The organism is Pseudogemmobacter sp. TB195, assembly GCF_058313095.1.
Map to the genome: position 1 here is coordinate 1 of NZ_JBZEGG010000013.1, position 56,853 is coordinate 56,853.

A 56,853-nucleotide genomic window follows, 5' to 3' on the forward strand; every position below is an offset into this window, starting at 1 on the left:
CCCCCCCCCCCCCCCCCCCCCCCCCCCCCCCCCCCCCCCCCCCCCCCCCCCCCCCCCCCCCCCCCTGCCCCCCCCCGCGCCAGGCCCTCAGGCCGCAGCGCCACGGGCCAAAGGCGGCCCGGCCAGCACTGAAAACGTGCTGGAAACAGCGGTCCATTTTGGTGCCGCAACCCTCTCACCCGCGCTCTCCGAAACTCCGGCACCCGCCGCCTCAGGTGACAGCCTCGCCTATGTCATCTACACCTCCGGCTCCACCGGCGAGCCGAAAGGTGTGATGATCGAACACCGCGCCATCGTGAACCGCCTGCTCTGGATGCGTGATCACTATGGCATCGGCCCCGGCGACCGCATCCTGCAAAAGACCCCTGCAACATTCGACGTCTCGGTCTGGGAGTTCATCCTTCCCTATATTTCAGGTGCCGAACTGGTCATGGCGCCCCCTGGTGCCCATCGCGACCCGTCGGAAATCGCCCGGCTGATCCGCGACCACCGGATCACCACGCTGCATTTCGTGCCCTCGATGCTCTCGGCCTTCCTTGCCGCACCCGCCTCAGAGGGCCTCGCCATCCGCCGCACCTTCTGTTCCGGCGAAGAGCTCACCGCCGATCAGCGCGCGCGCTTTCACCGCCGCATCACCGGCGAATTGCACAATCTTTACGGGCCGACCGAGGCTGCGGTCGATGTTTCCTTCTGGCCCGCAACGCCAGAGGACCAGTCCAATCCGCTGCCGATTGGCTGGCCGGTCTGGAACACCTCTTTGCCGGTGCTGGATGAATACCTGCGCCCGGTGCCTGCCGGGATGCCCGGCAATCTTTACCTCGGCGGCGTGCAGCTGGCGCGCGGCTATCTTGGCCGCCCGGATCTGACAGCCGAGCGATTCATCGAAGACCCGCGCCACCCCGGCCAGCGGCTCTATGCCACCGGAGATGTTGCGAAAACCCGGGCTGATGGGGCGGTTGTCTATCTCGGGCGTTCGGATCACCAGGTCAAGATCCGGGGTCTCAGGATCGAACTGGGCGAGATCGAGGCCGCGATCATGGCGACCGGTCTTGCACGCGAATGCGTGGTGCTGGCGCGCGAAGACCGCGCCGGGGAAAAGCGCCTCGTGGCCTATCTTGTGCCCGAGCTGGCGTCAGAGACCGGCACGGCGGCAGACTACCGGCCGGGCAGGCTCGCGCCTTTGCTCGCAGCCCGCCTGCCCGCTTACATGGTGCCTGCGGCCGAGATCGCGCTGAACGCTCTTCCCGTCACATCGAACGGCAAGCTTGACCGCAAAGCACTGCCCGCGCCCGAATTCACCGCCTCGGGCCGCGCGGCCGGGACCGGGGCCGAGCGCCTTCTCGCCCGGCTCTATGCCGAGGTCCTGCATCTCGACGCCCCAGCCCCGGCCGAGGCCGATTTCTTCGCGCTTGGCGGCGACAGCCTGTCGGCCGTGCGCCTCGCGCTGCGGATTGAGGAAGAGACCGGGCGCGCGCCTGGGCTTGGCACGATTTTCGGCGCGCCGGTCCTTGATATGCTGGCGGCAACGCTCGACGCGGCTGGACCGACCGATGACGGGCTCAGGTCACTGATCCGGCTGGCGCAGGGCAACCCCGACAAAGCGCCTCTGTTCCTGATCCATCCCGCAGGCGGGCTTGGCTGGGGCTATCGCGCCCTCGCCCGTGCGCTTGCGCCAGAGCGCGCGGTCTATGCGGTACAGCATCCGGGGCTTGATCCGGCGCAGCCGCTGCCCGACAACCTCGGGGCCCTGGCGGCGGATTACGCGGCGCTGGTGGCGCAGGCACAGCCCGAAGGCCCGATCCACCTTGCGGGATGGTCTGTGGGCGGCATCATCGCCCAGGAAATGGCGGTGGAGCTGGCGCGAACGGGCCGTGAGCCCGGGCTCGTGGCGCTGCTCGACAGCTATCCGACCGATGTCTGGCGCGACGAGCCGGAACCCGATCCGGCGGCCGCACTCAGGGCGCTGCTGGCAATTGCCGGGCATGACCCCGAGGCGCATCGTGACCTCGACAGCCGGGACAAGGTGGTCGCGTTCCTGCGCGCCGGAGACAGCGCCATGGGCGCCCTGCCCGAAGAGGTGCTCAATGGTGTCGTGCGGCTGGTGACGGATACCAATCGTCTGGTGCGCAGCCATCAGCAGCGGCAGTTCGCGGGCAAGATCACCCATATCCGCGCCGGGCGCGATCATGCCGGGCGCGATCATGCCGGGCGCGATCTCACCGCCGCGCTCTGGGCGCCCTATGTCGGCCAGACAGAAATACTGGAAGTCCCGTTCCTGCATTCGGAGATGATCTCGCCCGCCGCAGTTGCCCTGATCGCACCGGAACTGGCAAAACGGATGGGCTGACCGCCCCTCCGCTTCAGCCCATTCGCTTCAGCCCAGTGCGAAAGGCAGCGCGAGCGGCAACGATCCCGCGATGGTCTGGATATGCGCGTGATCGGGCAGAACATGGATTTCCGGCGCGAAACCGGGATGTTCGGCGAGGCCCTTCACGAAATCCATCGTCGCAGGCGCGGGCCCGTCGGGCGGCGGGCCAGAGGCGCCGCTGCGCTTTTCCTTATCGCCCAGTGCCATCATCAGCGCCGGAGGGGTGTCGAGCTTTGCTGCCCCCGCCGCAACCCGGCGGATCAGATCCTCATCCCACCAGATCGACGGGCTGATCGCGGCATAGCGTGCAAAAGCCGAAGGCCGCGTCAGCGCCGCGTAAAGCGTGAAGAGCCCGCCGAAGGAATGGCCCCAGAGGCTGCGGCGCGCGGGGTCGACCGGCAGGCCATCTTCCGCCGCCAGACGCAGATCGCCGGTCAGCCGGTCGAGAAACTGCGCCGCGCCCCCTGCCATCCGCCCCTCATGGACATGATCCGGCCGGATCCCGTCCCCCGGCCCGTCCGTCGCCGTAAAGTCCGGCGCGGTGAAATCCAGCGTCCGGCGCTCGCGCGAGAACTGGCGGTCGGTATCATACCCCACCCCCACCAGCATCAGCCCGGGCACCAGCGCCAGATGGTCTTCCGTCAGGAAATCAAAGGCCGCATTGCCGTCGAGCATATACAGCACCGGCCAGCCCGCCGCCGGCGCCATGCCCTTCGGGACCGCGAGATAAAGCCGGTGGCCCGGCCCGGTCTTCACGGTTTTTTGCGACAGGCTGTGGCTGGGCAGATCGGCATCCATGATCTTCAGCTCTGCCGGTTTTCGGGCATGATCGGGGCCGGTCTTGCCGTTCACAGACATGGTATTCTTCCTCTGGCAGCGGAAAAAACAGCAATATCGCCATAAAGGCCGCCGATAACCGCGGCAGCCACATAGTCGGGCGCATCATCCTCTGCCAGTTAGCCCCGGGCGAATTAGTTGACAATCCCTCTCAAGAATATACTGCTGCACCGGAAGACCGGCGTCAGACCGGATGGGGGCGCGGCAACAATTTCGTGGCCCGGTATCCTGTCTGACCGATTGTCTCCTGTCTGACCGATTATTGCCTGACCGATTGCAGCCCTGATGACGACACCCGGAACACCACCCGCTTCAGATCCTGCGTCCGGCCCGGTGGCCGCCGCCCCACAGCCCCCTTCCCGCGCCAGACCCGCCAGGGACCATTTCTGAGCCGATCCAGCATGATATCGAGGAGACCAATATGGCATTCCCCCCGCTGCACCGCTTTCGCGGCATTCTTGGCGCCTCTGCCCTGGCCTTTGCCGTGATGGCGGGCCCGCTGAGCGCCGAAACCATCTTTTCGGCCACAACCGACGGCTTCCCTGGCGTGGTGCGTGCCGGTGCGGTGGATCAGGGCGCGGCCGTGGTTGCGGGATCGGCAGTGTCGATCACCGGCGAGCGGATGATCCCGGGCCAGGAAATCACGCTGATGCGCGGCAATACTGTCCTGAATGAAGGCGGGCCGATCCGCGTCGGCGATGACGGAAAATTCCGATTTGATCTCAAGCTGGACGCCAATGCCGTGACCGGCCTGCAGCCGATCCTGGTGATTGCCGAGAAGCCATCAGCCGCGACAGTGGTGGATCTGAAGATCTCGCCGGACCTTGCGATTGAGGGTGCCGATAAGTTCGACATTACCAGCGCGCCGGTGACGCGTGGCCTTTATCAGCTGGCCTATAGCCCGTCACGGCATGTGTTCTATGTCACCTCGGCGGTAGGCCGTCCGCCGGTGAAAGACTCGGCATTGTCCAAGGTCGATCCCGACACGCTGAAAGTGATCGAACAGATCACGCCCGGTGCAGAACCTGCGCCCGAGGGCGGCGCGGCCCCGGCAGTGGATGAGGATGGCCGCCCCGCGCTTTACGCGGTTTACGGGCTGGGCCTTGACGAAGCGGCGGGCCGGCTCTGGACCACCAATACCCGGCAGAACACCATCGCCGTCTACAGCGCCGATGACCTCTCGCTGGTGAAACAGTTCGAGCCGGATTTCATCGCACATCCGTTCTCGGTTCAGGTCGATGAGGGCGCGGGCCGTATCTACATCTCTTCGGCGCGCTCGCCGGTGATCGAGGTGATCGATTCGAAAAAGCTCGAAAAGCTCGCGCCTTACACGATTCCCTCGCAGCTGCGCGGCGAGAGCTTTGGCACCCAGGTCATCCATTTCGACGCTGAAACCGGCAAGCTGTTCGCCGCCTCGAACGCGACGCCGGAGCTTGCGGTGATCGATACCAGAACCGGCGAGATCCGGGTGACGCCGCTGCCGGGCTCGATCGGCGCGGCTTCGGTGGCTTATGATGCGGCGGATGACCTGGTGTTTGTGGCCTCGCAAACCACCGATAACCTGCTGATCGTGAACGGCGCCGATGGCTCGGTGCTGCATGATGTCGAAACCGGGGCCGGGGCGCTTTACGTGACCTATGAGCCGAAATCGAAGCTGGCTTTCGTCGGAAACCGGGGCGCGGGCACCATCACCGTGGTCGATACCGAAGGCCAGGTCGTGGCCAATTTCGACGCCGGCAGCCTGCCCAATGAACTGGTCGCCGATGCCGAGGGCACCGTCTGGGCGGTGAACAAATCGCGCGGCCAGGATGATGACAGCGGCGACCGCATCTGGCGGATCAGACCGAAAGCCGATTAAGCGGCCCGCTGCCGCGACCGCTCTGCGACGGGGGCGGATCACCGCCCCTGTCCTCGTAAGAAAGCCGACCGTCACAGGCATCGCGCCCCGATGCCAGAGATGTCCGGTGCCAGAGGTACCCAGATGATCCGCTTCCGCCCGCTTTCCCTGACCGCTGCGCTGCTGACAGCGCTGGCACAGCCAGCACTGGCCGAGATCCGCGCCACCGATATCCTCGGGCGCGAGGTTGTGCTTGAGGCCCCCGCGACCAGGATCGTATTGGGCGAAGGGCGGCATTTGGCGGTGCTGGGCCTCCTCCATGACGATCCGGTGGCGAAAGTGATCGGCTGGCGCACCGATAAGGGGCTCGATGAGCCGACACTGGCCGCATATCGTGCGAAATTCCCCGCGATTGACGCGATCCGCCCGGTCGGCACCGGCAATCGCGAAATCTCGGTCGAGACGATCATCTCGCTTGATCCCGATCTGGTGGTGCTTTCGCTGATGGACGAAGGCAATCCGGCGATGGAGCGCGCCCGTGACCAGATCGAGGCTGCCGGTATCGCCGTCGCCTATGTCGATTTCTTCGCGCATCCGCAGGAAAACTCGATCCCGTCGCTGCGGCTTTTGGGCGAGCTGACCGATGGCACCGCCCGGGCGGAAGAGTTCGCCGAATTCTACGAGACCCGGCTAAAGCGGATCCGCGACCGGCTCGCGGATCCTGCGATCAGACGGCCACGCGTCTTCTTCCATGTCCATGCCGCGCCCACGAATTGCTGTTCGACCGTTGGATCAGGGGTGTTTCGCGATTTCATCGAGACGGCGGGTGGCGCGAATATCGGGTCTGACGTGGTGCAGGGGGTGCTCGGGAATGTCAGTCTCGAATTTCTGATCGGCGCCGATCCTGAGTTCTATGTCGCAACCGGCGGCGATCACATGCGGGCGCGCGGCGGCCTGGTGCTGGGGTCGGATATCACCGCGCCAGAGGCGCGCGAAAGCTTCGACGCGCTGATTGGCGCCACCGGGTTCAACGCGCTGACCGCCGTGGCCGAAGGCCGCGCTTACGGGGTCTGGCATCTCTTCAACGACACGCCGGGCCATATCGCGCTGATCGAATATCTCGCAAAAGCCTTCCACCCGGATCTGTTCGAGGATGTCGACCCCGCCGCGACGCTGAACGAAATCGAGACCCGTTTCTCGCCGGTTCAGGTGCCAGGCACCTGGTGGATTTCGGAAGAAACCTGATCCAGCATGTCCGGCTCCGCACTTCTCGACCGCTATCACCGGCAAAACCGCCGCCGCGCCGCCCTTGTGGGGGCGATGGCCGTTTTCGCGCTGATCGCCGTGCTGGTTGATCTGACCACCGGCCCTTCGGGCCTGCCTTTGTCTGAGACGATCCGGGCACTGAGCGGGGGCGAGGTGCCGCGCGGCACATCGGTGATTGTCTGGCAGGTGCGCCTGCCCGTGGCCGTCATGGCGCTGCTTGTCGGAGCCGCCCTGGCGCTCGCGGGGGCAGAGATGCAGACGGTGCTGGAAAACCCCCTGGCCGAGCCCTTCACGCTGGGGGTTTCCGCTGCCGCAGCGCTTGGCGCCGGGGTGGCCATTGTTCTGGGGCTGACGATCCCTTTCCTGCCGCCCGCCTGGGGGATCACTGCGAACGCCTTCCTGTTCTCGCTGGGGGCGCTTGGGCTTTTGCAACTGATGGGGCGGCTGCGGGGCGGCGGGCCGGAAGTGCTGATCCTGTTCGGGATCGCGCTGAATTTCACCGCCGCCGCCTTTCTGTCCTTGCTGCAATTCGTCGCCTCGGCTGAGGATCTGCAACAGCTGGTGATCTGGACCATGGGCAGCCTCCAGGCCGTCAACTGGGGCTCGGTCACGATCCTTGCGCTGGTCATCGCCGTGACTGTGCCCTTCGCGCTGCTGGCGTCCTGGAAGCTGACCGCCTTGCGGCTCGGCGAGGAACAGGCGCGCGGTTTCGGCGTCGATGTCACGGCGCTGCGCCGCTGGGCGCTACTCCGCGTGAGCCTGCTGGCCGCCACCGCCGTTTCCATGGTGGGCGTGATCGGGTTCATCGGCCTTGCCGGCCCGCATATCGCGCGGATGCTGGTGGGCGAGGATCACCGTTTCCTGCTGCCCGCCAGCATTTTCACCGGCGCACTTCTGATGTCCGCCGCCTCGACGCTCTCGAAACTGCTGATCACCGGCACGTTGCTGCCCGTGGGGCTTGTGACCTCACTGATCGGCCTGCCGGTCTTCTTCTGGCTGATCCTGCGCGGGAGGTCTGCGCGATGAGGCTGGTGCTGCACGATGTTTCCACGGGCTATGGCCGCCGCCGTGTGATTGCGGGGCTGAGCCTGCCTGATCTGCGGTCGGGCGAGGTCACGACCCTTGCCGGACCGAACGCTGCCGGAAAATCGACGCTGCTGAAGGCGATTGCCGGCCTTGCACCTTTCACAGGCCAGATCGCGCTGGACGGTCAGGACCTCGCGCAGCTGAGCGCCCCTGCCCGGGCAAAAATCGTGGGCTTCATGCCGCAAAGCCTGCCCTCGGGCGCCTCGCTCAATGTGCTGGAAACCGTGATCACCGCGCTCCGCGCCAGTGGCGAACGCGCCGTGACCGAGCCGCCCGAGACCCGCGCTATGGCGGTGCTGTTGCGCCTCGGGATCGACCATCTCGCGCTGGCGGGGCTGGATCAGCTGTCGGGCGGGCAGCGCCAGATGGTGAGCCTTGCGCAAGCCATCGTGCGTGCTCCGCGCCTTTTGCTGCTGGATGAGCCGACCTCGGCGCTCGACCTCGCGCGTCAGGTACGGCTTTTATCCGAGGTGCGCCGCATCGCAGCCGAAGGCCGGATCGTGCTGACCGTGCTGCATGACCTCGCGCTGGCGGCGCGCTGGTCGGACCGGATCGCGATCTTGCACAAAGGCGGCCTTTACGCCTTTGGCCCGCCCGCCGAAGTCGTGACCCCCGCCATGCTGGCGGAGGTTTACGGCGTCATCGCCCGGGTCGAGCGCTGCAGCCAGGGTCATCTGATGGTGCAGATCGATGGCGAGATTCCGGCGAAAAGTCCGGGAGGGCCTCCCGGTGAAACTGCAGGGGACGGGCGCAGAAGATGACCGAAATCCCCCTCAGCCTGCCCCCGCGCCGGGCGGGTGGTCTCGCACGGCTCAGCAGGATGGTCCTGCGTCTGGAAAAAGGGATCGGCGCCCTGCTGGTCGCGCTGATCTTTCTGGCGCTGGTCGCGGGCGCCGCCTCGGGCTGGCTGCGCCGTCCGCTGGCCTGGACCGATGAATTTGCCGTGCATCTGATGGTCTGCCTCGCCTTTCTCGGCGCCTCGATGGCGATTGCGCTAGGCCAGCATATGACGGTCGGGCTTTTGCCCGAGGCGCTGAGCCCGAAGAACCGCGCCCGTCTCGCGCTGGTCAATGATCTGGCGCTGCTGGTTTTTCTGATCGTGATGGCGGTGATCATCTGGCGCTGGCTGGATCTGCCGGGCCTGATCCGCGCCGGATCGGGCGCCGCGCTGGCGCAGGAGACCTTCAGCTTCATCTATACCGACCCGACCCAGACGCTGGGGGTGCGGAAAATCTGGTTCTGGCTGGTGATGCCGGTCACCACGCTGACCTCGATCCTGCATGTCCTGGCGCAGATTGCCGCTGACCTGACCACGCTGAGAGAGCTGCCATGATCGCGGGTCTGTCTTTCACCGTCCTGTTGCTGATGGGCGCGCCGATTGCCTTTCTGCTGGTCGCGACCACGCTGATCCTGATTGAGGCTTCCGGGAATGAGGTTCTTCTGACCGGCTTTCCGCAACAGCTCTTCGCCGGGATCGAGAGCTATTCGCTGCTGACGCTGCCCCTCTTCATCCTGCTGGGCGAGCTGATGGGCGCGGGCGGCATCGGGCGCCGTCTTTTCGCGCTGGCGGCTGCGCTGATCTGGCCGCTGCGCGCAGGTCTCGCCTATATCAATCTGCTGGCGAACCTGATGATGGCCTCGGTGCTCGGATCGACCGTGGCGCAGCTCACGATCATGTCGCGCCTTGCCGTCCCCGAGATGGAGCGCGGCGGCTATCCGAAAGATGTATCGGCCTCTGTCACCGCCGCCGGAGGCCTGCTGGCGCCGGTGCTGCCGCCTTCGATGAACCTGATCGTCTTTGCCGCCGTGGCGCAGCTGCCGGTCGACCAGCTGTTTCGCGCGAGCCTTTTGCCCGGCCTCGCGCTGGCCGCGAGTTTCGCCGCCGTGATCGCCTGGCTCGGCTGGCGGTTCAACCTGCCGAAAACCGGCCGGATGGCGCTGAATGCCCGCCTCATCGCCCTGCGCGACGCGCTGCCCGCGCTGATCATCCCCGGCGTGGTGGTCGGCTCGATCCTCGGCGGTTTTGCCACGCCGACGCAATCGGCGGCACTGGCCTCGCTGGCCACGGTGCTGATCGGGCTGTTTCTTTACCGCGAGATGCGGATCCCGGACCTTGCCCCGGCGCTGGTGCGCACTGCCGTCACCTCGGGCGCGGTGCTGTTTCTGGTGGCCGGCGCGCAGATCATCGGCTGGGTGCTGACCTATGGCAATCTGCCCGCCGAGGCCGCGCGTCTGATCCAGGACCTCGCCCATTCGCCGCTGATGTTCCTGATCCTGCTGAATATCCTGCTGCTTTTGCTGGGCACCGTGCTGGAGCCGATCCCCGGCATCATCCTCACCGCGCCGGTGCTGCTGCCGGTCGCAACCGATGTCTATGGCATCTCGCCCACCGCATTCGGTGTGATCCTTTGCCTCAACATGGCGCTTGGCCTGCTGACCCCGCCGGTGGGCGCCGGGCTTTACACGGCCTCCCTGATGACCGGCGTGTCCTCCACGCGCCTCTCCTGGCTTCTCACCCCTTTCTTCATCGCGACCCTTGCGGTTCTCGGCGGGCTGACCGTGATCACCGCGCTGCAATCCACCATGACCGGAGGCTGATATGGCATTCCTGCGCCCGACACCCCTCGCCCTTGCGCTTTTCGCCCTCGCAAGCCCCGCCGGGGCCGAAGACCTGCGCATCGGCCTGATCACGCCGCCGCCGCATCAATGGACCCGCTCGGCCAATCACCTCGCTGGGGAACTTAACACCGCAACCGATGGCCGTCTGAACCTCGCGATCTTCCCCTCGGGCCAGCTCGGCAATGAGGCGCAGATGCTGCAACAGCTGCAATCGGGCGCGCTGGATCTTGCCTTCCTGACGGTCGGAGAGCTGAGCAATCGCGACGGGAATTTCGGCATTCTGACCGCGCCTTTCCTGGTCGATACCGCCGAACAGGCCGCGACATTGCTCGAAGGCCCGACCGCCACCGGACTGCAGGACAATCTCGCAGCCCTCGGCCTGCACGGGCTGGGATATGGCATGGCGGGAATGCGGATCGTCCTGCTCGCCAGACCGCTGGAAGACGGCGGCACGGTCGCAGGCCGCAAGATCCGCACCGTGCCGCTGGCGCAGGAGCTCGACTTCTGGACCCGTGCCGGCGCCGCCCCCACGCCCCTGCCGCTGCCGGACCTGTTCGACGCCTATACGAATGGCCAGATCGACGGCATGCAGCTTGATTTCGAGGGCACGTTCAACAACCGCTTCCACGACTATTCCGCCGTGGTGCTGGATACCGAACATATGATCTTCCCGATGGTTGCTGTCGCCTCGGCGCGGAAATGGAAAAGCTACAGCGAAGAAGACCGCGCCGTGATCACCCGGCTCGTTGCCGCCGAGACCGCACAGATCCGCGCCGTCTATCCGCAGATCGACGCCGATTACCGCGCGAAGCTCATTGAGGCCGGCGCCAATGTCGTAAAACCCGGGCCAGAGATCTTCGGCGATGCGGTGACGGGCTGGTACGAGGCCTGGCGGGAAAAAACGCCGCTGCTGATCCAGCTGGAAACGGAAGCCAAAGCGATCAGAGAATAGGCTCAAGCCCCGCCATGGCGGGGCTTTCAATCTGGCAGGATAGTCAGGCGATGGTCAGCCCGGGGGCGCCATCGCCAACCTCGCCAATCACTGCCACCGCCTCGAAACCCTCTTCCCGGAAGATCCGCAAGACCTCGGCCACCGCCTCCGGCGCGCATGCAACCAGCAACCCGCCCGAAGTCTGCGGATCGGTCAGCAGCGCCTGATCCACCTTCGACATTTCCCGCGCGAAGGCGATCTCGGCGCCATAGCTCGCCCAGTTCCGCCCTGAGGCACCGGTGATGAACCCGGCTTCCGCCAAAGCCACCGCATCCGTCAGGACCGGCACCGAGGCCCAGTCGATGCGGATCCCCTTCCCCGCGCCGCGCGACATCTCAAGCCCATGGCCCCCAAGCCCGAAGCCGGTCACATCGGTCATCGCATGAACCCCCGCCAGCCGCGCGAGCCGCGGCCCCGGCGTGTTCAGCTTCGTCGTCGTCGCGATCATCTGCGCATAGCCCGCAGCGCTCAGCTTTTCCTTCTTCAGCGCCGCCGAATAGACGCCCACACCCAGCGGCTTGCCGAAAACCAGCACATCGCCGGCCTGCGCAAGCGCATTCTTCTTCACATGCGCCGGATCGACGACACCCAGAGCCACCAGCCCGTAAATCGCCTCGACCGAGTCAATCGTATGGCCGCCAGCGATCGGGATCCCCGCCGCCCGGCAGGCCTGTGATCCTCCCTCAAGGATCCGGCCGATGGTCTCGACCGAGAGCACATTGATCGGCATCCCCACCAGGGCCAGCGCAAAGATCGGCGTCGCCCCCATCGCATAGACATCCGAGATCGCATTGGTCGCCGCGATCCGCCCGAAATCCACCGGATCATCGACGATCGGCATGAAGAAATCGGTGGTCGCGACGATCGCCTGATGCTCGTTCAGCTGATAGACCGCCGCATCATCCGAGGTCTCGATGCCCACAAGCAGCGCCTCGGGCACCGGCAGTGCAGAGGTGCCGCGCAGGATCCCCGAAAGCACCCCGGGCGCGATCTTGCAGCCACACCCACCGCCATGGGACAGCGAGGTCAGGCGCGGTTCGGGCTGCGGGGTCTGCATCTGGGTCATGGCTGTCACCTCTCAATCTGGGCGGACCTCCGGACAGGCCCCTCAATGGGCGCGGCATACGCCCCATCGCCGGTACCGGGGCTGCAAAACACCCCCGTATCCCGGCCGCATCCTGACTTTGCCAGTCCCGCTCCGCCGGGGCAAGTATGCGGAAAGGACAAGGCGGCCAGCCCTGCCATTTCACCTTGAAAGACTGGCCCCGAAACCTGCCAGAAACCGGTTTTTCAGGTCATCTGACCGGCGCGCCAATCGTTATGTACACCAGGAAATAACGTGTTTTCCTTGACTTCCCTGATCTTAGACCGGACCATTTGTCTTATCTATGACGTGATTGAAGCAACCCATCGCGCGCGGATCCGGCCGGCACCCTGCCCGCCAGGCACAAGCGCAGACAGGTAGTAAAAGGAGGGGTCACATGAATATCGACCTTTCGCGCCGCAGCTTTATCAAGCTGTCAGGGGCGGGGGTGGCAGCAACGTCTCTGGCAGCCATGGGCTTCCATGAGGCCGAGGCAGCAGAGGCCGCGCATGTGCGCGATTTCAAGCTGGCCACCATGACCGAAACCCGCAATATCTGCACCTATTGCTCGGTCGCCTGCGGCGTCATCATGTATTCCAAAGGGGATCTGGCCGCCGGCGAAAAAGCCGAGCTGATCCATATCGAAGGCGATGCCGACCACCCGACCAACAAGGGCACGCTCTGCCCCAAAGGTGCGGCGCTTAAGGATTACGTCAAGGCCGAGACCCGCCTGACCCATCCGCGCCTCCGCCGCCCCGGCTCGGACAGATTCGAGGAAATCTCCTGGGATGAGGCCTTCGACAAAATCGCCCGCGCCGTCAAAGACGACCGTGATGCGAACCTGATCGAGAAGAATGCCGATGGCGTCCAGGTCAACCGTCTGACCACCACCGGCTATCTGGCAGCCTCGGCCACCACCAATGAAACGGCCTGGGCGACCTGGAAAGTGGTCCGCTCGCTGGGCATTGTAGGTTTCGACAACCAGGCGCGCGTCTGACACGGCCCCACGGTGTCCAGTTTGGGCCCGACATTTGGCCGTGGAGCGATGACAAACTCCTGGACCGATATCAAGAATACCGACCTCGTCGTCATCATGGGTGGCAACGCCGCCGAAGCGCATCCCTGTGGCTTCAAATGGGTGACCGAGGCCAAGCACCATCGCGGTGCGAAACTGATCGTGGTGGACCCGAGGTTCAACCGGTCGGCTTCTGTCTCGGATTACTATGCGCCGATCCGTCCCGGATCTGACATCGCCTTCCTCATGGGGGTGATCCGCTGGTGTATCGAGAATGACAAGGTGCAGTGGGACTATGTCCGCAACTACACCAATGTCGGATATCTGGTGCGCGAAGACTTCGGCTGGGCCGATGGCATGTTCACCGGCTATAATGAAGAGACCCGCAGCTACGACCAGACCAGCTGGGAATATGAGCTGGGCGAGGATGGCTATGTCATCACGGATGAGACGCTGACGCATCCGCGCTCTGTCTGGCAGCTGATGAAGAAGCATGTCGAGATCTACACGCCTGAATTTGTAGAGAATGTCTGCGGCACGCCGAAGGATCGCTTCCTGAAGATCTGCGAGATGATCGGCGAGACCTCTTCGCCGACAAAGACCATGACCTCGATGTATGCGCTTGGCTGGACCCAGCATTCCAAGGGCTCGCAGAACATCCGTGGCATGGCGATGTTGCAGCTGCTTCTGGGCAATATCGGGGTTCCGGGTGGCGGGATGAACGCCTTGCGCGGGCATTCCAATATCCAGGGTCTGACTGACGTTGGTCTGATGTCGAACCTGATCCCCGGCTATCTTGCGATGCCGCGGGAGACAGAGCCCGATTTCGCGACCTATATGTCGACACGCGGCAACAAGCCGCTGCGCCCGAACCAGATGAGCTACTGGCAGAACTACGGCAAGTTCATGGTTTCCTTCATGAAGGCGCTGTGGGGTGACAAGGCGACAGCTGAGAACGGCTGGGGCTATGACTGGCTGCCGAAGCTCGACATTGCGCAATATGACGCGATGCGCATGTTCAACATGATGAAGAATGGCGAGGTGAATATCTACTTCTGCCAGGGCTTCAACCCGATCCTGTCTTTCCCCAACCGGGGCAAGATGACCGAGGCGTTTTCCAAACTTAAACTCCTCGTGGTGATGGACCCGCTGGCGACCGAAACTGCTGCCTTCTGGGAAAATCACGGTATTTACAACGATGTGGATACCGCCAGCATCCAGACCGAGGTGCTGGAACTGCCGACCACCTGTTTCGCCGAAGACGAGGGCGCGACGGTGAATTCGGGGCGCTGGCTGCAATGGCACTGGGCGGGGGCGACCCCACCGGGTGAGGCGCGGACCGATGTCTGGATCATGACGCAGATCTATCAGCGGATCAAAGCGCTCTATGAGGCAGAGGGCGGCAGATCGCCCGAGCCGATCCTGAACCTCGCCTGGGATTACGCGGATCCCGAAGAGCCCACCGCTGCCGAACTGGCGATGGAGCTGAACGGTCGCGCCCTGACCACGCTTTACGACGCCACCGACCCGACGAAAGTCGTGCTGGAGGCGGGGAAGCAGGTCTCGGGCTTCGGGCAGCTCAGGGATGACGGCTCCACGATGGGCGCCTGCTGGATCTATGCCGGCTGCTTCACCGAGGACGGCAATATGATGGCGCGGCGCGACAACAGCGACCCGTCCGGCATGGGGGTGTTCCAGCAATGGTCCTTCGCCTGGCCGGCCAATCGCCGCGTCCTTTACAACCGCGCGTCTTGTGACCTGGACGGCAAGCCCTGGGATCCGTCCCGCGTGCTGATCGAGTGGAATGGCGAGAAATGGGTCGGCCCGGATATCCCGGATATCGCCGTCACCGCCAAACCGCGCGAGGTCGGGCCCTTCATCATGAACCCGGAAGGCACCAGCCGTTTCTTCTCGCGCAAGCTGATGCGCGACGGCCCCTTCCCCACCCATATGGAGCCGTTCGAAAGCCCGATCGCCAATCCGCTCAACCCGGAAATGCGCGGCAACCCCGTGGCCCGCGTCTTCCCGGATGACATGGCGAATATGGCCACCAGCGCCGAATTCCCGCTGGTTGCCACCTCTTACCGTCTCACCGAGCATTTCCATTACTGGACCAAGCACAACTATGTGAATGCGGTGAATCAGCCGGAATTCTTCGTGGAAATCAGCGAAGAACTGGCGGCGGAAAAGGGGATCAGAAAGGGTGGCATGGTCCGCGTCTGGTCAAAACGCGGCCAGGTCTGGGCGAAGGCGGTGGTGACGAAACGGATCCGTCCGATGATCTGCGACGGCAAACCCGTTCATGTCGTCGGCATCCCGATCCATTGGGGGTTCAAAGGTGCGGCGAGGAAGGGCTTTGGCCCCAATACGCTTGGCCCCTTTGTCGGCGACGCCAATATCGAGACGCCCGAATTCAAGGCGTTCCTTGTCAATATCGAACCCGCATCGGAGGGCCTGGCATGACCGAACGCGCCCCTCAACCCACCACGGCGGCGGCGAACCCTCCGGTTCAGCCGCTCGCCTCAAACCTGCTTCCCTCGGATGTCGTGCGCATTTCGGCCACCGCCAATGTGCCCGCGCCCGAGCGGCAGCTCGACAAGGTGGCAAAGCTGATCGATGTGTCGAAATGCATCGGCTGCAAGGCCTGCCAGTCGGCCTGTATCGAGTGGAACGACACCCATCCGGCTATCGAAGAAAATGTGGGGGTCTATGAGAACCCCCATGATCTGACGCCGGAAATGTTCACGCTGATGCGCTTTTCCGAATATGAAAACCCGCAAGGCGATCTGGAATGGCTGATCCGCAAGGATGGCTGCATGCATTGCGAGGATCCGGGCTGTCTGAAAGCCTGCCCGGCGCCTGGTGCCATCGTGCAATATTCCAACGGCATCGTTGATTTCGTGTCCGCGAATTGCATCGGCTGCGGCTATTGCGTTTCCGGCTGCCCCTTTGACGTGCCGCGGATCCATCAGACCGCGCATGTGTCGAAAAAATGCACGCTCTGTTCCGACCGGGTTGCGGTGGGGCAAGGGCCGGCCTGTGCGAAAGCCTGTCCGACCCAGGCCATCACCTTCGGCACAAAGGAAAGCCAGATCGCGCTGGCCAATGAACGGATCGAGGATCTGAAATCGCGCGGTTACGCCAATGCCGGGCTTTACGATCCGCAAGGCGTGGGCGGCACGCATGTGATGTATGTGCTCCATCATGCCGATAAGCCCGGTCTTTACGCCGGGCTGCCGGATGATCCGCGCATCTCGCCGGTGGTGGAAAGCTGGAAAGGTGCCACCAAGACCGTCGGCCTTGCCGCTATCGGTCTGGCTGCGGCAGGGGCGGTGCTGCATGGGCTCTTCTCGAAGGGCAATACCGTTACCGCCGAGGAAGAGCATGAGGCCGAAGAGCTGGTGGTGAAGACCGCAGCGGTTCAGCCCGAGAACCGGGAGGAGCTGTGATGTCCCATCAGTATTCCGCCCCCGGCGACCATATCGAAAGCACGAAACCGGTGACGGTCAGCCGTTACCGGGGCATCACGCGGCTGAACCACTGGGTCACGGCCGTGTCGCTGATCCTTCTGGCGATCTCGGGGCTGGCACTGTTCCACCCGTCTTTGTTCTTCCTCTCGGGCCTGTTCGGCGGTGGCCAGGTGGTGCGCTGGCTGCATCCGGCCATCGGGATCGTGCTGTTTCTCAGCTTCTTCCTCTTGTTTTTGCAGATGTGGAAGCTGAACCTGCCGAGACGCGAAGACGCGACCTGGGTCGCGCATATCGGTGATGTGGTCCAGGGCAATGAGGATAAGCTGCCCGAGCTTGGCAAATACAATGCCGGGCAGAAATTCGTCTTCTGGGCGATGACCGGGCTGATCCTCCTGCTGATCCTCACCGGGCTGATGATCTGGGAGAAACAGGTACATCTGTGGAGCGACTACGCCCCATGGGCGGCCACGATCCCGGCGCGGCGCATCGCCCTTCTGGTCCATGCGCTCTCTGCCGTGGGGATCATCCTTGTGTTCATCCTGCATGTCTATGCGGCGATCTGGACCCGGGGCACGCTGCGCGCGATGACGACGGGCAGCGTGACCGGCGGCTGGGCCTTCCGCCATCACCGCAAATGGCTGCGGGAGCTGGCGAAGAACCGCAAAGCCCCCGATAATCATAACACCCCGGCGGAGTGATCCGCCGGCCCTCTCCCCGGCCCGTCCCCGGTCCGGGGAGGATAAAATGCGGCCGGAGAGACCCATGACCAATGACATCCAACCCGACCCTTCGGTCATCGGCGGCGTCCCCGAGGCGCCGTTCGCATTCCTGCCCGACCCGGTCGCGGTCTTTACCCGCCGCGCCGGGCGCTTCGCCTTTCTGGCCCAGACCAGCCGGCTTGCTCCCTACCTGACATTCCTCGCAGAGCTCACAGAGATCCAGGCCCGGCTGGCGAAATCCGGCCCTGCGCCGGTGATCGCGCCGGACCAGCTGGCGCGGGCCAGGGCGGCACAGATGCCGCCCATCGACCGCGCCGCGCTGGCGGCTGATCCCGCCTTGCACCAGCTGCTGGCGCGGCTTTGCGAGGCCGCCGCCCGCATCACCATGCCAGACCCCGCCCGCACCGCACTTGAGGCGGTGACGGCGGCGGATGAGGGGGATCGGACCTGGCTCTTAACCAATGCGCTGGCGGGCGAGATCCCCGAAGACAGCGCCGCGCCGCATCTCTTCGCCTCGGCCGCCGTGCAGGTTTATCTTGCGCGTCTCGCCGCCGGGCTGGCGGTGGAAAACCTGCGCCCGATCCGCACCGGCATCTGCCCCGCATGCGGCGGGCGACCGGTCTCGTCGCTGGTCACCTCGACCCCGGGGATCGAGAGCATCCGCTACGCGGTCTGTTCGGGTTGCGCTACGCAATGGAATGAGGTTCGCATTCATTGTCTCGCCTGCGGCACCAATAAAGGGCTGACCTACCGCTCTGCCGAGACCACCGAGGCGACGGTAAAAGCCGAATGCTGCCGGGAATGTCACTCCTGGATCAAGATTTTCTACCAGGAAAAGAACCCGAGCCTTGACGCGGTGGCCGATGATGTCGGCAGTATCGGACTTGATATGATGATGAAGGAAACCGATCTGAAACGCGCAGGCTTCAACCCCTTTCTGACGGGCTACTGATGGAGGGGTTTCGGGCCCTCCCCTCGGTCGATCAGGCCCTGAACAGTGCCGAAGGTGCGGGCCTTGTCGCCCGCCATGGCCGCCAGGCCGTGCGCGAGGCGCTGCGGGCGCGCCTTGATGAGATGCGCGATGCGATCCGCGCCGGCGAGGATGGTGCGGTGCTGGCGCAGCGGTTGCCGGATCTGGTTGCAGCCGATCTGGCAGCGCGTGACCGCACCCGGCTCAGGCCGATGCTGAACCTCACCGGCACGGTGTTGCACACCAATCTCGGCCGCGCGATCCTTGCCGATGAGGCGGTGCGCGCGGCGGTGACCGCGATGGCGAACCCGCTGGCGCTGGAATTTGATCTGGAGACCGGCGGGCGCGGTCAGCGGGACGACCATCTGCGCGGCCTGCTGGTGGAGCTTACCGGCGCCGAAGATGCCACCATCGTCAATAACAACGCCGCCGCCGTGCTGATCGCGCTGAACACCCTTGCCCAGGGCCGCGAGGCAGTGGTCTCGCGCGGTGAGCTGATCGAGATCGGCGGCGCCTTCCGCATGCCCGATATTATGGCGCGGGCCGGTGCGAAGCTGGTCGAGATCGGCACTACAAACCGCACCCATCCCAAAGACTACCAGGGCGCGATCACCGCTGAGACCGGCGTGATCCTCAAGGTCCATACCTCGAATTACCGGATCGAGGGCTTCACGGCCGAGGTCGCCGCCCCCGATCTGGCGCTGATCGCGCGCGAGGCGCGGGTGCCGATGATGAATGATCTTGGCGCAGGCTCGCTGGTCGATCTGTCGCAATACGGCCTCCGGCGCGAGCCCACGGTGGCCGAGGCCGTTGCGGAAGGCGCTGATCTGGTGACCTTTTCCGGCGACAAGCTGCTCGGGGGGCCGCAGGCCGGATTCATCGTCGGGCGTAAGGACTTGATCGCCGCGATCAACCGCAACCCGCTGAAACGCGCGCTGCGTCTCGACAAGATCCGCATCGCCGCGCTTGAGGCAACGCTGAAACTGTATCGCGACCCGGACCGGCTGGCGGAGCGGTTGCCCACATTGAGGATGCTCGCACGCCCGATGGCAGAGATCGCCGCCCAGGCGCAGCGGCTGGCGCCCCGTATTGATGCTCTGCTGCGGCCCTTTGGCTTTGACGCCACCCCCTGCCCCTGCGCCAGCCAGATCGGATCTGGCGCGCTGCCGGTCGATACGATCCCCTCGGCCGGGCTGCGGCTGACCGGTCAGGGCGGCGACGCGCCCGACCGGCTGGCAGCACAGCTGCGCGCCCTTCCCATGCCGGTGATCGGCCATATCCAGGGTGGCGCGCTGATCCTTGATCTGCGCTGTCTTGAAGAGGACGCTATGCTGACTGACGCCCTGGCCGCGCTGTGATCATCGGCACTGCAGGCCATATCGACCACGGCAAGACGGCGCTGGTCCAGGCGCTGACCGGGGTGGATGCCGACCGCCTGGCCGAAGAAAAGGCGCGTGGCATCACGATTGAACTTGGCTTCGCCTATACCGATCTCGGCGATCCGGCTGAACCGGAGATCCCATCGGGGCGGATCACCGGCTTTGTCGATGTGCCCGGTCATGAGCGGCTGATCCGCACCATGCTGGCCGGTGCCGGCGGCATCGACTTTGCCCTGCTGGTGGTGGCGGCCGATGACGGCGTGATGCCTCAAACCCGCGAACATCTTGAAATTCTGAACCTTCTCGGCCTCCCCGGTGGCGTGGTCGCGATGACCAAAGCCGATCTCGCCGATGAGACGCGGCGGGCAACCGTCCGGGCGGAAATCCGCGCCGCACTGGCCGGAACCGGCCTGGCCGCCGCGCCGGTTGTCGAGGTTTCCGCCCAGACCGGCGAAGGCATCGCAGAGTTGCGCCGGATCCTTGCCGAAGCCGGGGCCGAAATGCCTGGGCGCGGGGCATCCGGGCCGATGCGGCTTTCGGTTGACCGCAGTTTCACCATTGCGGGCGCGGGCACGGTGGTCACGGGGACGATGATCGCGGGCCGGGTGGCTTTGGGTGATCAGGTGATGATCTCGCCCCTTGGCCTGCCGGCGCGGGTGCGCGGCATCCATGCCCAGAACCGCAAATCTGATCAGGGGCTTGCCGGGCAGCGCTGCGCGCTGAACCTGTCCGGCGACGGCGTTACGAAAGACGCGATCCAGCGCGGCGACATGATTCTTGCACCCGCGCTGCATGCCCCCGCCGGGCGAATCGACGTCATGCTTGAAGTGCTGGCCTCGGCCCCCAGGCCCGTCACAACCTGGATGCCGGTGCATCTTTATACCCATGCCTGCGAGGTCGCCGCCCGCGTCGTGCCGATTGGCGGCGATATCGCTCCGGGCGAGACCGGTTTCGCGCAGCTTGTGCTGGAGCGCCCGGTTGCTGCCACCATGGGCGACCGTTTCATCCTGCGCGACACCTCTGCGACCCGCTCGCTCGCCGGCGGTTTCTTCATCGATCTGCGGGCGCCCGCGCGCAAACGTGGCACGCCAGAGCGGCTGGCCTGGCTTGAGGCCGCGCGCGAAACGTCTCCCGGGGCGGCGCTGATGCGGCTCTTGCAGGTTGCGCCGGTCGATATGCCGGTCTTCCTGCGCGATCGCGGGCTTGATCCGGCTTCCGGCCCGGATCTCGCGGCCAGGGCCGGGGCGGTGCTGCTTGGCCCCCTCGCCCTCTCGCCCGCTCAGATCGAGGCTCTGCGCGCGGGGCTCGCCACCCATCTGGGGGAATTCCACGCGGCCAATCCCGACCTCGCCGGCCTTGGCCGCGAGCGGTTGCGGCTGATGCTGAGCCCGCGCCTGCCGAAAGATGTCTTCCTTTTATTCCTGCAGGAAGAGGCCGGCGCCGGGCGCCTCGTGCTGGACGGCGCATTCCTGCGGCTTCCCGGGCACCAGGTGCGGCTCTCGCCCGAGGATGAGGCGCTTTTTGCCCGCATCTTCCCCCGGCTTCTGGGCGAAGAGCGCTTTCGTCCGCCGCGGGTGCGCGACTTCGCGACCGAATTCGCCGTCGAAGAGAAAGAGCTGCGCCGGCTGATGCGCCACAGCCAGAGGCTCGGCCTTACCGATCAGATCGCCACTGACCATTTCTTCGCCCGCGTTGTAGTGCGCGAGATGGTGGCGATCCTGCGCGATATCGCCGCTGCCAGCGCGGATGGCTGGTTCACCGCCCCCGCCTTTCGCGACCAGGTGCAGAACGGGCGCAAGGTCGCGATCGAAATCCTTGATTTCTTCGACCGCAACGGGCTGACATTGCGACGCGGCGATCTCAGACGGCTCAATCCGCACCGGATCGACCTCTTCGACTGACGCCGCCAAAGACGAGGGTCAGAAGGTAGACCCTGGATGCGGCGCGCCCCGCGCAGGGGCAAATGATGCACAAGGCAACCGGAACAGGCGCCGCTGATCGTCGCGATACGAGACATGCAAGGGCCGCGCCGCATGGTGCGCCGGATCAGAACGACGCCCGTATGCCAGGACACACGCCGGTCTCGCCGGGATCGGTTCTCGCTGCAGCAGGAGGCTGTTCCCGGGTGCCGTCCCGGTCATGGCACATGGCAGCGGGCGTGCTGGCCAGGGGTCAGCCGCGCGATTGTTTCTCGGCGATGCCAGAGAGCCCCTCGCGGCGCGCGAGTTCCTCGAGCACATCGGTCAGCGTGACATCGCGCGACGTCAGCATGACGAGGAAATGGTAAAGCACATCGGCGCCTTCGGAAATCAGGCGCTCGCGGTCGCCTTTGGCGGCTTCGATGATCGCCTCGACCGCCTCTTCGCCGAATTTCGCGGCGCATTTCTCAGGGCCCTTTGACAGCAGCTTGGCGGTCCAGGAAGTTTCGGGATCGGCATTTTTGCGCGCAGCGATGGTGGTCGCGAGGCGGGCGAGGCTGTCTGTGTCGGATTGGGTCATGGCTTTACTCCAGCCGCATCGGGATGCCCGCAGCCGCCATATGGGCCTTGGCCTCGGCAATGGTATAGGTGCCGAAATGGAAGATCGAGGCCGCGAGCACGGCTGAGGCGCGGCCTTCGCGGATGCCCGCAACAAGGTGGTCAAGGTTGCCGGCGCCCCCCGAGGCGATGACCGGGATCTTCACCGCGTCCGAGATCGCGCGCGTCAGGGGCAGGTTATAGCCGTCTTTGGTGCCATCGCGGTCCATCGAGGTCAGGAGGATCTCGCCCGCGCCTTTGGCCTCAACGAGCCGGGCGAAATCGACCGCATCGATGCCGGTCGGTTTGCGGCCGCCATGGGTGAAGATCTCCCATTTGCCGGGGCTGACGGTTTTGGCGTCGATGGCCACGACGATGCACTGGCTGCCGAAACGGTCGGCGGCTTCGGCGACAACATCGGGATTTGCCACGGCGGCGGAGTTGAAGCTGACCTTATCGGCCCCGGCGAGCAGCAGCGCGCGGACATCCTCATGGCTGCGCACGCCGCCGCCCACGGTCAGCGGCACATAGATCTGTTCAGCGGTGCGGGTGACAAGGTCGAACATCGTGCCACGGTTTTCATGAGTGGCGTGAATGTCGAGGAAGGTGATCTCGTCGGCGCCGGCGCGGTCATAGGCGGCAGCCACGGCGACCGGGTCGCCGGCATCGACCAGATTGACAAAATTCACGCCCTTGACCACGCGGCCATCGGCGACGTCGAGGCAGGGGATCAGGCGGGTCTTCAGCATCCGGTCGGGTCTCCTGTGAAGGGCCGGGCCAGGGGAAAAGCAGGGGGCGCTGCCCCCGTCCCGCTGGCGCGGGACTCCCCCGGGATATTTAGCGACAGATGAAAGCCGGTCAGGCCTTCAGGGTTGCGAGGGCGGTGGCAAGGTCGATGGCGCCATCATAGAGCGCACGGCCCGAGATGGCACCGGCGATCACGCCGGTATCGCGCAGCTGGATCAGGTCTTCCATCCGGCTGACACCGCCCGAAGCGATCACCGGGATCGAGACGGCACGGGCGAGCGCTTCGGTCGCGGTGATATTCGGCCCCTGCATCGCGCCATCGCGGTCGATATCGGTGTAGATAATGGCGGCGACCCCGGCATCCTCGAAGCTTTTCGCGAGATCGGTAACCTGGACGGTGGTTTCTTCGGCCCAGCCCTTGGTCGCGACAAACCCCTTGCGCGCATCGATGCCAACCGCGACCTGCCCGGGGAAGGCGCGGGCTGCCTCGCGCACGAGATCGGGGTTTTCGACCGCGACGGTGCCAAGGATCACCCGCGAAAGACCTTTTTCCAGCCACATCGCAATGGTTGCCAGGTCGCGGATACCGCCGCCGAGCTGGGCGGGAACCCTGATCCGGGCGAGGATCGCCTCGACCGCCGCCGCATTGACCGGCTGCCCGGCAAAGGCACCGTTCAGATCGACGAGATGCAGCCATTCGCAGCCGGCGGCCTCGAATTTGGCAGCCTGGGCGGCGGGATCATCGCCGAAGACGGTGGCGGCGGACATCTCTCCGCGCAGGAGGCGCACACATTGGCCGTCCTTCAGGTCGATGGCGGGATAGAGGATCATGGGGCCGGGCTCCGTCATGCTGGCATCATCGGTCCTTTGGCACGGGCGGGACCGGAAGGGAAGGCCCAGGCCCGCGACAGGAGACCATCACCGGCCCCGCCCCGGCTTCCCGCCACGCCAGGTTTGATACGCCCGGGGCTTCGCCGGAGGTCTGTCTGAATTCAGGGGGCGAGTTTTCAGCGCAGGAACAGGCTGCAATGAGACCTGTCGCGCGGCCTTTATCATACCAGCAGGCAGTGGCCGCCTGATCGCGGAACGACCTGTAACTCCGGGATGCAGCTGCGCGGCAAAAGCCTCGCGATCAGGAGCGGTGTTCTGTGGATCTGCCGCGATTATGGCACATGCATCCCGGTGACAGAACCGGATCGGAGTGTAAGGCACCGGGCTGTACGACAAGCGGGCCTGTTACACCCCGCGACAGTTTAAGGCCGCGGTTCAGGGTTTCCAGGCGAGGAAATTCGCGATGATCCTGAGGCCGGTGGCGGCGCTTTTCTCGGGGTGGAACTGGGTCCCGAAAATATTGTCACGCCCGACAATCGCGGTCACATCGCCCGCGTAATCCACCCAGGCGATGCGGTCTTCCGCCGAGGCCGTGCGAAACTGCCAGGAATGAACGAAATAGGCATGATCGCCGCTGTTCACACCTGACAGCACCGGATGCGGACGGTCGATCTGCAGATCATTCCAGCCCATATGCGGCACTTTCAGCGCGGGATCAGCCGGCGAAATCCGCCCGACCTCGCCCCGGATCCAGTCAAATCCGGGGGTTTCGCCATGTTCAAACCCGCGCGAGGCCAGCATCTGCATACCGATGCAAATGCCAAAAAACGGCCGCGCCCGGGTGATCACCGCCTCTTCAATTGCCTCGAACAGCCCGTCTTTTGCGGCGAGCGCCCTGCGGCACGACGGGAAAGCCCCGTCGCCTGGCAAGACAATACGCGACGAGCGCAGGACATCCTCGGGCCGCGATGACACGATGATCGCGCCGGCCCCGGTCTCATCGGCCATACGCTGAAACGCCTTGGCGGCGGAATGGAGGTTGCCGCTGTCGTAATCCACCAGAACGGTCAGGGTCATAGGGGCACTCCCGAGGTCAAAGGGCGCAAACCGGAGTTTTGCAAAACTCCGGCCAAATTTCTTGCAAGAAATTTGCGGCGCGCACAGGGCACCCGTGTCACAGCGCACCCTTGGTCGAAGGCAGGACCCCCGCCATGCGCGGATCCGGTTCCACCGCCTCGCGCAGCGCACGCGCGACCGCCTTGAAACTGGCTTCGGCGATGTGATGGCTGTTGATCCCGTGAAGGCGGTCGACATGCAGCGTGATGCCGCCATGGGTCGAGAGCGCCTGGAAGAACTCGCGCACGAGTTCCGTATCGAAGGTGCCGATCTTCTGGCTGGGGAAATCGACATTCCACACAAGGTATGGCCGCGCCGACAGATCCAGCGCCGCCGCCACCTGGGTGTCATCCATGGCAAGCCGGAAATGGCCGTAGCGCCGGATCCCTTTTTTGTCGCCAAGCGCCTTTACCAGAGCCTGGCCAAGCGCGATGCCGGTATCTTCGACCGTATGATGGTCATCGACATGCAGATCACCCTCTGCCCGCACCGTGATATCGATCAGCGAATGGCGCGCCAGCTGGTCGAGCATATGGTCAAAGAACCCGACGCCGGTCCGGCAGTCATAGCGACCGGTGCCGTCGAGATTAATCTCGACCTCAATCCCGGTTTCCGCCGTCTTGCGGCTGATAGTGGCCTTGCGCATCTCATATGCCTCCCGCGATCTGTGCGGCAGGGAATAGTCGCCCCTCACCTGCGCGGCAAGGGTGTGAAATGCAAAAGGGCGCCCTGAGGCGCCCTTTGCTTTCCGAACTGGAGCGGGCGAGGCGATTCGAACGCCCGACCCTAACCTTGGCAAGGTTATGCTCTACCCCTGAGCTACGCCCGCACCGTTTCGGTGAACGGGGATTTAGGCGAAGCGCCCGGCCACCGCAAGAGAAAAATTCCGTCTTACGGCTTCGGCGATGCTTTTCTTCCTCAGGAGAAAAACACCCGCAGGTCTTCCTCTTGAGAAAAACACTCGCGGGGGGTTCGGGGGGCGGCAGCCCCCCGTTGCAAGCCACATGGCCAGGGTCACTCCATCTCGATCAGCAGGTCCTTCGCTTCGATCTGCACACCGGGGCTGACATGGATCGCCTTCACCGTGGCCTCGCGGTCGGCATGAAGCCCGGTTTCCATCTTCATCGCCTCGATCGTCAGCAAAAGATCCCCTGCCCTGACCTTTTGCCCCAGACTCACCGCAACGCTCGCGACCGAGCCCGGCATCGGCGCACCGATATGGGCCGGGTTGCCATCGACCGCTTTGGGGCGCGCCGCTGTCTTCGCCTTCACCGCGCGGTTCGGCACCCGGATCGTACGGGGCTGGCCGTTCAGTTCGAAAAAGACCTTCACCTCGCCCGCGTCATCCACTTCGCCCAGCGTCAGGAAGCGGATTTCCAGCGTCTTGCCCGGGTCGATCTCGACCGCGATTTCTTCGCCAGGCTCCATCCCGTAGAAAAACGCCCGCGTCGGCAGGGTGCGCACGGGGCCGTAAACCCGGTGGCGGTTCATGTAATCGAGGAAGACCTTCGGATACATCAGATAGCCGTTCAGATCCTCGTCATCGATCTTCATGCCACCAAGCTCGGCCGAGACCTTCGCGCGGGTCTCTTCCAGATCCACGGGCGGCAGGAGCGCGCCGGGGCGTTCAGTCAGAGGTTTCTCGCCTTTCAGCACCTTTTTCAGGATGCCCTGCGGCCAGCCCTGATAGGGCTGCCCCAGATTGCCCCTGAGCATATCGACAACCGAATCGGGGAAGGCCACATCGGTGCCCGGATCCTCGACCTGGGCGCGGGTCAGACCCTGGGCCACCATCATCAGCGCCATGTCCCCGACCACCTTGGACGAGGGCGTCACTTTGACGATATCGCCGAACATCTGGTTCGCATCGGCATAGGATTGCGCGACCTCGGGCCAGCGGTCTTCCAGGCCAAGCGAACGCGCCTGGGCCTTGAGATTGGTGAACTGGCCCCCGGGCATCTCATGCAGCCAGACCTCCGAGGCCGGCGCCGCCGTACCGCTTTCAAAGGCGGCATATTGCGCGCGGACATGTTCCCAGTAATTCGACATCTCGCGCACGGCACCGATATCAAGACCGGTGTCGCGCTCGGTATGGCGCAGGGCCTCGACGATAGACCCAAGGCAGGGCTGCGAGGTGCCACCCGAAAACGCATCCATCGCCGCGTCAATCGCATCGACGCCCGCATCACAGGCCGCGAGCACCGTCGCCGCCGACGCGCCGGATGTGTCATGGGTGTGGAAATGCACCGGCAGGCCGATCTCCTGCTTCAGGGTCTTGATCAGCACCCTGGCGGCCGCAGGCTTCAGCAGCCCCGCCATATCCTTCAGCCCCAGCACATGGGCGCCGGCGGCTTTCAACTCATTCGCGCGCCCGACATAGTATTTCAGATCATATTTCGACCGGTCAGGGTCGAGCATATCGCCGGTATAGCAGATCGTGCCCTCGCAGAGCTTGTTCGCCTCCAGCACCGCATCCATCGCGACGCGCATGTTTTCGACCCAGTTCAGGCTGTCGAACACGCGGAACACATCGACGCCGGTCTCTGCGGCCTGCTTCACGAAAGACTGGACGACATTGTCCGGGTAATTGGTGTAGCCGACCCCGTTCGAAGCGCGCAGCAGCATCTGCGTCATCAGATTGGGCATCGCGGCCCGCAGGTCGCGCAGACGCTGCCAGGGGCATTCCTGCAGGAAGCGGTAAGCCACATCAAAGGTCGCGCCCCCCCAGCATTCGACCGAGAAGAGCTGCGGCAGATTGGCGGCATAGGCCGGGGCCGCCTTGATCATATCGATCGAGCGCATCCGCGTCGCCAGCAGCGACTGGTGACCATCGCGCATCGTGGTGTCGGTCAAAAGCACCTGGGTCTGCGCCTTCATCCAGTCGGCGACAGCCTGCGGGCCCTTTTGTTCCAGAAGGTTGCGGGTGCCGTAGCTTGCCTGAACATCCCGGACGACCGGTGCTTTCGGCGCCTTCGCCTCGGCCGGTTTGGCGCGGCCATTGGTCTCGGGGTGACCATTGACCGAGATATCGGCGAGATAGGTCAGGATCTTTGTCGCCCGGTCCTGACGCATCTTGAAGCTGAAAAGGTCCGGCGTCGTGTCGATGAACTTCGTCGTATAGGAACTGTCGAGGAAGGTCGGGTGCTTCAGCAGATTGATGACGAATTCGATATTGGTCGCCAGACCGCGGATCCGGAATTCGCGCAGCGCCCGGTCCATCCGTGACAGCGCCTTTTCCGGCGTCTGGGCATGGGCGGTGACCTTCACCAGCAGACTGTCATAATAGCGCGTGATCACGCCGCCCGCATAAGCAGTGCCGCCATCAAGCCGGATGCCGTTGCCGGTGGCCGAGCGATAGGCCGTCAGGCGGCCATAATCCGGAATGAAATTGTTCAGCGGATCTTCGGTCGTCACCCGGCATTGCAGCGCATGGCCGTTCAGCTTCACATCCGCCTGGCTTGCCACCCCGGTCGCTTCGGGAAGCGATTTGCCTTCTTCGATCAGGATCTGGGCCTGAACGATGTCGGTACCGGTGACTTCTTCGGTGACGGTATGTTCGACCTGGACGCGCGGGTTCACCTCGATGAAGTAGAATTCCTGGCTGTCCATATCCATCAGGAATTCGACCGTGCCGGCGCATTCGTAATTGACGTGTTTGCAGATGCGGCGCGCCATTTCGCAGACCGCTTCGCGCTGCTCCTGGCTCAGATAGGGTGCCGGGGCGCGTTCGACCACCTTCTGGTTGCGGCGCTGCACGGTGCAGTCCCGTTCCCACAGGTGCCAGACATTGCCTTGCTTATCGCCAAGGATCTGTACCTCCACATGGCGGGCGCGGAGAATCATTTTCTCCAGATAGCCTTCGCCATTGCCGAAAGCGGCCTCGGCCTCGCGCCGCCCCTCCAGCACCTTGGCCTCAAGCTCATCTTCCGAATTGATCGGCCGCATGCCGCGACCGCCGCCGCCCCAGGAGGCTTTCAGCATCAAAGGATAGCCGACCTCACCCGCCTGTTTGCGAATGAGCGCCATGTCGTCGCCCAGCACCTCGGTCGCCGGGATAACGGGCACACCTGCCTCAACCGCGACCTTGCGGGCCGAGGCCTTGTCGCCAAGCGCGCGCATGGTTTCCGCGCGCGGCCCGATAAAGGTGATGCCCGCGGCGTCACAAGCCTCGACGAAATCGGGGTTTTCCGACAAAAGCCCATAGCCCGGATGGATCGCATCCGCACCCGAGAGCCGTGCGACACGGATGATTTCCGGGATCGAGAGATAGGCGCCGACCGGGCTCATACCCTTGCCAATCAGATAGGCCTCATCTGCCTTGAACCGGTGCAGCGAGAGCTTGTCCTCTTCTGCATAGACGGCGACCGTCTTCTTCCCCATTTCATTGGCAGCACGCATCGCACGGATCGCGATTTCACCGCGATTGGCGATAAGGATTTTGCGAAATTCGGGCATGGCAGACCTCCCCCGGGACTGTTTCTTTGGGGCGCACTCTATGGGCGCTGCACTGCGGCGCAAGGCCGCAGCGCAGAAAACCTGCAAATTTTGCGAAATATGCAGGCACAGTTTGCAGTTGCAAATCTGTTACCGTCCGGACGCCACTGGCCCGGCTGCGCGCCCCGGGGCGGAAATGCGCTGACTGTCAGAAGCGTTCGGGAATATGCCCCGCCAGATCCGGGCGCTTTGCGCGCAGCACTTCAAGGAAATCGCGCTTGCCCAGATGACAGGGGAATAGAAGGATCGTTCGGCCATCCTGCGCGACCAGCTGATATTGCAGCTTTTTCACCCGATGCAGCGCGCCCGGCCCGCCGGGACGCAATCACACCGGGGCGTCAGACCCAGGCTCGTCAGCCCGATCATCAGGGAAAGCAGCGAGAAGAGCAGCGAAAAGCCGCTGAGAAACCGCGATTGCATGGCGCCATCGGCAAGCCACTTTGCACGGCGGCGGTCGCGCCAGGTTTTCCAGATCAGAAACATCATTCCGAAGATGGCCGCGATCACAATCTGGCGAATGATCAATGCTGACATAGTCCCTGACATTTCCCCGCATCCGATCCGGACAGGCTTGCGGGTCCGGGCGGCGGATTTGTGGCATGATGCAGGCAACTGGCCCCTGCCTCGCAATTGCTTGCGCAAAAAGCGTTGATTTGCCGGGCCGTCCGGAACATTCCTTGAACATCCGAAACACGCAGGCTAAATTTGACCTTATGGACCCTTGGGATGATCACGAAGCCTTCGAGGCAGCAGCAGCCCCTGTCCCGCTTTCGCAGCGGGCACTCGCGGCACGTCCGAAACCTTATCTCGACGGGCTGAACCCGGCGCAGCTTGAGGCTGTGCTGACGCTGGACGGGCCGGTCCTGATGCTTGCGGGGGCCGGCACCGGCAAGACCAGGGCGCTGACGGCGCGAATCGTGCATCTGATGCGCGAGGGGCGGGCGCGCAGCAATGAGATCCTTGCGGTGACATTCACCAACAAAGCCGCGCGCGAGATGAAATCCCGCGTCGAGGTGATGAACCAATCCGAAAGCGGCATGCCCTGGATGGGCACCTTCCACTCGCTCAGCGTCAAGATCCTGCGCCGCCATGCGGAACTCGCGGGGCTGAAGCCGAGTTTCACCATTCTCGACACCGACGACCAGCTCAGGCTTTTGAAACAGCTGATCCAAGCCGCGAATATAGATGACAAGCGCTGGCCGCCCCGGATGCTGGCCGGGCTGATCGACACCTGGAAGAACCGCGCCTGGACGCCGGACAAGGTGCCCTCCTCGGAGGCCGGCGCCTACGACAATAAAGGCACCGAGCTCTACGCCCAGTATCAGGACCGGCTGCGCACCCTGAACGCCTGCGATTTCGGCGATCTGCTCTTGCATTGCGTGACGATCTTCCGCGCGCATCCCGACGTTCTGGCACAGTATCAGCGCTGGTTTAAATATATCCTCGTCGATGAATATCAGGATACCAATGTCTGCCAGTATCTCTGGCTGCGGCTGCTGGCGCAGGGCCACCAGAATATCTGCTGTGTCGGCGATGACGATCAGTCGATTTATGGCTGGCGCGGGGCCGAGGTCGGCAATATCCTGAAATTCGAAAAGGATTTCCCCGGCGCGAAGGTGATCCGGCTGGAGCAGAATTACCGCTCCACCCCGCATATCCTCGCAGCAGCCTCGGCGGTGATCCGGGGCAATGCCAACCGGCTTGGCAAGACGCTCTGGACCGAAGCCGAAGAAGGCGAGAAGGTCCGCCTCACCGGCTATTGGGATGGCGAGGAAGAGGCGCGCGCGATCGGCGAAGAGATCGAGGCGCTGGCCCGGGGCACGCGCGGCCATCTGCCGGTCGGTCTGAATTCCCAGGCGATCCTCGTGCGGGCCTCGCATCAGATGCGCGCCTTCGAGGACCGGTTCCTGACCATCGGCCTGCCCTACCGCGTGATTGGCGGCCCGCGCTTTTACGAGCGCCAGGAGATCCGCGACGCGATGGCCTATTTCCGCCTCGCAGTCTCGCCCGAGGATGATCTCGCCTTTGAACGCGTGGTGAATATCCCCAAGCGCGGGCTTGGCCCTAAGGCAACTGCATCGATCCGGACCGAGGGTCAGCGGATCGGCATGAGCCAGCATGAAGGCGCGCGCTCGCTGATCCAGGCGGGCGGCATCGGCGGCAAAGGTGCGGGGCAGCTGCGGCAGTTCATTGAAGGCATCGACCGCTGGCATGAGGCGGTCCTTACCACGCGGCCCGATACGGCCGATCAGGTGATCGAGCCACTCCTGCCCGACACGCCACCCGCAAGCACTTCGGGCCATGTGCGGCTCGCCGAGGTCATTCTGGAAGAATCCGGTTATATCTCGATGTGGCAGAATGCTGAGAAAGATAAGAACCCGGATGCCGAGGGGCGGCTGGAAAACCTCAAGGAACTGGTAAAGGCGCTGGAACAGTTCGACAGCCTGCAGGGCTTTTTGGAACATGTCGCGCTGGTGATGGAGAATGACAGCGAAGAGGCCGCCGAGAAGGTCTCGATCATGACGCTGCACGGGGCCAAGGGGCTGGAATTCCCGGCGGTCTTCCTGCCCGGATGGGAGGAAGGGCTGTTCCCCAGCCAGCGCAGCATGGACGAATCCGGTCAGAAAGGCATCGAGGAAGAACGCCGTCTCGCTTATGTCGGCATCACCCGGGCCGAGGAACTGTGCTATATCTCCTTCGCCTCCAACCGCCGGGTCTATGGGCAATGGCAAAGCCAGATGGCCTCGCGTTTTGTCGATGAGCTTCCGGTGGCGGATGTGAATGTGCTGACACCGCCGGGGCTGATGGGCGGCGGCTATGGCGCGGCGGCGGGTGGCGGTTTTGGGGGCGGCGGCTTTGGTTCGGATGTCGAGGCCCGGGCGACGAAAGCCGATGTCTATAACTCGCCGGGCTGGCGCCGGCTGCAAAGTAATGCCGGCCCGCGCCCGGCCACGCCGCGCCGCCAGGTGACGATTGATCTGGAGGTTCTTGCGGGTTTTTCAGTGGGCGACAGGGTGTTCAATCAGAAATTCGGCTATGGCAGAATTCTCGATATGGAAGCCGATACGCTTGAGGTCGAATTCGAGAAAGCCGGTGTGAAACATGTGAAAGCCGGCTTCGTGACTGCCGCCAGTGCGGATGATGAAGTCCCCTTCTGAGCAGGCATCCCATCACGGGCGCAGCCGGAATTTTCCAAAATTCCGGCCCGATTTCTTTGAAGAAATCGGCGCTCATCTCTGGCGGGCGGCGTGCAGTCTTTCGAGGCCGAAAATGGCAATGCCAGCCATAAGCCCCCAGAACGCCGCTCCGATCCCGAAAGCTGTCATGCCAGATGCACTTACTGCAAGGGTCAGCGTAGCCGAGAAACGCTGATCCGGTGCGGCGCAGGCGGTTGCCAATGCACCAGTCAAAGGACCGAGCAGCGCCAGCGCCACCAGCGTCACCATCACCGCGGCCGGCAGCGCTGTGAGCAGCATCAGGATCATCGGGCTGAACAGACCGAGGCAGATCCAGATCGCCGCATAGACTATCCCCACCTTCCAGCGCCTCGCCGGATCTGAATGCACATCCGGCCCCATACAGATCGCAGCCGTGATCGCTGCCATCGTCACGCTATGGGCCCCGAACAGCCCGGCAAGCGCCGAGAGCCCGCCAGTCACCCCAAGCGCGGGCGAGACCGGCGGCTCGTATCCGGACGCCCGCATCGTCGCAAACCCAGGCAGGTTCTGTGAGGCCATATTCACCAGATAGAGCGGCACCGCGAGGCCGATCAGCACCCCGGGCGAGAATTCCGGGGCGACAAGAACAAGGCCCGGCAGGTGGAAGGTCAGATCCGGCCAGGCCGCCGCTCCGGTGATGACTGTCGCACCGAGCCCCGCGAGCAAGGCCGCCAGCACCGCCATCGGCGCATTGAATAGCCGCACCAGCGCAAAGACCGCAACCATCGGCAGCACAAGACCCGGGCTCTCACCTGCAACCCTTGCCCCTGCCATGGAAAAAGGCAGCAGAACGCCGGCCAGCATCGCCCCCGCAATTCCGTCCGGGATCGCCCGGATCAACCGCCCCAGCGGCCCGATCACCCCGGTCAGCGCCACCAGCAGGCCCGCGATGATAAAGGCGCCTGCCGCCTCGGCCATGTTCACGCCGGCACTGGCTGCGATCAGCGCCGCGCCGGGCGTCGACCAGGCCAGCACCGCCGGTACCCGGTATCGCCAGGACAGAAAGGCCGAACCCGCCGCCTTTGCAAGACAAAGCGCCAGGATCCAGCTCGTGGTCTGGGCCGGGCTCGCCCCCACCGCAGCCGCAGCTGAAAGCACGATTGCGATGCTGGATCCAAAGCCGATCAGCGCTGCGACAAGGGCTGCGGGAAACATCGCTCAGCCCCGCGCGGCGCGACGACACGCTGCAAGGATTAAAACCGGCGGGGACAGGGGCAGAGACGACACGGAGGGGCTCGCTTTCCGTTCAGGATCGGGTCGTTGTTAGCAATCGGCCCGCCTCGCAGCAAGCCGGCTCTCCGCCGGGCCCGTCAGCCGCCCCTGCAAGAACCAGGGCGATATAAGGCCAGAGGCTGATCAAGTGCAGCGGTTTCGCGGATAAGCACCATTGCATCCGGCAATGATCCCTGAATGTCAGAGGAGATTATGGCACCGGGCGATCACCTTGCCTGTCGTCCCGGCGCACAGCCTGGCAGGCCCCGACCAGGGACAGGTCCATCACCAGCTCCGTCACCCCACGCGCGCGCTCTGACATGCGCGCGGCGCCACCTCGTCAAAAAAGGTCCAGGTATTGGCGAAACCAGGCTGCGAGATGCCCAGCTCTGCCCGGCTCTGGTCGTTGCGCGAAAAGACCGAATGGCTGTGCTTGACCCGCAAAAGCAGCTCTTCCAGGATCAGCCCCGCCACCGGATCGGCCGCCGCATAGCTCAGCGCCAGCGCATTGGTGTTGAGCAAAAGATCCGTGCCGCCAAGGCTGTAGCGGTCCATGCCGCGAAAGCCATTCTTTGTTTGCGCCTCTGAGCCGGGATAGACCGCATTGGTCTCAAGCCCCTCAATAGCGCGCTCGCCCTCATAGATCTTCATCATATTGGCGTAGAAATAGCCGATGCCGCCGATCAGGCGCTGCGCCTCGTTCCGGCCATGATCGAGGAAGGTCTGCAGGCTCGAGATCAGCCAGCGCGTGCTGAGTTCCGCCGCGAGATTCTTCCCCTCCTCACGCCAGATGCGGTGGAAGAGATCACGGGCCTTGTCGGTCAGCTGGGTGTCGCGGCGCAGGTACGAGATCGTCAGTCCCAGCGTCCAGGCCAGTTCGCTGCGACCACGAAAGTGATAACGCAGAATATCGGCCTGGTCGCGCATATCGCTGCGGCCGACCTGGGGCATTTCGGCGTCAGCGGGCATCTCTCCTGCGCCAAGTGCGGCAAGGTCAGTCTCGGGAGCCGGCAGAATATCAGCGACCTGCTCCGGGGCACCCACCCGCTCTGCCGCCCGGCGGGCAAGGGCGGAAAGCCCTGGCACATCCGGCGGCGGCGCGGGCGGCCAGGCCGGGTCCTCTCCCCCGCATGCCCCGGCCTGATCCGCCGCAAGCAGCCGCTCTTTATAAACCGGCAGGAGTTTGGAATTGTCGGCAAAACGGTTGAGCCGTTCCAGCCGCGCCAGCGTTGCGGCGGGCAGTGACAGGTTTTGCACCATCGCCGAACAGTCAAACCCCTGTGGCAGCGCCTGGAACCCGGCATAGGATAAAAGCCGCGTCACCCCATGGTCCGGCGCGCGGCGATACTCTTCAATGAACACTGTCCCGGGAAAGGTCTCTTCCAGTTTTGCCGTCAGATCTTCCCAGCGGAAATCCCTGACCGCTGCCGAGAAATCCTCAAAGCGCGAGAATTTGGCCTGATACCGCAGATGCTGAGCATAGCAGCTGCGCAGCCATTCCGTTTCGTCGCGGCAAAAAAAGACGAAAACCGGCCGGTGGCGCGCAAAAATCCGCGACATGATGCGGATGTTTTTCACCAGTGTCGGATAGACCTGCGTGGTATTGGTGCGGCCGAACAGATCGCCGGCGAAATCCTCTTGCGAAAGGATGGTGACCGGGCTTTGGCTTTTGCCGATCTCATGGTTAAGCCGGGTCAGAAGCCCCCTGGCCGCATCGAAATCTTTGGCGGCCAGAGCCTTGCCGGCCTGCGATGGCAGCGGCCCGGCAAGGGTCGAAACCCCGGCTGACAGCAAAAGCGCGGTATTCTGCCACAGCATATTCTGGATCGCCGTGGATCCGGTCTTATGCGGGCCAAGATGAACAATCAGCGAAGATTGCGCGGGAAGGACAGACGGAACTGGCACGATACTCACAACTGGAGCGGAACGGGTTACAGCGGGGCACAAAAGACAAAACAGGGCAGACAGGACCGACACTGGCGGGAAACAACCGCCCTGGCCGGCTATTCAGGTCTTCAAAACACAGATCTTCTGCGAATCGCAAAAGATTAACAAAAGATTAACCCACCCCGCTGAAAGCAGTGACTCCTCTTTGCAGACCTGGTTAATTGCCACCCGTCCTGTGCCACAGCCCGCGCACCTCCGAACCACTTGCGAGGCTCGTGAAACAATGGCTTATCCGGTCAGGACGAGGAGGAAGCGCATGGACCAGGATTTCATCATCATCGGCGGCGGGATCGCGGGGATCTCGCTTGCAGCCAGGCTGGCCCCGGCCGGGCGGGTGCTGCTTCTTGAGGCCGAGGATCAGCTGGCGCATCACGCCTCGGGCCGCTCGGCCGCGCTTTATGAGCCGAATTACGGCCCGCCGGCGGTGGTCGCGCTGTCGAAAGCCTCGGAGCCGCATTTCCGCGCAACGGCGAATATAATAACCCCGCGCGGTCTTCTGATGGTCGCAGTCCCCGGCGAGGAAGATGCGTTTAAAACCGAAGCGCATGATATGGAAATGACGCAGATCCCGCCGGATGAGGCGAGACCAATGGTGCCGATCCTGAGGCCGGGCCGCATCACCCTCGCGGCGCATTCCACCTCCGCAGAGGATATTGACACCGACCTGCTCCTGCAGAATTTCGCCCGTGAGGCCAGGGCGGCGGGGGCTCAGATCCGCGTCAAAGCGCGGGTGACCGCTATCCGGCGCGAGCGCAGCGGCTGGCATGTCAGCTGGCAGGGCGGCGAGGCGCAGGCGCAGGTGCTGATCAATGCCGCCGGCGCCTGGGTCGATGAGGTCGCGACACTGGCGGGAATCGCGCCCCTCGGCTTCAGGCCGCTGCGCCGTTCCATGGCGCGGATCCCGGCGCCTTCGGGGGTGGATGTGACCCGCTGGCCGATGGTCTTCGGCCCCAAAGAGACCTGGTATATGAAGCCCGATGCCGGCGCGCTGATTGTTTCGCCGGCCGAAGAAGACCCGGTTGATGCCCCGCATGATGCCTGGGCCGATGATATGGTGCTGGCCGAGGGCCTTGCGCGTTATGAGGATTGCGTGACCGAGCCGGTGACGCGGCTCCTCGCAAGCTGGGCGGGGCTGCGGACCTTTTCGCCCGACCGTCAGCCCGTGATCGGCTTTGCGCCAAAGCAGGCGGGGTTCTTCTGGCTGGCGGGCCAGGGCGGCTATGGCTTCCAGACCTGCCCGGCGGCGAGCCAGCTCGCGGCCGCGCTGATCCTTGGGCAAAGACCGGATCTTGCGCCCGGCCTGGTCGCCGCGCTCGCCCCCGCACGCTTTGCGTAAGAAAGGCCCGCCCAAGGGTAAAATGACCCCGTGACAGCCCGGCCCGGATCGGCGACGATCCGCGCCATGACCCGTATCCTGATCGCACTCGCCCTGAGCCTGACCCTCGCCGCCTGTGGTGGCACCGGGTCGCAAGACCGACCCGCCGCGCGGCCATCCGCCCCAATTGCGTCAAACGTCGTGACCGCGCCGAATTTCGGTGATGCAAAGCCGGTCACCGGCTGGGGCGGCAAACCCCCTCAGGGCTATGCCGTGCATGGGATAGACGTCGCGCGCTACCAGACTGAGGTCGACTGGGCGACCGCGCGCGCCAATGGCGTCAATTTCGCCTTCATCAAGGCAACCGAAGGCGGCGACCGGGTCGATCCGATGTTCGAAGAGCACTGGCGCGGTGCCGGTCGCGCCGGTGTGCGGCGTGGCGCCTATCACTTCTTCTACCACTGCCGTTCGGCAGAGGAACAGGCGCGCTGGTTCATCCGCCATGTGCCGAAAGTGGCAGGCGGTTTGCCCCCGGTCCTCGATATGGAATGGACCCCCTTCTCGCCGACCTGCACCATCCGCCGCGATCCTTCGGTGATCCGCGAGGATGCCCGCATCTTCATCGATATCCTGACCCGGCATTACGGGCAGAAACCGATCCTCTATACCTCGATCGACTTTTTCGAAGACAATCAGATGTGGAAGGTGACCGGGGCCGATTTCTGGCTGCGTGCGGTCGCGAAACACCCGCAGGACCTGTATGCCGGACATCACTGGCTGTTCTGGCAATATACCTCGACAGGATTGATCCCCGGTATCAAGGGTGAGGTCGACATCAATGTCTATGAGGGCAATGCCTCGCAGTGGAACGCCTGGCTGGCCGCGCGCGCGCCGTAACGTGGGGCAAGGCGGGGGCCAGCCCCCGCACCCCCGGATATTTGAGGACAGATGAAAAGGCCGCCCTTTGCAAAGAGGGCGGCGCTTTTGTTTTCATCTGTCTGAAAATATCCCGGGGCCCGGGGCAGAGCCCCGGACACCAGTCCAAATGCTCAGCCGTCGACGCGGATGCGGAGATTGGCCGGGTCATGCGGGCTGTCTTCAACCACAACCGCATCCCATTCTTTCAACAGCATTTTCACCTTCAGCTTCGTGCCGACCTCGGCCAGATCCGGGCGGACATAACCCATGCCGATCTGCTTGCCGAAGACCACCGACCAGCCGCCCGAGGTCAGGCGCCCGATTTTCTCGCCATTCAGAAGCAGCGCCTCCTTGCCCCATGGATCAGTGTCCGCCGGCCCGTCGATCAGTACGGTCACGCATTTCGCACGGATGCCTGTCTCGAGCATCGCCTGTTTGCCGCGGAACTCTTTCGACAGATCGACAAAGCGCGGCAGATCCGCCTCGAGCGGCGTGGCGTCGCGGCCAAGCTCGGTCCCGAAAGCGCGGTAGCTCTTTTCCTGGCGCAGCCAGTTTTGCGCGCGGGCGCCGACCGGGGTCAGGCCGTGTTTTTTGCCTGCCTCAAGCAGCAAATCCCAGAGATAGCGGCCGAATTCGATCGGGTAATGCAGTTCCCAGCCCAGCTCGCCGGTATAGGCGACCCGGATCGCGCGGATCGGGCACATGCCGAGCTCGATATCGCGGCAGGAGAGCCAGGGGAAGCGCTTGTTCGAAAGCACAGTGTCCGGGTTTGCGTCTTTGACGATCTCATTAAGGATAGCGCGCGAGGTTGGGCCAGCCAGTGCGAAGACACCCCATTGCGTGGTGATGTCATGGATGTCGATATGACCGCCGCCGGCTGCGATGAAGTCTTCGGCTGCTTTATGCAGAAAATCAGCGTCATAGGCCGTCCAGGCCCCGGCGGAGATCAGGTAATATTCATCCTCGGCCAGACGCACGATGGTATATTCGGTGCGGGTGGTGCCGGCCTCGGTCAGCGCATAGGTCAGATTGATGCGACCAACTTTCGGCAGTTTGTTGCAGGTGAAATGGTCGAGGAAGGCGGTTGCGCCCGGGCCCCGCACGAGATGCTTGGTGAAGGCCGAGGCATCGATGATGCCGCAGGTTTCGCGCACGGATCTCGCTTCGCGTTCAGCGAATTCCCACCAGGCGCCGCGACGGAAGCTGCGGGAATTGTGATCGAAATCAGCGGGTGCATCGACCGGGCCATAATAGTTCGGGCGTTCCCAGCCGTTCACCTGACCCATCTGCGCGCCAAGCGCGAGCTGGCGGTCATAGGCGGGCGCGGTGCGCAGCGGGCGCGCCGCTTCGCGCTCCTCATCCGGGTGGTGAAGGATGAAGACATGCTCATAGCATTCCTCATTCTTCTTCACCGCATATTCGGTGGTCATCCAGGACCCGTAGCGCTTAGGATCAAGCGACGCCATGTCGATCTCGGCCTCGCCCTGGACCATCATCTGGGCGAGGTAATAGCCGGTGCCGCCTGCCGCCGTGATCCCAAACGAGAAGCCCTCTGCCAGCCACATATTGCGCAGGCCCGGCGCCGGGCCGACCAGCGGGTTACCATCCGGCGTATAGCAGATCGGTCCGTTGAAATCGTCTTTCAGACCAACGACTTCCGAAGACGGCAGCCGATGGATCATCGACATATATTCCGCCTCGATCCGCTCAAGATCCAGCGGGAAGAGATCGGCGCGGAAGCTGTCGGGCACGCCGTAGGGGAAGCGTGCGGGTGCGCCGCGCTCATAGGGGCCAAGGATCCAGCCGCCGCGTTCTTCGCGGACATACCATTTCGCATCGGCATCGCGCAGCACCGGGTGCTCGGGGTTGCCGGCGGCGCGGTAAGCGACCAGCGCCGGGTCGGGCTCGGTCACGATGAACTGATGTTCGACCGGGATCGCGGGGATCTTGATGCCGAGCAGTTTCGCGGTGCGCTGCGAATGGTTGCCGGTCGCGGTCACGACATGTTCAGCATGGATCTCGAACTTCTCTTCGGTTGGCACCAGGTTGCCACCGACATCGGCCATACGGGTGACCGAAACGATCCATTCCGAACCCGTCCAGCGATAGCCGTCGACCTGGATCTTGCGCTCAATCGTCACGCCCAGCTGGCGCGCGCCCTTGGCCATGGCCTGGGTCACATCGGCGGGGTTGATATAGCCGTCCTGCGGGTGGAAGAGCGCGCCTTTCAGATCATCGGTCCGCAGGAGCGGCCAGCGCTCTTTCATCTGCGAAGGTGTCAGGAATTCATGGTAGACGCCTGCGGTCTCGGCGACCGAGGAATAGAGCATATATTCATCCATCCGGTCATCGGTCTGCGCCATACGCAGGTTGCCACAGATGGAAAAGCCCGCATTAAGGCCGGTTTCAGCCTCCAGCCGCTTATAGAAATCGACCGAGTATTTATGGATATGGGTGGTCGCATAGCCCATGTTGAACAAAGGCAGCAGGCCGGCCGCGTGCCAGGTCGAACCGGAGGTCAGCTCGTCGCGTTCGACCAGCATCGTCTCCCAGCCCGCCTTTTGCAGGTGATAGGCAATCGAAGTGCCAACGGCACCGCCGCCAACGACGAGGGCTTTGACATGGGTTTTCATCTGGGCTTCTCCGGCGGGATGATCTTGGCGGAATATCGTGGATCATTACTGCCAGAGCGGCAGAAGACAGGGCTGCACCGCACGACCCATAGCGTCAAAAAGCGACATCAGCGCAGTTCGCGGGACTGCGGGCCGTCCCTTGTGGGGGCCTGGTGCAGGCCTCGCGTGATTGCGAAGCGCGCGCGGAGGCGGCGCGATGACATAGGCGCCCCCGGGCGGTGATAGATCCGCCGGCCCTGAAAGGATCATTCTTTCCGACGCCCCGCCGGACCGTGTCGCGGCATCTTTCATCAAGGCCTGGCGGCGCGTGTCCAGCCCATTGACGGAAAGCGCCTTGCCATCCGACCCTGATACATTCCGGCGGGTCCAGCCCTCCGGTGCCTCGGGGAACATATCGGCCAGTGCGGTCACGCCCCTGCCGGACATATTGGTCAAAGGTGACCTGATCACGCCCCTCCTCCAGACTGGCCTGATTGGTCTTCTGAAAGCTGACCCACAGCCAGGCGGTCAGGGCCACCGCCGGCAGCATGATGCCGACCCGTAAATTCACTGAACGCATTGCACACCTGCAGAGCCGTCGGGCACCATGCCGTCCGGCCCCGGGGGACTTCAGAAATCGGACAGGTCTCGGGCAATGGCCCGGCAGTTTTCAGCCAGATGCCGCGCTTTCCTGCAAGCCTGCCGGCCTCAGCCCTGCCGGGATGCGGGCCTGATCCGGGCCAGAAGTCCCGGGACTATCCCCGCCAGCGCGAAGAGCCCCGCCGCCGCGACGATGACAGAAGGCCCTGCCGGCGTGTCCTGCCAGAGCGAGAGTTGCAGCCCCAGAAAGACCGAGACCACGCCAAAGCCCACCGCCAGCACCGCCATCGCCTCGGGTCCGCGCGCCAGCCAGCGCGCGCTGGCCGCCGGGATGATCAGCATGGCCGCAATCAAAAGCGCGCCCACCAGCTTCAGCGCCACCGCAACCACCACCGCCAGCGCCACGACCAGCACCAGCCGTTCCCGCGCGGGGTTAAGGCCCGAAGCATGGGCGAGATCCTCGTTCAGCGTCGTGGTCAGAAGCGCCTGCCAGCGCCAGGCGATCAGCGCCGCCACAAGCCCCGCGCCGATCCATATCCAAGCCAGGTCGCCAGAGCCAACCGCGAGGATATCACCGAAAAGCCAGGACGACAGATCGCTGCGCACGGTCGGGAAATAGCTGACCGCCACCAGGCCAAAGGCCAGCGCGGAATGCGACAGCACGCCCAGCACCGTATCCATCGCCCAGCCCCGGACCGCCAGCGCCGCCACCGTCACCGCCATCGCAAGCGCCACGACCAGGGTGCCAAGGCTTACCGGCAGATCCACCGCCAGCGCCAGCGCCACGCCAAGGATCGCCGCATGCGCGGTCGCATCGCCGAAATAGGCCATGCGCCGCCAGATGACGAAACAGCCAAGCGGGCCGGTCGCAAGCGAAAGCCCTGCCCCCGCAAGCGTCGCGCGGGTCACCAGATCGTCAAACATGCGGGGCGTTTCCGTGATTGTGGTGGTGATGGTCGTGATCATGGCCGCAGTGATGATCCTGCGGCCCGTTATGATCGTGATCGTGTTCATGGCGATAGAGCGCCAGTGCTCCATGGGTGCCCATGCCGAAAAGCGCGCGATATTCCGGCGCGGTCGAGACCACCTGCGGCGTGCCCTGGCAACAGATATGACCGTTGAGGCAGATCACCCGGTCGCTCGCCGCCATCACGACATGCAGATCATGGCTGACCATCAGGACAGCAGCACCGGTCCCGGCCCGCACCTCCTCGATCAGCCGGTAAAACGCCGCCTCACCCGGCTGATCCAGGCCCTGGGTCGGTTCATCGAGAATGAGGAGCTGCGGGTTGGACAGAAGCGCCCGAGCCAGCAGCGCCCGCTGCATCTGCCCGCCCGACAGCGCGGCCATCTGCAAGCCCCCCTTGCCGTCCAGCCCGACCTGGGCCAGCGCGGCTGCGGCGCGCGCATCGGTCACACGCGCGGGCAGCGACAGAAAACGGCGCAGGCTCAGCGGCATCGTCCGCTCGATCACCAGCCGCTGCGGCACATAGCCGATCCGGAGCCCAGGCGCGCGGGTGATACTGCCCTTGCTCAGCGGCAGAATGCCAAGAAGCGCGCGCAGGAGCGTCGATTTCCCCGAACCGTTCGGGCCAAGAATGGTGACGATCTCGCCAGGCTCGACGCCAAGCGAAATGTCATGCAGCACCTCATCGCCGCCAAAACGGATGCAGATACCGGTCGCGCTGAGCAGGCTGCCCGCGTTCACGCCGCCTGCTCCTGACAGCTGGGGCAAAGGCCGAGCGCCTCGACGGTCGAGCGTTCAACGCGAAAGCCAAGAAGGCCGGCCGCAGAGTCCAGCGCCTCGCGCACCGTCGCTGCCGGGGCCTCGGCCACCGTGTTGCAGAGGCGGCAAATCAGGAAAGCGGGCGCATGGGCCTCCCCGGGATGCATACAGGCGGTAAATGCGTTCAGACGCCGCACCCGATGGGCAAGCCCTTGTTCAACAAGGAATTCCAGCGCCCGGTACGCCACCGGCGGCTGGTTGCCATAGCCCTCGGCCGCGAGACGCTTGAGCACATCATAGGCCCCCATGGCGCGATGTTCCTCAAGCAGGATCTCCAGAACCCGCCGCCGCACCGGCGTCAGCCGCGCACCGCTGAGGGCAACCAGCCCATCGGCGCGTTCCAGCACATCCTGGGCGCAATGGGCATGATCATGGCGGGCAAAGGCCGCAGCCGGCTCCTGGCAGGCCGGACAATCTGATGCGTGATCATGCGCCATATTGGCCCCTTGACGTGTTATGGTATTACATACATAGATCATGCGCCTCTCAAGCGGAAGACCTGTCTCATGCGTTATATCATATCGAACACCCTTTCCAGCGCCGCCATCCTGCTTGGCAGCGCCGCTCTCCTTCCTGCGGCCTTTGCCACCGCCGCCTTTGCCGAAGTGCCGAAAGTGGTGACCGATATCCCGCCGGTCCATGCGCTGGTCGCAGCGGTGATGGGGGATCTCGGCCAGCCCGATCTTCTGCTGGAACCCGGCGCGTCTGAACATCATTTCCAGCTCCGCCCCTCCCAGGCGCGCGCGCTCTCGGCGGCGGATCTGGTGGTGCTGATCGGGCCGGAGCTGACGCCCTGGATTGAACAGCCGCTCGCGCTGCGGCCGTCCGGCGCGGCGGTGCTCGGCCTCCTCGCGGCAAAGGGCACGCATCTGCAGGACTATGGCACAGACGGCGATGCAGAGGGGCATGATCACGACCACGGCCACGATCATGAGCACAGCCAAGAAGACGGACATGACCATGGCGAGGCCGCGGACGACGGTCACGACCATGGCCATGATCACTCCCATGAGGGAACCGACCCGCATGCCTGGCTCGATCCCGCAAATGGCCGGCTCTGGCTCGGGGTGATCGCGGCAGAACTGGGCCGGCTGGATCCGGAGAACGCAGTCGCCTATCAGGCCAATGCCGCCGCTGCCGCAGAGAAAATCACTGCCGCCGATACCGAGGCGCAGGCGCTGCTCGCCCCGGTCAAAGACCAGCCTTTCGTAAGCTTTCACGACGCCTGGGGCTATTTCACCGCGCATTACGGGCTCAGCTCTGCCGGCGCAATTTCGCCGGGGGATGCCAGCACGCCAGGCGCGAAACATCTCACCGAACTGCGCGCGAAAGTCGCCGCCGGAGCGGTGGTCTGCCTTTTCCCCGAGGCCGGACAGGACCCGGTCCTGGCGGAACGGGTGGCTGAAAACACCGGTGTCCGGATCGGCGCCGCGCTTGACCCCGTGGGGACCGCGATGGACCCGGGGCCGGACCTTTATACGCTGCTGCTGACATCGACCGCCCGGCATCTCGCCGAGTGCCTGTCGGCAGGCCCCGTCGCGCAACCCTGATCAGAGGCTCTGAATGTGGCGTGCCCCCGGGTGCAGCTTTCGCAATGTCAGCCTGACCCACTGACGGCCCCGTAGCGAAATTGCGGCCGGGGCTGCACAGGAGCGCTTAACGGGGTATCGGGCTGATCATCCACGGCGGCATTACAGATCAGCTGATCGCGACGAAAGATGCGCCGCAACCAGGATGACCCACGCAGCAACCGCATCGGTCACCCGCCGGAACCGGACCGCTCCAACAGGCGGCGGCCCGCTCTCACTGCAACAAACCGGGCGCAAGGATGCGCCCGGCTTTCCTGTGGTCAGCCGGATACCAGACCTGCGGCGCGGAACAGACCGATCACATCCGCCTCGGGGCGTGCGCCGAAATGGCCGATCACCTCGGCTGCGGCGACGCAGCCCATCCGGCCTGACACTTCGAGCGAGGCTCCGGTCGCGAGACCATAAAGGAAGCCCGCCGCGAACTGATCCCCTGCCCCGGTCGCGTCAACCGGCACCACGCGGGTGACCGGCACCACCACCTGCTCATCGCCCCGGATCAGGATCACTTCGGAGCCAGAGCGCGTGCAGACCACCAGCCCGGCATCCTGCGCCGCCTGTTCCAGCGCCGCAGACAGATCGGTCTCGTAAAGCGAGGCCCATTCATGTTCATTGCCGATGACGTAATCGAGGTCTTTCACCAGCTTGCGGAAACTGTCGCGGTGACGGTCGACGCAGAACGGGTCCGAAAGTGCGATCCCGGCCTTGCCGCCGCCCTGACGGGTGAGCTTTGCCGCGCGCTCAAACGCCGCCTTGCCCTTGTCTTTGTCATAAAGATAGCCCTCGAGGAACAGGATCCCGGCGCCACCGGCGACCGAATCCGACACATCTTCCGGCCCCAGTTCGGACGAGACCCCGAGATAGGTGTTCATCGAACGCTCGCCATCGGGCGAGACGAAGATCATCGAGCGCGAAGTCGGAAGCTCTGCGCCCGGCACCGGCGGGTTCACGAAATCGGTACCCTCATCCGCCATGCTTTGCGCGTAGAAGCGACCAAGGCCATCATCGCTGACCCGCCCGATAAAGCCCGTCGAAAGGCCAAGGCTGCCGAGACCCGCGATGGTATTCGCGACCGAGCCGCCCGGCGCCTCGCGACGGTTGTCCATCGCATCATAGAGAAACTCGCCCCGCTCGCGCTCGACCAGCTGCATGATGCCCTTTTCGATGCCGGTGCACGTCAGAAAGCTGTCATCTGCGGTGGAGAGTACATCCACGATGGCATTTCCGATGCCTACGACCTGGTATTTCTTCATGTCTTCTCCTCGAAAAGGCACCAGTCTCTGATGGGGCAGATGCCGCATTTGGGGTTTCGCGCGACGCAGATATACCGCCCGTGCAGGATCAGCCAGTGATGCGCGTGTTGCTGGAATTCGGCGGGGACATTGTCTTCGATGGCGCGCTCGACGGCGGTCTCGTCGCGGCCCGGACAGATGCCGCTGCGGTTGCCGATGCGGAAAATATGGGTGTCGACGGCCTGGGCCGGAATGCGGAACCACATATTCAGCACGACATTGGCGGTCTTCCGGCCGACCCCGGGCAACGTCACCAGCGCCGCGCGCGAGGACGGCACTTCGCCGCCATATTCATCGATCAGGCGCTGGCTGAGTTTGATGACGTTTTTCGCCTTGTTGCGATAAAGGCCAATGGTCCTGATATGGTCGATCAGGCGCTCTTCGCCAAGCGCGAGCATCTTTTCCGGCGTATCGGCGATCTGGAACAGCTCGCGCGTCGCGCGATTCACGCCCTTGTCAGTGGCCTGGGCAGACAACGCCACCGCCACCAGCAGCGTGAAGGCGTTGGTGTGGTCAAGCTCGCCCTTCGGCTCGGCTTCGGTTTCCCGAAAGCGGGTGAAGACGGCGTGCATCGCATTATAATCGAGCTGGCGTATCATGGCAGGGCTTTGCCATGGCGGGAGGGCGGGAAACAAGCGTTTTGCGCCGTTTGCAGCGGGAATAGCCTCTGGCCAATGACGGATGCCTCCGGCGAGGGCGCCTTGATCAGGGGATACAATCCATCACGACTGCTGTTCAGAAAGCCACAGCACATGGACCGATCGGCACAGAGCCGCGCATGGGACAGGTCAGCGTCACCCCACTGTCACCTATCCCGTCAAGGTGATATAGGATAAGGCAAGCCCGGCCTTTTGCGGGCCACACCTCTGTCAGACAAGAGCAGCACTATGACCAGGATTTCTATTCTTCTTGCATCGGTTTGCGCCATCGGCCTGTCGGGCTGCGTTGATCCGAATGCCTATCCGGACAATCCCAATGCCCGCTCGCAACAGGGCGCGATCATGGGCGGTCTGGTCGGCGCGGCTGCGGGCGCCAGCTCGGGCGGCAAGGGCAGCCTTGGCAAGGCGGCCGTGGGCGGCGTGATCGGCGCAATCGCGGGCGGCGCCATCGGGGCGACGCTGGATCAGCAGGCGGCCGAGCTGCGCTCGCAGATGTCGCCGGGCGTCAATGTCACCAATCATGGCGATTACCTGCTGGTGAACATGCCGCAGGATCTGCTGTTCGCAACCGACAGCGCCACGCTTTCGGGCTCGCTGCAAGGCGATCTGCGCGCCGTCGCGCAAAGCCTGACGCGCTATCCGAACAGCCAGGTCCAGATCATCGGCCATACCGATTCGACCGGGGCTGCAGCCTATAACCTCGACCTGTCGCAGCGCCGCGCCAACTCGGTTGCGACCGTTCTGCGTAACAATGGCGTGCCGGCGGGCCGGATCTCGGCAATTGGCCGGGGCGAAGATGTGCCGGTGGCCTCGAACCAGACCGCCGATGGTCGCGCAAAGAACCGCCGCGTCGAAATCTATATTCGCCCGACCAACTGAGCCGGCGGAAAGAATGCAGAAGGGCCGGGATTACCCGGCCCTTTTTTAATGTCCTGAGGTTCTTTTGTCTGGTTCTGCCCCGGGGCTCAGCCCGCGATACCTGCAACCGGCGTGTCCTGGCTGAAGAGATTGATCCAGGCCCCGCCCTGTCGGCGCCAGATCGAACTGACATAGTAAGCCTCATCGCGCGTTGCGCCCGTGCGGCGAAAATCGGCGCGACAGGCCAGGAGCGCGAGCGGCGTAGCTTCTTCCAGTCCCGGTGCAACGGTGCCGGGAGGCACCTTGCCAGACGCATCCGAGTCACGCGGGTTCAGGTCATGCAGACCGATACGGCCCAGGCGCATCACGCGCCGCCCCATCTGCTGTGACATCTCCCGTGACCAGCGCCTGCCAGACCCCTGTCTCGGCCGCTGTCGTCAGCTCGGCGAGCAGATCAGTTGCCACCAAGGATCCCTTCCAGAAGCCGCCCCGCCTCCTGTGACACCGCCTCGCGGGCGCGACGTTTGGCGGCCTCCTGCAGGCTTTCCTCTGCGGCGGCCTCGATCCCAAGCTCGGATTTCAGCTTTGCCTCCAGCTCGGCTTTCGCCCGCGCTTCTGCCTCTTTCGCCTCGGCCTTCAGCCGTTCCTCGGCGGCCTTTGCCTCGGCCTCCATCTTTTCACGGGCGATGGCCTCGAGATCCAGGCGGTAAGTGGGATCGGCCCAGGAACCGGTGATCCGCAAGGGCACCATTACGCCGCCAGTGCCCTCACCGTCTCCCGGGAAGGCGGTCGGGCGCAGCCGCATGTCGAGATCGCGGTCCCCCAGCCCGATGCGCCCCGCGCCGCTTGCGGTCAGGTAGGGGGCGACGAGGCTCAGGTCGCTGGTGGTGAGGTTGCCGTCCAGAATGGTGAATGTGCCGGCGATCCCGTCGAAAATCGTCTTCTGCCCCTCGCCAACATAAGAGGTGTCGAGACGGCGCAGCATACCCGCGATGTCGAGACCCCGAACTTCCCCCTTGCCCAGTGTCAGGCTGCCATCACCTTTCAGGCTGCGCATGATCTCGTCGATGGAATTGCCGACGCCGAGGAATTTCAGATTGAGGCTCGCCTTGGTAATCATCCGGTCCCAGCCGGCAAGGTCCTGCATCAAAGGCGCTACATCGAGACCTACAAGCGAAAGATTGCCCCCGACCGACAGACCGCCCCGCCCGTTGACGACGAATTCCCCGCTGACGGCGCCGCCATAGGCGGCAAGCTGGCGCAGATCGAACACCGCGCGCGCGCGGTCAATGGTCAGCATAAACCTGGTTTCGCCGAATTTCACCACGCCCAGATCAACCGAATTGGCGGCAAGGCTGATATTGGCGTCGACGAGACCAAGCGCCGAGACGTCGATATGATCCCTGGGCCAGCCCGGCGCCTTCATGCCCCCGGCTGCGCCGCCGCCGGGTGCGGTTCTGTCACCGCCGCCCGAGAGGCCAGCGAACTCAAGCGCATCTGCGCGCAGATTGCCCGAAATTTTCGGACGCGCCTCGCCCTGGCTCAGATCAAGATCCCCGAGCAGGCGGTTGTTATCGGCGAGGATTTCGGCACCGCGAAGATAGAGCGCGCCTTTTTCATCCAGCACCACCTGGCCGGTCACGGAAAGCCTGTCGGCGCCAAAGCCCGCAGGAGGGGCCGAGACCGCCGTTCCGAACGCCGCCCCGAGGGCGGGGATATCGGAAAGACTGGCAGTCAGCGCGCCCTCGGCCGCCCGGGGCGCCCAGCCGCCGCGCCCGACAAAGCCGATCCGGTTCTGACCGATGGTCAGATCAAGCGTCAGCGGCACCACCCGCCCATCGGCAAAGGCGGAAAACACCCCGCCTTCGGCGCTGATCGACAGGGGCTGACCAGAGGCGACCGCGCGCGCGGTCAGGGTGAAGGACCCGGTGAAGTCAGGGATGGAAAACTCGGCATCAACCCCGTCCAGCACCAGATCCTGGCCCGTGCCATGGTCGATGTAACGCAGCGTCGCACCGGAGATGAGGCCGCGTTCCAGCGTGAAGGCGGTCGGGCCAGCGGGCGCCGTAATGGCGGGTGCGGTATCCCCGGCCCCGTCTGTTATGGCGACTGGCTCGGGCTGAAATTCCCAGTTGGCCTCGCCGCTTTTGCTGCGCTCAAGTTGCAGTCGCGGGCGTTGCGATGCGATCCCGAGGATTTTCACATCGCCCCCGAGGAGCGCCGAGGCACTGAGTTCGATTGTCACACTGTCCGCCGCAAAGAGCGGCGTGGCGCTGTCGGACCAGGCGGCATTGGCGATCCTGACCGGGCCGGTTTTGATGCCCAGAACCGGCCAGAACCGGGGCGAAACCTCGCCCTCGATCTGCAGGGCGCGGCCGGTGGCCTTTTCGAACTGGTCCGCCGCCAGCCGGGCGATCCGATCCGCCGGGATCATCATGACCCCGACCACAAGGATCAGCACGAGGACCGCCAGACCCGCAAGCGCCCGCCAAACCCACCGCATCGCCGTCTCCAGTCTTTTATTATGCTCTGGTAACGAGTTTAGGAGCGGAGCGGTTCCACGGGCAAGGAGCGCTGCGTGATGCAGCACGGCTCTGGCATCAAATTGCCGGGAGCGCGGACTGTGTTGCGGCCCTGACCGGGGCGCAGGAGCCTCCGGCGGGAGTATTTCTCTCAGAAGGAATTGGGCATACTCCCAGGCGTGAGGCGTTCATGCCCCCTATCCAGGGGGGCGGGAATGGCCTATAGGCGCGCGCATGTCGCAAAATCCTCCGCTCCTCCGCCCTGACCTTGCCCGTGCAACCGTCCCCGAAATGGCGCGCCGTGAGGGGCAGCCGACAATTGGCATGGTCTCGCTCGGATGCCCCAAGGCGCTGGTCGACAGCGAGCGGATCCTGACACGGCTCCGGGCCGAGGGCTATGCGATCTCGCCCGACTATAAGGGCGCCGATGCGGTGATCGTGAACACCTGCGGGTTTCTGGATTCCGCGAAGGCCGAAAGCCTGGATGCGATTGGCGAAGCCCTGCGCGAGAATGGCCGGGTGATCGTGACCGGATGCCTGGGGGCCGAACCCGAATATATCACCGGCGCGCATCCCAAAGTGATGGCCGTGACCGGCCCGCATCAATATGAACAGGTTCTGGATGCGGTGCATGGCGTCGTGCCGCCCTCGCCCGATCCGTTTATTGATCTTTTGCCGGCCTCAGGCATCCGTCTCACGCCGCGACATTTCTCATATCTCAAGATTTCAGAGGGCTGCGACCATAAGTGTAAGTTCTGCATCATCCCCGATATGCGCGGGAAGCTGCAGTCGCGCCCGGCCAAGGCGGTCTTGCGCGAGGCGGAAAAGCTGGTCGAGGCGGGCGTGAAAGAGCTTCTGGTCATCAGCCAGGACACCTCGGCCTATGGCACCGACTGGAAAGGCCGCGACGAGAAATTCCCGATCCTGAGCCTTGCGCGCGATCTCGGCGCGCTCGGCGCCTGGGTCCGGATGCATTACGTCTATCCCTATCCGCATGTACGCGAGCTGATCCCTGCCATGGCAGAAGGGCTGATCCTGCCCTATCTCGACATCCCCTTCCAGCACGCGCATCCCGAGGTCCTGAAGCGCATGGCGCGGCCCGCCGCGGCATCGCGGACGCTCGACGAGATTGCCGCCTGGCGCGCCGCCTGCCCCGATATCGTGCTGCGCTCGACCTTTATCGTGGGTTACCCCGGCGAGACCGAAGCAGAGTTCCAGACGCTGCTCGACTGGCTGGATGAGGCGCAGCTCGACCGGGTCGGCGCGTTTAAATACGAGAATGTGAGCGGTGCACGGTCAAACAGCCTGCCCGATCATGTGCCGGAAGAGGTGAAGGAAGAGCGGTTCGCCCGCTTTATGGAAAAAGCCCAGGCGATTTCCGAGGCGAAACTGGCGGCGAAAATCGGCAGCCGGATCGAGGTGATCGTCGATGAGGTGGACTCAGACGGCGCCACCTGCCGCACCAAAGCAGATGCGCCCGAGATCGACGGCAATCTCTTTATCGACGAGGAGTTCGAGGGGCTTACGCCCGGCGATATCGTCACGGTTGAGGTGGACGAAGCCGGGGAATATGACCTCTGGGGCCGGCTGGTCTGAACCGCCCCCTCCTCTGAACCGCCCCCTCTGAGACGGCGTCGCGGCGAGACCGGTTTCGGCACCGCTACGCCGTTTTCGCGCCATCTTCTTTTGCCACAGAGAGCCCCGATTACGGAGGATCTCTTATGTTTTTACATCATTCCTTTACCCATGGCAGGCGCCTGTCTTCCGCGCTGCTGATCGCGGGCGCGCTGTCCTTGACCGCTGGCGCGCTGCAGGCCCAGGACAGTATCCCGGTGCCGGATACCGCCCCTGACAGCCCCCTCGGCACCCTGCGCAGCGCGGCTCTGGCCGGAGATTTCGCTTTGCTTGAGACCGCGATCCAGGGGGCCAGAGAGGGGGACAGTGACGGCGGCAACGGCGATCAGGCGCGGGCGATTTTCGCCCTTTTCAACAGCACCGACCCGGCAATTGACCAGGCAACAAAGGCCTGGCTTGCCGCCGATCCCGCAAATCCAAACGCCATGACCGCGCGCGGCTGGACGCTGCGCAGCCGTGGCTTTGCCCTGCGCGGTGACGGCTATATCGATGATGTGCAGCCCGCAGCCCTCGCACGGTTTCGCAGCCTGCATGCCGAGGCCTGGGATCTCGCTCTGGCGGCGGTTGCGGCTGATCCGGCCTCGCTTCCGGCCTCGGATCTGAAGCTGAGCGTCGCGCATACCACCGGTCATGCCTCTGCTACTCCTGTCGAATTCACCCGCATGATGGAACTTGTGCCGAACCGTCAGACACTTCTCTGGGCCTCGGTCGGCATGGCGCCGCAATGGGGCGGAAAAAGCGGCTGGGGGCGCGAGGCCTGTGCGCTCTGGGCCGAAAAGATCCCGGCACCCGAAGGTTATGACGCTGCGGCCTGCGCCATTGAGGCAAGCTATTTCGCCACAGATGAAGCCGCGATCCAGGCCTGGGCGCGCGCGGATCTGCGCAAAGATGACAGCCCCTTTCTCGATGCCTGGCGCAGCCATGACGCAACCCATGGCCGCGCTGGCAGCGACACGGATCGCGCCTGGGCGAAGGACTGGCTGACCCGCGAGGGCAAAAAATCGCAGCTGACCTTCCGCCAGGCGATCCAGCTGGAACAAATGAACGGCCGCAGCCCGCTCAGCGACGGGCCGGGGCCGGTGCTCGACACGGTTCTGCGCCGTGATCTGGCGGCGATCTGCCGCGCCGCCGACGAGGATCCGGGCAACTGGCGCAAGGTCTTCGACTGCAATCAGGGGCTGGGCTACAGCCGCTTTATCGACCTGCCGCGCGACAAAGCGGCCGAGGTGGCACGGCTGGAACGGCTGGTCACCCTTGCCCCTTACGAGCCTTATATGTGGGAATATCTCGCCATGGAATTGCGCGACAGCACCCCGGCAGAGCGGCTGACTGTCGAGGCCGGGGCCGGGATGATGGCGGCCTTCCGCACCGCGCTGGCGCTGTCGGGAAATGCGCTGGATGTCGCCAGCCGCTATGAGCGCTTTGCCCAGGGGATCTGGAACGATATGGACCGGATCAATGTCGATGCCATTGACACGACCGGCGCGCCCGCCTTCGCGAAAGAGGCGTTTGACACCGCCATCGCCTGCCCCGTCGTCCATGCGATCCGCCTGCATCGCGGATTGTGCAAAGAGACCGGCACCAAAACCGCCGCCTGCGAGATCGAACATGACCAGGCCTATCGCGTCGATTACCTCGACCGCGCCGCCCGCCGGGGCGCCTGCGCAGCGGAGGGCACCCTGACGCGCCCGCTCAAAGGGCTGAAACTGCCGCTGCCGGATTTCGGCAACAGCGGCTACGAATAAAGCCGTGCATTTGCAGGTCCGGGCGCGCGTCAGCGCCCGGTCTCTTCGCGCCGCGCCTCAAACCAGGCCCGGACACAGGCGGTGACATGCGAAAACCGGTCGCCTCCCAGATGTACCCCGCCATACCAGCGGGTGACGACGATGATATGATCCTGCAACCCCTCGCGCTCAAGCATCCTGAGGATGATCGCCGCCGCGCCGCTTTCGCCGTCATCATTGCGCAAGGGGCCGTCTGCCAGTGTATTGGCGGCCCAGGAATTATGGGTGGCTTTGGCGAATTTCTTGTCACGTTTCAAAGCGGTCAGAAAGGCCAAGGCGCCCGCCTTGCCCGCCACCGGCCCGCCCGACACCGCATAGCGCGAGCCTCGGTCACGGATCACATCAGCAAGTGTGAAGCCCCCATCCGGCAGATCCGCCATCCGCTCAGCCGCCCGCGATCCGCTTCACTGTCGCGCGAACCACCGCGAGCCGTTCGGAATTCGCGGGATGCGAGCCCATGAACCGGTCGCCGGGATCGGGCAGACGGGTGAAGAAATTCGCGCCCCGGATCGGATCATAGCCCGCCGCCAAGGCGATCTCGGCCCCGAGCGCATCGGCCTCAAGCTCGAATTCCTTGGAATAATGCTGGGCGGCAAGCCCCGCACCGATCTCCTGGACACGTTTCAGCTCCTCGCCGGTGAGCCCGGCGGACTGGCCGAGGATTCCAACAAGGATCGCGCCGGTCATCGCCTGATCCTGACGGCGCGGGATATGGCCGGCAATGTGATGCGCCGCCTCATGGCCCAGCACAAAGGCCAGCTCATCGGGGTTTTTCGCCAGATTAAGCAGGCTGCGGGTGAAAACGATCACCGGGCGGCCATTGTCGTCAAGCGTCTGGAAGGCATTGGCGGGCTGCGCGCGGTCCTCGTCCACCGCGATCTGGAAGGCGCAATTGCCCCTGCGCAGCTTCTCGCGGCAATAGCGAATGACAACCGGGGTCATACGCGCGGCGACGTCGAGGATCGGATCATTGGCGGCAAGCGGCTTGCCGTTCGAGGTCAGGACTTCCTGGCGTATGGTGCCGCCTGGCCCACCCCCTGCCGGATAGGCCGCCGGAACCACACAGCCCGACAGCACCATGGCAGCTGTGAGGCCTGCGGCGAGAACCGGCATCCGGCCCAGACGGCGCAGGGCGGCCATCAGACCGCACATGAGACTGCACATGAGACCGGGCATCAGGGCCAGAGGGGTAGTTTTGGACGAGGAATCGAGAACCATGGCGCCGGACAATCTGGAAAAGACAGCTCAGCCTTAGCAGCATCTCTCCCCTGGCGGAAAGGGCACATTGCCACCCCGGCCGAATGCGGATCGCGCGCCGCCCCTGCACACAAATAGTTTACCGCCAGACCAGGGGGCCCGCAAAAGGCTCCCCTTCCGAAGGGAAATAATTGCCGAAGCGCGGTCTGATACATTGCCCCTCGCGTGCAAAGCAGCCATGCTGGCATCATGTTCACGATCGAGCACGAATATGACGCGACGGTTGTCACCCTGATCGACGAGGGAGGCGATGGCATGCCGCTGACCGGCGATGTCACCATCACCGCTTTCGATGAATGCGTGACGGTCGAACAGACCGATCCCGAAACGGATGAAACCTCGCGCATCACGCTTTCCATGGCGCAGATCGCAGACCTTGCCGCCGCGCTCGACCTTCCCGAGGGCAGCTACCGGATCGACACGCGCAAGCGCTGAGACCGGGCACCACTCTCGCGCCGATCAGGGGCCTTGCCAATGTGTCCCCTTCTGATGGAGGCCACGGGCGTCAGTCTTCAGTCCAGGCGGAAGAGCTTGTCGCGTGATTTGGCACCCCGGACCAGGGTGAGCCGCGATTTGGCCACGCCCATCGCTTTCGCGAGCAGGTCACGCGCCGCAAGGGTTGCGCGGCCATCTTCGGGCACGACCGTCACGCTGATCCTGACCGGCACGCCTGGCTCCAGCTGTTCGCGCCGCGCATTGGGCGTTACCCTTACCGCGATCTCCGCTCCGCTCACCGCCATTCCGGTCAGATCCGGCAAAGTCATATTCGCGTCCTTTCCCCTTGCGGTCAGCATCCGGCTTCGCAACTCTGGCCACAAGACAGGAGGCCCGGATGGTCACAGGTTTTTTCTCGGATGAGCGGTGTTTCTGGCATGGCGGCGGCAATTATGCGCTGACACTGCCGGTTGGGGGCCTTGTACAGCCAACCATGGGCGGCTTGCCCGAGAACCCGGAAACCAAGCGCCGGCTGAAGAACCTGATCGAGGTGACCGGGCTGATCCGCGATCTCGACCATCGCAGCAGCGATCCGGCGACGGATCAGGAACTCGCCCGGGTGCATCCCAGGGCCTATCTTGATGCCTTCCGCGCGGCCTCGGATGCGGGCGGCGGCGAGCTCGGTCTGCGCACACCGTTCGGGCGCGGCGGGTATGAGATCGCGGCGCTTTCTGCCGGGCTGACCGTCGCCGCGCTGCGGTCTGTGCTGGGAGGTGACCTGCAGAACGCCTATGCCCTCTCGCGCCCACCGGGGCATCATGCGCTTCCCGACTGGCCCAACGGGTTTTGCCTGATCAACAATATCGCGGTGGCGATCGAGGCCGCCCGAGCCGAGGGAAGTGCGACCCGTTTCGCGGTGGTGGACTGGGATGTGCATCACGGCAATGGCACCGAGGCGATTTATTACGCCGACCCCGATGTGCTGACGATTTCCATCCATCAGGAGCATAATTACCCGCTCGATACCGGCGACGCGGCGGATCGCGGCAAAGGCGCCGGGCTGGGCGCCAATATCAACCTGCCATTGCCGCCCGGCGCCGGTCACCTCGCCTATCTGACCGTGTTTGAAGAAGTGGTGATCCCGGCGCTGCACCGCTTTCGCCCCGATGTGATCCTTGTGGCCTGCGGCTTTGATGCCTCGGGCGTTGATCCGCTGGGCCGGATGCTGGCCACGGCCGAGACGTTCCGGCAGATGACGCGGATGGTGATGGGGGCGGCGCGGGATCTGTGCGACGGGCGCCTCGTCCTGAGCCATGAGGGCGGCTATTCCGAGGTCCATGTCCCGTTTTGCGGCCATGCGGTGCTTGAAGAGCTTTCAGGCAGCAAGATCAGCGCCCCCGACCCGCTGGCCGCGACACTTCTGCAACGGCAGCCCCCGGCGCGGGCGGATGCGTTCCACCTGGACTGGATCCGCGAGCTTGCCGTCCTGCATTCGGCCTGAGCCCCGGAATTGCAGGCCCGCTCACGCGCCCTGACGCCCGCTTTGTCGGGGAGCCCCATCTGCGCTCCCGGGCAAGGGCGTCCCCCGGACAGGAGGCGCCCCGGGAGGTCGGCCTGCCCCAACTTGCAGCCCGCCGGCGCAGAACTGTCACGAGGGTGTCAGATCTGGTGCCGCTGTCAGAGCGCGGCAAGCCGTGTAGCCCCGACCACGCGCGCCCTTTCCGGCAGGGCATCCAATCCTGATGACGGAGCCTTTCGCGATCTGGTCCCCGTGCGGATGGGCGGTTATAGCAGAAGCTACCCGGCAGACAGCCCCGGGGCCGGAGCCGAAAATGACAGACCAGATCACCGTCGAGACCGCGATTGCCGGGC

The 56,853-nt window shown here is 64.4% G+C and carries 49 protein-coding genes and 1 tRNA gene (1 of these 50 only partly in view); 25 read left to right on the forward strand and 25 right to left on the reverse strand.

The genetic code is table 11. The features are described from left to right. The first annotated feature begins 136 nt into the window (after positions 1-136). Positions 137-2,347: an amino acid adenylation domain-containing protein gene (locus AC4FS3_RS14160; protein WP_491021108.1), complete on the forward strand. Its 2,211-nt coding sequence runs from the start codon at positions 137-139 to the stop codon at positions 2,345-2,347. A 27-nt stretch (positions 2,348-2,374) separates the two neighbouring features. Here the strand turns inward: AC4FS3_RS14160 and AC4FS3_RS14165 are convergent, their stop codons facing one another. After that, positions 2,375-3,226, reverse strand: coding sequence for an alpha/beta hydrolase (locus tag AC4FS3_RS14165; RefSeq protein WP_283178374.1), 852 nt, complete (start codon positions 3,224-3,226; stop codon positions 2,375-2,377). Positions 3,227-3,626: 400 nt separating this feature from the next. On the opposite strand from AC4FS3_RS14165, the gene AC4FS3_RS14170 reads away from it, so the two are divergent. The 7 genes from AC4FS3_RS14170 (at position 3,627) to AC4FS3_RS14200 (ending at position 10,965) form a co-directional block, all read left to right on the forward strand. After that, positions 3,627-5,063 (forward strand): ATP-binding protein, encoded by a 1,437-nt coding sequence (locus tag AC4FS3_RS14170; RefSeq protein WP_491021109.1) that lies wholly within the window; start codon positions 3,627-3,629, stop codon positions 5,061-5,063. 123 nt (positions 5,064-5,186) lie between these two features. Continuing rightward, entirely contained in the window at positions 5,187-6,287 is a 1,101-nt protein-coding gene (locus tag AC4FS3_RS14175) for an ABC transporter substrate-binding protein (RefSeq protein ID WP_491021110.1), read from the forward strand. A gap of 6 nt (positions 6,288-6,293) precedes the next feature. Then, positions 6,294-7,334: a FecCD family ABC transporter permease gene (locus AC4FS3_RS14180; RefSeq protein WP_491021111.1), complete on the forward strand. Its 1,041-nt coding sequence runs from the start codon at positions 6,294-6,296 to the stop codon at positions 7,332-7,334. After that, positions 7,331-8,155 (forward strand): ABC transporter ATP-binding protein, encoded by an 825-nt coding sequence (locus AC4FS3_RS14185; RefSeq protein WP_491021112.1) that lies wholly within the window; start codon positions 7,331-7,333, stop codon positions 8,153-8,155. Before AC4FS3_RS14180 ends, AC4FS3_RS14185 begins: the two co-directional genes overlap by 4 nt. Further along, on the forward strand, positions 8,152-8,727 hold the full coding sequence (locus AC4FS3_RS14190) for a TRAP transporter small permease (RefSeq protein WP_491021113.1): 576 nt from the start codon (positions 8,152-8,154) through the stop codon (positions 8,725-8,727). Before AC4FS3_RS14185 ends, AC4FS3_RS14190 begins: the two co-directional genes overlap by 4 nt. Further along, a complete protein-coding gene (locus AC4FS3_RS14195) occupies positions 8,724-9,992 on the forward strand; it encodes a TRAP transporter large permease (RefSeq protein ID WP_491021114.1) in 1,269 nt (422 codons plus the stop codon). Before AC4FS3_RS14190 ends, AC4FS3_RS14195 begins: the two co-directional genes overlap by 4 nt. 1 nt (position 9,993) lies before the next feature. Continuing rightward, positions 9,994-10,965 (forward strand): TRAP transporter substrate-binding protein, encoded by a 972-nt coding sequence (locus tag AC4FS3_RS14200; RefSeq protein WP_491021115.1) that lies wholly within the window; start codon positions 9,994-9,996, stop codon positions 10,963-10,965. Positions 10,966-11,008: 43 nt separating this feature from the next. Here the strand turns inward: AC4FS3_RS14200 and selD are convergent, their stop codons facing one another. Then, complete coding sequence (selD, locus tag AC4FS3_RS14205) at positions 11,009-12,070, reverse strand: selenide, water dikinase SelD (RefSeq protein ID WP_491021116.1); 1,062 nt, start codon at positions 12,068-12,070, stop codon at positions 11,009-11,011. 415 nt (positions 12,071-12,485) lie between these two features. On the opposite strand from selD, the gene AC4FS3_RS14210 reads away from it, so the two are divergent. The 7 genes from AC4FS3_RS14210 to selB all read left to right on the forward strand — a co-directional run bounded on the left by AC4FS3_RS14210 (position 12,486) and on the right by selB (position 21,542). Beyond that, the gene (locus tag AC4FS3_RS14210; protein WP_491021117.1) at positions 12,486-13,085 is read left to right on the forward strand and encodes a twin-arginine translocation signal domain-containing protein; all 600 of its coding nucleotides are present in this window, start codon (positions 12,486-12,488) and stop codon (positions 13,083-13,085) included. A gap of 12 nt (positions 13,086-13,097) precedes the next feature. After that, the gene (gene fdnG / locus AC4FS3_RS14215) at positions 13,098-15,566 is read left to right on the forward strand and encodes a formate dehydrogenase-N subunit alpha (protein WP_491021118.1); all 2,469 of its coding nucleotides are present in this window, start codon (positions 13,098-13,100) and stop codon (positions 15,564-15,566) included. Next, positions 15,563-16,552: a formate dehydrogenase subunit beta gene (fdxH, locus tag AC4FS3_RS14220; protein WP_491021119.1), complete on the forward strand. Its 990-nt coding sequence runs from the start codon at positions 15,563-15,565 to the stop codon at positions 16,550-16,552. The genes fdnG and fdxH overlap by 4 nt, the downstream gene beginning before the upstream one ends. Next, entirely contained in the window at positions 16,552-17,271 is a 720-nt protein-coding gene (locus tag AC4FS3_RS14225) for a formate dehydrogenase subunit gamma (protein WP_491021120.1), read from the forward strand. Before fdxH ends, AC4FS3_RS14225 begins: the two co-directional genes overlap by 1 nt. A 64-nt stretch (positions 17,272-17,335) precedes the next feature. Further along, a complete protein-coding gene (gene fdhE / locus AC4FS3_RS14230) occupies positions 17,336-18,244 on the forward strand; it encodes a formate dehydrogenase accessory protein FdhE (protein ID WP_491021121.1) in 909 nt (302 codons plus the stop codon). Then, positions 18,244-19,620: an L-seryl-tRNA(Sec) selenium transferase gene (selA, locus tag AC4FS3_RS14235; protein ID WP_491021122.1), complete on the forward strand. Its 1,377-nt coding sequence runs from the start codon at positions 18,244-18,246 to the stop codon at positions 19,618-19,620. The genes fdhE and selA overlap by 1 nt, the downstream gene beginning before the upstream one ends. Then, positions 19,617-21,542 (forward strand): selenocysteine-specific translation elongation factor, encoded by a 1,926-nt coding sequence (gene selB / locus AC4FS3_RS14240; protein WP_491021123.1) that lies wholly within the window; start codon positions 19,617-19,619, stop codon positions 21,540-21,542. Before selA ends, selB begins: the two co-directional genes overlap by 4 nt. 271 nt (positions 21,543-21,813) lie before the next feature. On the opposite strand, the gene AC4FS3_RS14245 is transcribed toward selB, so the two are convergent. From AC4FS3_RS14245 to AC4FS3_RS14285, 9 genes are all read right to left on the reverse strand, one after another. Continuing rightward, positions 21,814-22,140 carry a phosphoribosyl-ATP diphosphatase gene (locus AC4FS3_RS14245; RefSeq protein ID WP_198839053.1) on the reverse strand — a complete coding sequence of 109 codons (327 nt, stop codon included), beginning with the start codon at positions 22,138-22,140 and terminating at the stop codon, positions 21,814-21,816. Between the two features lie 4 nt (positions 22,141-22,144). Continuing rightward, positions 22,145-22,906 (reverse strand): imidazole glycerol phosphate synthase subunit HisF, encoded by a 762-nt coding sequence (gene hisF, locus AC4FS3_RS14250; protein WP_491021124.1) that lies wholly within the window; start codon positions 22,904-22,906, stop codon positions 22,145-22,147. Between the two features lie 109 nt (positions 22,907-23,015). Beyond that, positions 23,016-23,735: a 1-(5-phosphoribosyl)-5-[(5-phosphoribosylamino)methylideneamino]imidazole-4-carboxamide isomerase gene (gene hisA / locus AC4FS3_RS14255; RefSeq protein ID WP_491021125.1), complete on the reverse strand. Its 720-nt coding sequence runs from the start codon at positions 23,733-23,735 to the stop codon at positions 23,016-23,018. 435 nt (positions 23,736-24,170) lie between these two features. Next, complete coding sequence (gene hisH / locus AC4FS3_RS14260) at positions 24,171-24,812, reverse strand: imidazole glycerol phosphate synthase subunit HisH (protein WP_491021126.1); 642 nt, start codon at positions 24,810-24,812, stop codon at positions 24,171-24,173. Positions 24,813-24,909: 97 nt separating this feature from the next. Beyond that, the gene (gene hisB / locus AC4FS3_RS14265) at positions 24,910-25,497 is read right to left on the reverse strand and encodes an imidazoleglycerol-phosphate dehydratase HisB (protein WP_491021127.1); all 588 of its coding nucleotides are present in this window, start codon (positions 25,495-25,497) and stop codon (positions 24,910-24,912) included. A 108-nt stretch (positions 25,498-25,605) separates the two neighbouring features. After that, positions 25,606-25,680, reverse strand: a tRNA-Gly gene (locus AC4FS3_RS14270). A gap of 185 nt (positions 25,681-25,865) precedes the next feature. After that, positions 25,866-29,306, reverse strand: a complete 3,441-nt coding sequence (locus tag AC4FS3_RS14275) for a pyruvate carboxylase (RefSeq protein ID WP_491021128.1) — start codon at positions 29,304-29,306, stop codon at positions 25,866-25,868. Positions 29,307-29,493: 187 nt separating this feature from the next. Continuing rightward, positions 29,494-29,637: a hypothetical protein gene (locus AC4FS3_RS14280; protein ID WP_491021129.1), complete on the reverse strand. Its 144-nt coding sequence runs from the start codon at positions 29,635-29,637 to the stop codon at positions 29,494-29,496. Continuing rightward, the gene (locus tag AC4FS3_RS14285; RefSeq protein ID WP_491021130.1) at positions 29,634-29,879 is read right to left on the reverse strand and encodes a hypothetical protein; all 246 of its coding nucleotides are present in this window, start codon (positions 29,877-29,879) and stop codon (positions 29,634-29,636) included. Before AC4FS3_RS14285 ends, AC4FS3_RS14280 begins: the two co-directional genes overlap by 4 nt. Before the next feature lie 179 nt (positions 29,880-30,058). Between AC4FS3_RS14285 and AC4FS3_RS14290 the strand changes: the two genes are divergently transcribed. Beyond that, entirely contained in the window at positions 30,059-32,503 is a 2,445-nt protein-coding gene (locus tag AC4FS3_RS14290) for an ATP-dependent helicase (RefSeq protein WP_491021228.1), read from the forward strand. Positions 32,504-32,575: 72 nt separating this feature from the next. On the opposite strand, the gene AC4FS3_RS14295 is transcribed toward AC4FS3_RS14290, so the two are convergent. Both AC4FS3_RS14295 and AC4FS3_RS14300 read right to left on the reverse strand, forming a co-directional pair. Next, entirely contained in the window at positions 32,576-33,718 is a 1,143-nt protein-coding gene (locus AC4FS3_RS14295; protein WP_491021131.1) for a benzoate/H(+) symporter BenE family transporter, read from the reverse strand. A gap of 354 nt (positions 33,719-34,072) precedes the next feature. Continuing rightward, positions 34,073-35,680 carry a hypothetical protein gene (locus AC4FS3_RS14300; RefSeq protein WP_491021132.1) on the reverse strand — a complete coding sequence of 536 codons (1,608 nt, stop codon included), beginning with the start codon at positions 35,678-35,680 and terminating at the stop codon, positions 34,073-34,075. A 298-nt stretch (positions 35,681-35,978) separates the two neighbouring features. On the opposite strand from AC4FS3_RS14300, the gene AC4FS3_RS14305 reads away from it, so the two are divergent. Together AC4FS3_RS14305 and AC4FS3_RS14310 are read left to right on the forward strand one after the other, a co-directional pair. Next, entirely contained in the window at positions 35,979-37,058 is a 1,080-nt protein-coding gene (locus tag AC4FS3_RS14305; protein ID WP_491021133.1) for an NAD(P)/FAD-dependent oxidoreductase, read from the forward strand. 66 nt (positions 37,059-37,124) lie between these two features. Then, the gene (locus tag AC4FS3_RS14310; RefSeq protein WP_491021229.1) at positions 37,125-37,934 is read left to right on the forward strand and encodes a glycoside hydrolase family 25 protein; all 810 of its coding nucleotides are present in this window, start codon (positions 37,125-37,127) and stop codon (positions 37,932-37,934) included. Positions 37,935-38,086: 152 nt separating this feature from the next. Here AC4FS3_RS14310 and AC4FS3_RS14315 read toward each other — a convergent pair whose 3' ends face one another. The 5 genes from AC4FS3_RS14315 to AC4FS3_RS14335 all read right to left on the reverse strand — a co-directional run bounded on the left by AC4FS3_RS14315 (position 38,087) and on the right by AC4FS3_RS14335 (position 43,390). After that, positions 38,087-40,588, reverse strand: a complete 2,502-nt coding sequence (locus tag AC4FS3_RS14315) for a GcvT family protein (RefSeq protein WP_491021134.1) — start codon at positions 40,586-40,588, stop codon at positions 38,087-38,089. A 45-nt stretch (positions 40,589-40,633) separates the two neighbouring features. Next, positions 40,634-41,038 carry a hypothetical protein gene (locus AC4FS3_RS14320; RefSeq protein WP_491021135.1) on the reverse strand — a complete coding sequence of 135 codons (405 nt, stop codon included), beginning with the start codon at positions 41,036-41,038 and terminating at the stop codon, positions 40,634-40,636. 237 nt (positions 41,039-41,275) lie between these two features. Then, on the reverse strand, positions 41,276-42,091 hold the full coding sequence (locus AC4FS3_RS14325) for a metal ABC transporter permease (protein ID WP_491021230.1): 816 nt from the start codon (positions 42,089-42,091) through the stop codon (positions 41,276-41,278). After that, positions 42,084-42,875: an ATP-binding cassette domain-containing protein gene (locus tag AC4FS3_RS14330; RefSeq protein WP_491021136.1), complete on the reverse strand. Its 792-nt coding sequence runs from the start codon at positions 42,873-42,875 to the stop codon at positions 42,084-42,086. The genes AC4FS3_RS14325 and AC4FS3_RS14330 overlap by 8 nt, the downstream gene beginning before the upstream one ends. Next, on the reverse strand, positions 42,872-43,390 hold the full coding sequence (locus AC4FS3_RS14335; RefSeq protein ID WP_283178397.1) for a transcriptional repressor: 519 nt from the start codon (positions 43,388-43,390) through the stop codon (positions 42,872-42,874). The genes AC4FS3_RS14330 and AC4FS3_RS14335 overlap by 4 nt, the downstream gene beginning before the upstream one ends. 69 nt (positions 43,391-43,459) lie before the next feature. Here AC4FS3_RS14335 and AC4FS3_RS14340 point away from each other — a divergent pair, with 69 nt between their 5' ends. Then, on the forward strand, positions 43,460-44,503 hold the full coding sequence (locus tag AC4FS3_RS14340; RefSeq protein WP_491021137.1) for a zinc ABC transporter substrate-binding protein: 1,044 nt from the start codon (positions 43,460-43,462) through the stop codon (positions 44,501-44,503). 299 nt (positions 44,504-44,802) lie between these two features. On the opposite strand, the gene AC4FS3_RS14345 is transcribed toward AC4FS3_RS14340, so the two are convergent. Together AC4FS3_RS14345 and nth are read right to left on the reverse strand one after the other, a co-directional pair. After that, entirely contained in the window at positions 44,803-45,792 is a 990-nt protein-coding gene (locus AC4FS3_RS14345) for an adenosine kinase (protein ID WP_491021138.1), read from the reverse strand. Then, a complete protein-coding gene (nth, locus tag AC4FS3_RS14350) occupies positions 45,789-46,430 on the reverse strand; it encodes an endonuclease III (protein WP_283178400.1) in 642 nt (213 codons plus the stop codon). Before nth ends, AC4FS3_RS14345 begins: the two co-directional genes overlap by 4 nt. 288 nt (positions 46,431-46,718) lie before the next feature. On the opposite strand from nth, the gene AC4FS3_RS14355 reads away from it, so the two are divergent. Next, a complete protein-coding gene (locus AC4FS3_RS14355) occupies positions 46,719-47,369 on the forward strand; it encodes a YiaD family glycine zipper/OmpA-like lipoprotein (RefSeq protein WP_283178401.1) in 651 nt (216 codons plus the stop codon). 86 nt (positions 47,370-47,455) lie between these two features. Here AC4FS3_RS14355 and AC4FS3_RS14360 read toward each other — a convergent pair whose 3' ends face one another. Next, complete coding sequence (locus tag AC4FS3_RS14360) at positions 47,456-47,740, reverse strand: hypothetical protein (RefSeq protein ID WP_491021139.1); 285 nt, start codon at positions 47,738-47,740, stop codon at positions 47,456-47,458. A 62-nt stretch (positions 47,741-47,802) separates the two neighbouring features. Then, positions 47,803-49,851 (reverse strand): AsmA family protein, encoded by a 2,049-nt coding sequence (locus AC4FS3_RS14365; RefSeq protein ID WP_491021140.1) that lies wholly within the window; start codon positions 49,849-49,851, stop codon positions 47,803-47,805. Between the two features lie 253 nt (positions 49,852-50,104). Between AC4FS3_RS14365 and rimO the strand changes: the two genes are divergently transcribed. Both rimO and AC4FS3_RS14375 read left to right on the forward strand, forming a co-directional pair. Then, positions 50,105-51,466 carry a 30S ribosomal protein S12 methylthiotransferase RimO gene (gene rimO, locus AC4FS3_RS14370; RefSeq protein WP_491021141.1) on the forward strand — a complete coding sequence of 454 codons (1,362 nt, stop codon included), beginning with the start codon at positions 50,105-50,107 and terminating at the stop codon, positions 51,464-51,466. A 125-nt stretch (positions 51,467-51,591) separates the two neighbouring features. Beyond that, positions 51,592-53,250 (forward strand): hypothetical protein, encoded by a 1,659-nt coding sequence (locus tag AC4FS3_RS14375; protein ID WP_491021142.1) that lies wholly within the window; start codon positions 51,592-51,594, stop codon positions 53,248-53,250. Between the two features lie 29 nt (positions 53,251-53,279). Here the strand turns inward: AC4FS3_RS14375 and AC4FS3_RS14380 are convergent, their stop codons facing one another. Together AC4FS3_RS14380 and AC4FS3_RS14385 are read right to left on the reverse strand one after the other, a co-directional pair. Next, positions 53,280-53,669, reverse strand: coding sequence for a YigZ family protein (locus tag AC4FS3_RS14380; RefSeq protein WP_491021143.1), 390 nt, complete (start codon positions 53,667-53,669; stop codon positions 53,280-53,282). A gap of 4 nt (positions 53,670-53,673) precedes the next feature. Then, complete coding sequence (locus tag AC4FS3_RS14385) at positions 53,674-54,429, reverse strand: M48 family metalloprotease (protein ID WP_491021144.1); 756 nt, start codon at positions 54,427-54,429, stop codon at positions 53,674-53,676. 306 nt (positions 54,430-54,735) lie between these two features. Between AC4FS3_RS14385 and AC4FS3_RS14390 the strand changes: the two genes are divergently transcribed. Then, positions 54,736-54,981 carry a DUF8831 family protein gene (locus AC4FS3_RS14390; protein ID WP_283178411.1) on the forward strand — a complete coding sequence of 82 codons (246 nt, stop codon included), beginning with the start codon at positions 54,736-54,738 and terminating at the stop codon, positions 54,979-54,981. A 77-nt stretch (positions 54,982-55,058) separates the two neighbouring features. Here AC4FS3_RS14390 and AC4FS3_RS14395 read toward each other — a convergent pair whose 3' ends face one another. Further along, a complete protein-coding gene (locus AC4FS3_RS14395) occupies positions 55,059-55,310 on the reverse strand; it encodes a DUF167 domain-containing protein (protein WP_283178412.1) in 252 nt (83 codons plus the stop codon). 68 nt (positions 55,311-55,378) lie between these two features. Between AC4FS3_RS14395 and AC4FS3_RS14400 the strand changes: the two genes are divergently transcribed. Next, a complete protein-coding gene (locus AC4FS3_RS14400) occupies positions 55,379-56,482 on the forward strand; it encodes a class II histone deacetylase (RefSeq protein WP_491021145.1) in 1,104 nt (367 codons plus the stop codon). 331 nt (positions 56,483-56,813) lie between these two features. Beyond that, a protein-coding gene (locus tag AC4FS3_RS14405; RefSeq protein WP_491021146.1) for a DNA alkylation repair protein crosses the window boundary here: on the forward strand, positions 56,814-56,853 show its 5' end (the start). Its footprint extends 656 nt past the window's final position; only the first 40 of its 696 coding nucleotides appear in the window; its start codon is at positions 56,814-56,816; its stop codon lies beyond the right edge, outside the window.

What these genes read in the sequence shown, in the direction of transcription:
- AC4FS3_RS14190 (WP_491021113.1), top strand. Translation starts at nt 8,152, where the DNA reads ATGACCGAAATCCCCCTCAGCCTGCCCCCGCGCCGGGCGGGTGGTCTC.
- hisF (WP_491021124.1), bottom strand. Translation starts at nt 22,906, where the DNA reads ATGCTGAAGACCCGCCTGATCCCCTGCCTCGACGTCGCCGATGGCCGC.
- AC4FS3_RS14385 (WP_491021144.1), bottom strand. Translation starts at nt 54,429, where the DNA reads ATGGCCGCCCTGCGCCGTCTGGGCCGGATGCCGGTTCTCGCCGCAGGC.
- hisA (WP_491021125.1), bottom strand. Translation starts at nt 23,735, where the DNA reads ATGATCCTCTATCCCGCCATCGACCTGAAGGACGGCCAATGTGTGCGC.
- AC4FS3_RS14335 (WP_283178397.1), bottom strand. Translation starts at nt 43,390, where the DNA reads ATGGCGCATGATCACGCATCAGATTGTCCGGCCTGCCAGGAGCCGGCT.
- AC4FS3_RS14365 (WP_491021140.1), bottom strand. Translation starts at nt 49,851, where the DNA reads ATGCGGTGGGTTTGGCGGGCGCTTGCGGGTCTGGCGGTCCTCGTGCTG.
- AC4FS3_RS14375 (WP_491021142.1), top strand. Translation starts at nt 51,592, where the DNA reads ATGTTTTTACATCATTCCTTTACCCATGGCAGGCGCCTGTCTTCCGCG.
- AC4FS3_RS14185 (WP_491021112.1), top strand. Translation starts at nt 7,331, where the DNA reads ATGAGGCTGGTGCTGCACGATGTTTCCACGGGCTATGGCCGCCGCCGT.
- AC4FS3_RS14290 (WP_491021228.1), top strand. Translation starts at nt 30,059, where the DNA reads ATGGACCCTTGGGATGATCACGAAGCCTTCGAGGCAGCAGCAGCCCCT.
- AC4FS3_RS14285 (WP_491021130.1), bottom strand. Translation starts at nt 29,879, where the DNA reads ATGTCAGCATTGATCATTCGCCAGATTGTGATCGCGGCCATCTTCGGA.
- AC4FS3_RS14275 (WP_491021128.1), bottom strand. Translation starts at nt 29,306, where the DNA reads ATGCCCGAATTTCGCAAAATCCTTATCGCCAATCGCGGTGAAATCGCG.
- AC4FS3_RS14315 (WP_491021134.1), bottom strand. Translation starts at nt 40,588, where the DNA reads ATGAAAACCCATGTCAAAGCCCTCGTCGTTGGCGGCGGTGCCGTTGGC.
- fdhE (WP_491021121.1), top strand. Translation starts at nt 17,336, where the DNA reads ATGACCAATGACATCCAACCCGACCCTTCGGTCATCGGCGGCGTCCCC.
- AC4FS3_RS14195 (WP_491021114.1), top strand. Translation starts at nt 8,724, where the DNA reads ATGATCGCGGGTCTGTCTTTCACCGTCCTGTTGCTGATGGGCGCGCCG.
- AC4FS3_RS14310 (WP_491021229.1), top strand. Translation starts at nt 37,125, where the DNA reads ATGACCCGTATCCTGATCGCACTCGCCCTGAGCCTGACCCTCGCCGCC.
- AC4FS3_RS14210 (WP_491021117.1), top strand. Translation starts at nt 12,486, where the DNA reads ATGAATATCGACCTTTCGCGCCGCAGCTTTATCAAGCTGTCAGGGGCG.
- AC4FS3_RS14355 (WP_283178401.1), top strand. Translation starts at nt 46,719, where the DNA reads ATGACCAGGATTTCTATTCTTCTTGCATCGGTTTGCGCCATCGGCCTG.
- fdxH (WP_491021119.1), top strand. Translation starts at nt 15,563, where the DNA reads ATGACCGAACGCGCCCCTCAACCCACCACGGCGGCGGCGAACCCTCCG.
- AC4FS3_RS14200 (WP_491021115.1), top strand. Translation starts at nt 9,994, where the DNA reads ATGGCATTCCTGCGCCCGACACCCCTCGCCCTTGCGCTTTTCGCCCTC.
- AC4FS3_RS14325 (WP_491021230.1), bottom strand. Translation starts at nt 42,091, where the DNA reads ATGTTTGACGATCTGGTGACCCGCGCGACGCTTGCGGGGGCAGGGCTT.
- AC4FS3_RS14180 (WP_491021111.1), top strand. Translation starts at nt 6,294, where the DNA reads ATGTCCGGCTCCGCACTTCTCGACCGCTATCACCGGCAAAACCGCCGC.
- AC4FS3_RS14305 (WP_491021133.1), top strand. Translation starts at nt 35,979, where the DNA reads ATGGACCAGGATTTCATCATCATCGGCGGCGGGATCGCGGGGATCTCG.
- hisB (WP_491021127.1), bottom strand. Translation starts at nt 25,497, where the DNA reads ATGCGCAAGGCCACTATCAGCCGCAAGACGGCGGAAACCGGGATTGAG.
- AC4FS3_RS14165 (WP_283178374.1), bottom strand. Translation starts at nt 3,226, where the DNA reads ATGTCTGTGAACGGCAAGACCGGCCCCGATCATGCCCGAAAACCGGCA.
- nth (WP_283178400.1), bottom strand. Translation starts at nt 46,430, where the DNA reads ATGATACGCCAGCTCGATTATAATGCGATGCACGCCGTCTTCACCCGC.
- AC4FS3_RS14245 (WP_198839053.1), bottom strand. Translation starts at nt 22,140, where the DNA reads ATGACCCAATCCGACACAGACAGCCTCGCCCGCCTCGCGACCACCATC.
- rimO (WP_491021141.1), top strand. Translation starts at nt 50,105, where the DNA reads ATGTCGCAAAATCCTCCGCTCCTCCGCCCTGACCTTGCCCGTGCAACC.
- AC4FS3_RS14360 (WP_491021139.1), bottom strand. Translation starts at nt 47,740, where the DNA reads ATGTCACAGCAGATGGGGCGGCGCGTGATGCGCCTGGGCCGTATCGGT.
- selA (WP_491021122.1), top strand. Translation starts at nt 18,244, where the DNA reads ATGGAGGGGTTTCGGGCCCTCCCCTCGGTCGATCAGGCCCTGAACAGT.
- AC4FS3_RS14400 (WP_491021145.1), top strand. Translation starts at nt 55,379, where the DNA reads ATGGTCACAGGTTTTTTCTCGGATGAGCGGTGTTTCTGGCATGGCGGC.
- AC4FS3_RS14175 (WP_491021110.1), top strand. Translation starts at nt 5,187, where the DNA reads ATGATCCGCTTCCGCCCGCTTTCCCTGACCGCTGCGCTGCTGACAGCG.
- selD (WP_491021116.1), bottom strand. Translation starts at nt 12,070, where the DNA reads ATGACCCAGATGCAGACCCCGCAGCCCGAACCGCGCCTGACCTCGCTG.
- AC4FS3_RS14345 (WP_491021138.1), bottom strand. Translation starts at nt 45,792, where the DNA reads ATGAAGAAATACCAGGTCGTAGGCATCGGAAATGCCATCGTGGATGTA.
- hisH (WP_491021126.1), bottom strand. Translation starts at nt 24,812, where the DNA reads ATGACCCTGACCGTTCTGGTGGATTACGACAGCGGCAACCTCCATTCC.
- AC4FS3_RS14395 (WP_283178412.1), bottom strand. Translation starts at nt 55,310, where the DNA reads ATGACTTTGCCGGATCTGACCGGAATGGCGGTGAGCGGAGCGGAGATC.
- AC4FS3_RS14170 (WP_491021109.1), top strand. Translation starts at nt 3,627, where the DNA reads ATGGCATTCCCCCCGCTGCACCGCTTTCGCGGCATTCTTGGCGCCTCT.
- AC4FS3_RS14380 (WP_491021143.1), bottom strand. Translation starts at nt 53,669, where the DNA reads ATGGCGGATCTGCCGGATGGGGGCTTCACACTTGCTGATGTGATCCGT.
- AC4FS3_RS14340 (WP_491021137.1), top strand. Translation starts at nt 43,460, where the DNA reads ATGCGTTATATCATATCGAACACCCTTTCCAGCGCCGCCATCCTGCTT.
- AC4FS3_RS14225 (WP_491021120.1), top strand. Translation starts at nt 16,552, where the DNA reads ATGTCCCATCAGTATTCCGCCCCCGGCGACCATATCGAAAGCACGAAA.
- AC4FS3_RS14390 (WP_283178411.1), top strand. Translation starts at nt 54,736, where the DNA reads ATGTTCACGATCGAGCACGAATATGACGCGACGGTTGTCACCCTGATC.
- AC4FS3_RS14295 (WP_491021131.1), bottom strand. Translation starts at nt 33,718, where the DNA reads ATGTTTCCCGCAGCCCTTGTCGCAGCGCTGATCGGCTTTGGATCCAGC.